A 57,671-nucleotide genomic window follows, 5' to 3' on the forward strand; every position below is an offset into this window, starting at 1 on the left:
GCGTCGAGCCATTGCTGGCAGCCATGCGGGCGTGAGGCGCGGGCAGCGAACTCAATAGCGACACCGACGGCCGCCTTCGTTGCATGGAGGTGATGCGGAGCCGCGTTTTTACACAGCCTGGGTCAAAGGCGCGTGTCGATGATCACCTGGCGCAAGTCCGGTTCACCCATCCCACCGAACCTTGGCGCCTTCCGCGCCTCTTCGGCTGGGGCCAACCGCCGGGTCGAAGCCCTCTCAAAGCCCACGATGCCGTAAAATAGACATACGCAAAACACGAGATGCGGATCGGGCCGTCGTGGGGAATGGTCGCGGAGAACCTGATATGCGAGCATGGTCGTTTTTCATTGTGGCCTTCTCTGCCTTCACTCTCAGTCCCACCGGAGCCCACATTGCGCTCGGAGCCGCGTCCGACTGCGGCACTCCTTCAGACATCCATGACGGATGGGCGATTACGTCGCCGGAAAAGCAGGGGCTGAACTCGACGCCGCTTTGCACGATGGCCGACGGCATAACTGGCGGCACGCTTGCCAATGTGGACTCGATCGTCGTCGTTCGCCACGGCGTGCTCGTCTACGAACGCTACTTCAACTACCCTCAGCTGCCCGAAAATGATGCGACCACGCGGCACAGGGGTTATTCCATGACCAAAAGCGTCGTCTCGCTGCTGGTCGGGATAGCCATGGATCGCGGCCTGATCAAGGATCTGGACGCGCCGATCGTTTCGTATCTTCCGGAAGATGCCAATCTCCGCGGGCCCGACAAGGATCGTATCACCCTGCGTCATCTCCTGATGATGTCGGCAGGATTGGGGTCCGATAGATCTCCCGGTGTATCCTTCAAATACGACAGTCGGGAGACAGAGCTGATTGGGGCTGTCCTACGTCAGGTCACTGGGAAAAACGTCGAAGAGTTGGCTCAAGAAAGCATTTTTGCACCGCTCGGCATCGATGATTTTGAATGGCATAAAGACGCATCTAGCGGTCTTCCGGCGTCAGCTCGCGGGCTGGACCTGCGACCTCGCGACTGGGCGAAAATCGGCCAGCTTGTTCTCAATCATGGAGTTTGGGAAGGTAGGCAGATCGTCTCGGCTTCTTGGGTAACTCAATCCACGACCGAGCAAATCAAGACTGGCCCGCCCTCTGTCGCGCAAATCGAGGCGGAAGGCCCACGCGCTTATGGCTATCAGTGGTGGCTCGGACAATCACTGGACAAAGACCGCGCGGTTCAATGGATCGCGGCGATGGGCTTCAATTCTCAAAAGACCCTCATCATTCCAACGCTTGACATGGTCGTTGTCTTCAACTCGTCCCGACAATCCAAAAACATGGTTGCACCTGAACTGGACTTGTTGGATCGATACATCTTACTCGCGACTTCAAAAGATTGATCGCGCAGTGGCGACGCGCGGAATGGAGGTAAAGCATTTTCGTGTCCGGAAGTCCGACAGGGGGCAATTGCAGGCTTTCAGTGTCGTGGGCGATGCCGATCTCCGTGGACTATCCGGGTGGCAAATCGAGGCCGTCGGGTAGCCTGATCCAAACCAGCGCGAACGAGACCATCCCAACCATGACCGCGGCGAGGGCAATCACGGCTCTGATAGGTTGGCGGCTCATATCGGAAATTTGGGACGCCCTAGCGGTTGAGGCTCGCGGCTATCCATGCGTGGCGATGATGGCATTGTGCCACTGTTTTGCCCGACGGATCAAGTTGATTTCGTAAAATCCGTAGCTGTCGACCGTTAAGCCATTGATATCGCTGTCGCTGGCTACTGTGCATGGGGTTGTTTTCGCTGTTTTTGTTGCGAGGCTCCGCCGGCCTTGATCCAAACCGGTTTTAGTGCCCGCCGAGATAGGCCGTGATCAGCCGGGGATCGTGGATGAGATCCTTGGCGGGGCCTGACTGCACGATCTCGCCGGTCTCGAGCACGTAACCGTAGTCGGCCGTCTCCAGCGCGGCGCGGGCGTTTTGCTCGACCAGCAGGATCGACACGCCGAGATCGCGCAGCGACGCAATGGTGCGAAAAATCTCGCGCACGATCAGCGGTGCGAGGCCAAGGCTCGGCTCATCCAGCATGAGAAGTTTTGGCTTGGCCATCAGCGCGCGCCCCAGGGCCAGCATCTGGCGCTCGCCGCCCGAAAGTGTGCCGGCGGTCTGGCGCTGCCGCTCCTTCAGCCGGGGGAAGCGGTCATAGACCTCGTCAAGCGTCTTCTGGACGCCCGAGCGGTTGCGCAGGCTGTAGGAGCCGAGAAGAAGGTTGTCGGCGACCGACATATCGGAGAACAGCTCGCGCTTTTCCGGGACGAGGCACAGCCGGCGCTCGACGCGGTCCTCGACCGAAATCTTCCCGATGTCATTGCCCTGAAACACCATGCGGCCTCGTGATGCGAGCAGCCCGATGGCGGCCAACAGAAGCGTGGTCTTGCCGGCGCCGTTCGGGCCGATGACGGTGACGATCTGGCCTTCCTCGACCGAGAGCGACACGTTGCGGACAGCCTCGACATTGTCGTAGCAGATGGTCACGTCCGTCATGGAAAACATCGAGGTCACGCGACGCCTCCAAGGTAGGCCTCTTGAACCCGCGCGTCGCTGCGGATCGCAGCTGGTGCGCCCTCGCAGAGCTTGGATCCGAAGTCGAGCACCACGATGCGATCGACCAGCGACATCACGAACTCCATATCGTGCTCGACGATCAGGATGGTCAGGCGATCGGAGCGCAACGTCCGCAGCAGCTCCGCAAGCCGCAACTTCTCCTGGCGGCGCAGGCCCGCCGCCGGCTCGTCGAGCACGAGCAAGGTCGGGTCCGCGGCGAGTGCACGCGCGATCTCCAGGATGCGCTGATTGCCCAGCGGCAGATTGCCTGCGAGCTCGTACGGCTTTTCGCCGAGCCCGACGCGCTCGAGCTGCACCATGGCCTCGTACCGCGCGCTGGCCTCCTCGCGCCGGTTGAAGCGGAATGCGCCGGCGAACAGGCCGGTGCGCGTGCGGGCGTAGGTTCCGAGCATCACGTTTTCCAGGACGCTGATGCGCGGCCTCAGCTTCACATGCTGGAAGGTCCTCGCGATCCCGGCCTTGGCGATGCGGGATTGCGCATCATGTGTGATCGGACGCCCGGCAAAGACGATCTCGCCCTTGTTGACCCGGAGCGCGCCGGTCAGGCAGTTGAACATCGTGCTCTTGCCGGCGCCGTTCGGGCCGATGACGGCGAGAATTTCTCCGGACCGCACCTCGAAGCTGACATTGTTGACGGCGACGAGGCCGCCGAACCGGCGCTCGGCGCCATCCACCTTCAGGAGAAGCTCGCCCGGCGTCGGCTGCACGCGGCGGGGCAGGGGCGGTGCTGGCTGCGGCCGCTCACGCTGCATCTTCGGCAGGTAACGGGCAACGAACGGCACGATGCCCTGCCGAGCCCATTGCAGGAACAGGATGAACAGCGCGGAGAAGGCGACGATCTCGAGCTGTCCGGACGCGCCCTTGGCGATCAGCGGCAGATAATCCTGCACGCTGTTCTTGAGCAGCGTGACCACCGCGGCGCCGACGACGCCGCCGAGAAGGCTGCCGGCGCCGCCGACCATCGACATCATCAGGTATTCGATGCCCATGCCGGCATCGAACGGACCCGGACTGATGAAGCGGCTCATATGCGCGTAGAGCCAGCCGGAAAGCGATGCCAGGAAGGCTGCGAGCACGAAGGTCATGAGCTTGATCTGGAAAGCGTTGATACCGAGGCTCTCGACCAGCGTGTTGCCGCCACGCAGCGCGCGCATGGCGCGACCGAGCCGGGAGTCCAGGAGGTTGTAACCGAGGAAGAGGACGGCGGTGACGATGCCCCAGATCAGGAAATAGATCTGCAAGCTTGAGACCAGCGCGAATGGACCGATGCTGATCGGCGGGATCGACGAGATGCCGTTGAAGCGGCCGAGCCCCTCGACATTGCCGAACAGGAAGCCGATGGCGAGGCCCCAGGCGACGGTCGAGAGCGAGAGGAAATGGCCTTGAAGCCGCAAGGTGACGACGCCGAGGATGGCCGCGACGCTGCAGGTCAGTGCCACGCCGAACAGGAGGCCGAGCCAGGGCGAATATCCGTTCAATGCGGAGACCCAGGCCGTCGCATAGGCCGCAACGCCGACGAACGCCGCCTGTCCGAACGACACGATGCCGCCGACGCCGGTGAGGAGGGCGAGACCGATGGCGACGAGCGAGTAGATGCCGATGTAGTTCATCAGCGTGATGCTGAACGGGCTCAGAACGAAGGGCGCGAGCGCGAGGCACACCACCGCGGCGATCGCGGCAAGCTGAACATGGAAGCGCGTCATTCCTCGATTTCCTCTTCAGAATGAAGCGAGGCGAGGGATCGCCAGATCAGGATCGGGATCAGCAGCGAGAACACGATGACGTCCTTCAGCGCACTGCTCTCGAAGGATGCGAAGCTTTCGAGGATGCCGACCCCGACCGCGCCGATCGCGGCACCGGGATAGCTGGTCATGCCGCCGACGATGGCGCCGACGAACGCCTTGAGGCCGATCAGGAAGCCGGAATCGTAGAACACGGTGTTGACAGGCGCGATCAGGATTCCCGAGACGCCGGCCATCAGCGACCCCAGGAGATAGGCGATCGTGCCGGCGCGAGCGGGCCGGATCCCCATCAGCCGCGAGCCGGTCCGGTTCACGGCGGTGGCGCGCAGCGATTTGCCGACCAGCGTGAAGTCGAAGAAGAGGTAAAGCAGGCCACTGAAGACGAGGGCTGCGATCACGATCAGCATGGTCTGGCCCGAGACCAGGACGCCGGCGAACTCCGTCGAGAATGATGTCAACGGCTCGGTTCGGACACCTTCAGGTCCAAAGAAGAGCAGGCCAAGGCCGACCAGCGCGAAATGCAGCGCGACCGAGACCGTCAGGAGCAGCAGTACCGATCCGTCAGCAATCGGGCGGAAGACGATCCGATCCAACAGCGGGGCAATCGGCGTGATCAGCATGAGCGCGAGCACGAGCCTGACGGCGAGGGGCGGATCGGCGCGCATCGACAGCCAGGCGAGGCCGACGACGGCCAACGGAAGCGCGAGATAGAAGACCAGCGCGCGCGGAAGGAGCCGAAGCTCGCCGACGCGCAGGAGTGAAATGATCTCGATCAGGGTCGCAAGGCAGGCCAGGATGACGACCAGCGCCCCCGTGCCCGGAAAGCGCTTCGCGTCGAGGGCAGCCAGCGTCAGCGCGGTAAACGCCGCGATGTCGCCAAAGGGAATGAAGATGACCCGTGTCACCGTGAAGATGAGGACGGTCCCGATCGCCACCAGGGCATAGACTGCGCCGGTGGCGATCCCGTCGATCCCAAGGATGGCTGCGATGTCGCTCGTCATTGAGACGCCGTTCCCTTGTTCTGGCTGCCTGCCGCCTTCCGACTACGGCGCGTATTTCCAGGCGCCGCCGGTCAGGCGCACCACGACCAGCGAGCGCTCGTCGACGCCGGTCACCGCACCGGGCTTGAAATTGTAGACGGCATGCACGCCCGGCAGCTCCTTGGTGCTGAGGATCGCGTCGCGCAACGCGGTGCGGAATTCCGCCGTTCCGGGCTTCGCAGTCTTGAGCGCGCGCTCGGCGGCATTGGCGAAGATCAGCCAGGCGTCGAAGGAATAGGCGGAGAAGCCGTCGGTCGTCGGAATATTGTGGGTCTTCTGGTAGACCGCGCGGAAGTCCAGCGCGATCTTCTTGGCGAAGTGCTCGTCCGGAAGCTGTTCGGCCACGATCACGGGGCCGGCGGAGACCTGAATGCCGTCGGCCGCCTTGCCGCCGACGTTGACGAAGTCCGGATTGACCAGCGCGACGGTGCCGTAGGTGTTGCCCTTGAAACCGCGGTCGGCGAGGCTGAGGAGAGGCAGCGCGCCTTGCGTACCCGAGCCGCCGTCCAGCACGGCGTCCGGCCGTGCGGCAAGCACCTTCAGGATCTGCGCGGTCACCGAAGTATCCGTGCGGGCATATCGCTCGTTGGTCTGTATCTTGATGTCACCGGCGGCTTCAGCCGCCTTGGCGCCGTTATAGACGAGGTCGCCCCACGCGTCGGTGAAGCCGATATAGCCGATGTTCTTCACGCCGTCGCGCTTCATGCGGTCGGCGACGATCTTGACGAGGAGGGAGGCCGGCTGCGGCACCGACACCACCCACTGCTCCGGCGATTCCGGCAGCTTGCCGATCGGCGACACGGCGATCATCGGTACCTTGAGCTCGCTCGCCACCGCTGCCATGGCGATGGTCGACGGCGCTGTCGCAGTGCCGATCAGGAGGTCGACCTTCTCTTCTTCCACGAGCTTGCGTGCGTTGCGGGTCGCGGCCGACGGATCGGAGCCGTCGTCGAGCTGGATCAGGCGGATGGTCTCGCCGTTGATCGTCTTCTTGTATTCATAGGCGGCATTGATGCCGCGCCCATAGGGGATGCCGATCGACGAGCCGTTGCCACTCAGCGACGTGACGAAGCCGATGGTCATGTCGGCCTGCGCAGCCGGCGCTGCGAAGACGCCGGCTGCAAGTACGAGTAGGCTCAGAGTCTTGCGCATATGCGTTCTCCTCCGTTTGGTGCTGGATAGGAATGCCTCGAAGCTGCCGCGCGGGGAGCCCGAGCGACAAACGAACCGATTGAACGTATTGCTGCAGCGCCTGATTTCGGGCGCGACCGAAGAGAGTTTGCTCGGCCGGGCGTCAGCAGCCATGGCGTTGTTTGCCGCTCGAACCACGGGCCCATCGGCGAATGCGGGCGGGCTTTTCCTGAAGCGATGAAAAGTCGTTGACGCGGCCGCGATGCGCGACCGGCGATGCTACTGCTGCCGGCTGTTCGAGCACGGCGACTGTCCACACGATCGAGTCTCTCAAAATCGGTGCCCTGCAACGTCATTGTCATGGCCACCGGCCCCTGACCGGCGAGGAATTACTTAAAGCCTAAAGTATTGTTGGTGGGGCCGTCAACACGTGTCACGGCGCTGTCAGAAAAAAATGTTGTTGCATACAATTCCGCAGGAGTGCGGCAGTTTCCCTGCCACTCGATCGTACCAAAAGGCCGTGCTCGCATCGCCGAGACGGCCCCCGCCGTTGGCGCTGCCAGACTCATTTGACGCGTGAATTAGTTTATGATTGAAATATGTTCATCGGTAGCCGACGACCGATCCTCCGATCATCGCTTGAGGAGAATGACGATGCGCATCTTCTGGCAGAGCTTCGTTGATGCGAGCGTGAATGCGCCCTACATGGCGCTGCTGTCGGAATACCTCAACAACATCGCTGCATCAGGCACGACGGTTCAAGTCGAGGGCATTACGCCGCCGGACCGGGAGTTCGGACGGCTTGCGGAATTGCGCTGCGCCGTCCAGGCGATCGATAATGGCATCGCGGCTGAGGAGGGCGGGTTCGACGCCTTTGTCATGGGGCATTTTCAGGATCCCGGACTCTACGAGCTGCGCTCGGCGCTCGACATTCCCGTGATCGGGACCGGCGAGGCGACGTTGCTGGCGGCCTCGCAGCTCGGTCGGCGATTAGGCCTTGTGACGCTCGATCCTGTGTTCGAAGTCTGGCACTACGAGCAGGCCGAGCGCTACGGCCTCGGAGATCGCGTTGTCCACGTGACAGGTCTTGGCTGCAAGCCAGAGGATTTCGCCAGTGCATTCGCCGGAGACCATGCCGCGCAAGCCCGCATGATCGAGGATTTTGTCGCCTGCGCTCGTCCGCTGGTCGAGCACGGCGCCGATGTCGTGATCCCTGCCGGCGTTTTGCCCGGTCTTCTGATCGGACGGGAGCACGGCCTGAAAGTCGGGCACGCCCCCGTGGTCAATTGCGCAGCCGTCGCGCTGAAGAATGCCGAGATGTGGGTTCAGCTCAGGCAGCTCAACGGCACCGAGCCCAGCCGCGGGCCGAGTTTCAAGCGCGCCAGCGAGCTGGCGCGCAGCGATTTCCGCGCGCTGCTCGCCCGCAACAATCGTTAGGGCCGGGTGCGATGACCATTCTGGAGAACGAGACATGATGAAGCCCGAGAAGCTCCTCTATGAGACCGAGGTGACCGCGACTGGTGGCCGGGACGGCAAGGCGGCAAGCGCCGATGGCCTGCTGTCGGTGTCGCTGTCCTTGCCGAAGTCGATGGGCGGCCCTGGCGGCGAGGGGACCAATCCCGAGCAGCTCTTTGCAGCGGGCTACGCTGCTTGCTTTCTTGGCGCGGTCAAGCTTGTTGCGCGGACGCGGAAGGTCGTGCCCTCCGCCGAGCCTTCCGTGACCGCCAAGGTCGCAATGGGTCCAGTTCCGGTTGGGTATGCGCTTGCCGTTGAATTGAGGGTCAACCTGCCTGGTGTCGAGAAGTCCGTCGCGGAGGACGTCGTCGCCGGCGCGCATGAGCGTTGTCCCTATTCGAACGCGACGCGTGGTAATATTGATGTCAAGCTGACGGTGATCTGAGGCAGACGACCGGTGAAGACATATCTTCGCACACCGTACGACGGCATCGTGATGGCGGCTCCCATCACGGTGCCCTATGTGCGCTATTCCATCGAAAGTGCACAGTGGTGGATCGGCCGTGCGCTGAGCGCGATCGTCGCACAGGCGGGCATCAAGGCCTCCGACATCGACGGCCTCTGCGTCTCGAGCTTCACTCTGGGCACCGACAGCGGCATTGGGCTGACGCAGCATTTCGGTCTCTGCGTCCGGTGGCTGGACACGATCCCGCTCGGCGGCGCAAGCGCCATCGCAGCACTGCGGAAGGCCGCGCGCGCAGTCCAGGCACGCGATGCGGACATCGTGGCCTGTGTGGCGGGTGACACCAACCATGTCGATTCCTTCCGGCTGACGCTCGAGAATTTCTCGCGCTTCAACCAGGATGCCGTCTATCCTTACGGCGCCGGCGGCGCCAATGCGAGCTTCGCACTGATCGCCCGCAATTATATGCGGACCTTCGGTGTCACGCGCGAAGATATCGGCAGGATCGCGGTTGCCCAGCGCGCCAACGCGTTGCGCAATCCGCAGGCGCTGATGAAGGCGCCGCTGACGCTCGAGCAATATCTGGCGGCCCGGCCGATTTCCGATCCGATCCATCTCTTTGATTGCGTGATGCCCTGTGCCGGTGCGGAAGCTTTCCTCGTGATGCGCGACGAGACCGCCGCGTCGCTGGGCTTGCCGGCGGCGCGGCTGCTGTCGACGATCGAGCGGCACAATGCCTTTGCCGACGATCCGATGCAGGTCCGCGGCGGCTGGGCGAAGGACGTCGGTGAGCTCTATGCCATGGCCGGCGTGAAACCCGACGATCTCGATATCGTCCAGACCTATGACGACTATCCCGTCATCACGATGATGCAGTTCGAGGATCTCGGTTTCTGCAAGAAGGGCGAGGGCGCCGAGTTCGTGCGGACGCATGATCTCACCATCGACGGCGACTTTCCGCACAACACGTCGGGCGGGCAACTCTCGGCCGGCCAGGCCGGCGCCGCCGGCGCCTATCTCGGTCTCGTCGAAGGGCTGCGGCAAGTCCTGGGAACGGCAGGTCCCACGCAGGTGAGGAATGCAAACCTCGGACTGGCTTCGGGCTTCGGCATGATCAACTACGACCGCGGCCTGGCCTCCGGCGCCGCGATCTTTGCAGGGCCTTCGTGATGATCGATCCGATTGAGCCGCCCCGGCGCAAGAACCCGCTGTTGCGGACGCGGCTGCCTGCCTCGCCGCCGCGGTCGCGCAGCAGGAGATCGCACGGGTTCACGCGCGCAGCTGCCGAAGGACGCTTCGTACTCCAGTGCTGCGAAGCTTGCGGCGCCTTTGCCTACCCGGCGCGCGAGGCCTGCCCGTCCTGCCTGTCGGCCGGCCTTGCATTCGTCGATGCGCCGCGCCGGGGCATGCTGCTCGCCGAGACAACGGCGCACGTGCCGAGCGACGTCTATTTCCGCGAGCGTGCGCCTTGGCGCATTGGTCTCGTGAAGATGGACTGCGGTCCGACGATTGTGGCGCACCTCCATGGCGACTGTGTCGAGGGTGGGCCCATCCGCATGTCGTTTCAGCTCGACAAGAGCGGTCAGGCGGTGGCTTTTGCCCATCCCGAGGCGGAGACTCCCAACATGGCAGACGACAAGCAGTGGCGGGAAATGACGGCCGACCCAAAATTCCGGCGCGTGCTCGTAACCAACGGCCGCAGCGTCGTCGGCCAGGAAGCCGTTGCTGCATTGAAGGCCGCTGGCGCCAAGACGGTATTCGTCGGCGTTGCCGAACCATGGCGGCCGTTTGCCGGCGAGAAGCTGTTGCGCGAGCAAGACGGGATCGAGATCGTGGCCCTTGATGCCGCCGATGAAAAGTCGGCCGCCGATCTCGCGGCCGATATCGGTGGCAAGGTCGATATCCTCGTCAACACCACGGAATACATTCGGCCGGGCGGCCTGCTCGACCGCAGGGGCACCAGCATCGCGCGGGACGAGGTCGACCAAGCCTATCTCGGCTTCATCAATCTGGCACAGGCGTTCGGACCGGGCATGCGGATGCGGGGCGCCGACGGCATCAACAACAGCGTCGCCTGGGTCAACATTCTCTCCGTCCACGCGCTGGCGAACTGGCCGGCGTTCGGCGCCTATTCGGCGTCGCAAGCCGCCTGCCTGTCGCTCTCGCACTGCCTCCGCGCCGAGCTCAGGCCCGGCGGCGTCAGGGTGATGAATCTGTTCACAGGGCCCGTCGACACCGAATGGTTCCAGACCGTACCGCCGCCGAAGGTCGCGCCGCGCGCAATCGCGCAGGCGATCGTGTCGGGGCTGAGAGGTGGGCTCGAAGAAATGTATGTCGGAGATGTCGCCGAGGAAATCCGGCAGCGTCTCGCGGCCAATCCGAAAGCGCTCGAGCGTGAGCTCGACAGGTGAAATCGAGATTTCAACCAAGCCGGAGGACGTGACAATGCAAAGCAAGAATCTCCTGGAACTGGCGGGTTCGATTTCCTCGGGCGCGGTGCGCGTTGTCGATCTGACCTTTACCCTCAGTCCGGACTTTCCGGTCATCGTGCTGCCGCCGGAGTTCGGCCAGGCGGCACCGGTCCGTATCCAGGAAATCTCGCGCTATGACGGGCGAGGCCCGGCCTGGTACTGGAATAATGTCACGTTCGGCGAACACACCGGCACGCATTTCGATGCGCCGATTCACTGGTTCACCGGCAAGAACCTGCCCAACAATGCCGTCGACACGATGCCGGCCAAGGACATGATCGCGCCGGCTTGTGTGATCGACTGCTCCGCGCAGGCGGCGCAGGATCCCGACTTCCTGCTGACGGTCCCACTCGTCGAAGCCTGGGAAGCGAAGCAGGGCCGGATTCCCGAGCGGAACTGGGTCCTCTTGCGGACCGATTGGTCGAAGAAGGGCTGGCGCGACTATTCCAATCTCAGGGATGACGGCGCGCATACGCCGGGCCCGAACCCGGCTGTCATGAAGTGGTTGGTCGAGGAACGCGGTGTCATCGGGTTCGGCACCGAGACCATCGGCACCGATGCGGGGCAGGCCGGGCATTTCGAGCCGCCTTATCCGGCGCACCACTTCCTGCACGGCGCCGGCCGCTACGGTCTGCAATGCCTTTGCAATCTGGATCAGCTTCCAGCCACCGGGGCCGTTATCGTGGCCTCGCCACTGAAGATACAGAACGGCTCCGGCAGTCCGCTTCGCGTCATCGCGCTGGTGTCGTCAACCTGAAGCGTACCCATGGCCCTTGCCCATCAGAACAAGAAATCCTCACGGAAGACAGGTGCCATGAACTTGATCAAGAGCCTGCTGGCCTCCACCGCGTTGCTCCTTGCCGTCCCGCATATTGCGCAGGCGGAAATCCTGGTCGGATTCGTCACCGGCCTTAGCGGGCCGGTGTCGTCGATCGGAATTCCGAACGCGAAGGGGATCGCGGCGGGCCAGGCCTATATCGGCGAGATCGACGGCGAGAAGATTCGGGTCATCCAGCTTGATGACGGCTCCGATCCGACGGCGTCGGCGCGTAACGCCCGCAAGCTCGTCGAGCAGGAGAAAGTCGATGTCCTCATCGGCACGTCCGGCGCACCCCAGACGCTCGCGATGGCGACAGCGGCGATCGAGATGAAGATTCCGATGGTCGCGGTGTCCCCGATCGCGCCGGTCCCATCAGGCGATGGCGGCCCTTGGGTCGTCCAGACGCCGCAACCGACGCCGCTTCTGGTGCAGGGCATCGTCGACCACATGAAGGCGCGGGGCCTGAAGACCGTCGCCTTCGTCGGCTTCTCCGATGCGTTCGGCGACCTCATGTACAACTCGCTCGAGCAGAATGCGAAGACGGCCGACATCAAGGTCATTGCCAACGAACGCTACGCCAGGTCGGATTCCTCGGTGACCGCCCAGGTGCTGCGCGCACTCGCCGCGCGTCCCGACGCCGTCATGCTTGGCGGCACTGGAACGCCCGGCGCGCTGCCGGTCATCGCCTTGTCCGAGCGCGGGTATAAAGGGCCGCTGTACGGCAATCACGGGCTGATCAGCGCCGATTTCCTCCGTCTTGCCGGCAAGGCCGCCAACGGCATCATCTGCCCGACCGGGCCGGTGACCGCCGCGGAGCAACTTCCGGCCAGCAACCCGATCCAGAAGGTTGCCTTGGATTTCCGAGCGGCCTTCGAGAAAGCGAACGGCGAGGCGCCGACGGATTCATTCTCGTCCTATTCCTTCGATGGCTGGCTGGTGTTCGCCGATGCCGCCAAGCGCGCGATGGCAACTGGCGCCAAGCCCGGCTCGCCGGAATTCCGCACCGCGCTTCGTCAGGCCCTGTTCACGACCAAGGAGGTCGTTGGGACGCAGGGCGTCTACACCTATACGCCGGCGGATCGGCATGGCGTCGACGATCGCTCGCGCATCATGGTCCAGATCGAGGACGGCAAATACAAGCTGTTGCCCTGAGCGAGGCGGATGTGACGGAGAGCAACGCGCAGGCAAAAGGCGGCGTGGTCGGGGAGGGGAGCGTGACGCAGGCCTGGACGCACGCGGTCGAGCTGTTTCCCCCGTCCGACCGGATCCTCTCCACCATTCTCACGCGGCAGGCGGCGCGCTATGGCGATCGTGTGCTGCTCGTCGCGGGCGAGACGCGCTGGAGCTTTGCGCAGACCGCGGCGATCGCGGCCGCGTCGGCCCAGGCGCTCGTCGATGCGGGGATCAAGCCGGGCGATCGGGTCGCGCTGATGTGTTCGAACCGTCCGGAGTTCCTGCAGGTCTATCTCGGCTGCGCGTGGCTCGGGGCCGTCGCAGTCCCGATCAATACCGCGCTACGCGGCTTCCAGCTCTCCCACATCTTCCGCAACTCGCGTCCCGCGCTCCTTGTCGTCGAGGCTCAGTTCATTGCTGCGATCGATAGCGTCGAAGCGGGCGTCGAGCTGCCGCCCCGGATCTGGATCATCGGAGCTGCCGCCGGGGCAGTCGATGCCAGGCTCTCCAGGGTGCCGCTGCCGGCTCTCGGAGCCGCGGCCCCGGCGGGCGCCGTCCGCCCCGGCGACACCGTTGCGATCCTCTACACATCGGGCACCACGGGGCCTGCAAAGGGTGTGTGCTGTCCGCAGGCGCAGCTGTTCTGGTGGGGCATCTATTCGGCGCGGGCGCTCGGCGTCCGCGAGGGCGATGTGCTGTTCACGACACTGCCCCTGTTCCACACCAACGCGCTGAATGCGTTCTATCAGGCGGTCCTGAACGGATGCACCTACGTGCTGGAGTCGAAATTCTCCGCTTCCGGCTTTTGGTCCGCCGCGCGACGGCACAATGCGACGGTCGGTTATCTGCTCGGCGCCATGGCGTCGATGCTTCTGGCGCAGCCGAAGACTGCGAACGATTCGACGCATCGCCTTCGCGTAGCGCTTGGCGGCGGCGTGCCGCCGCAAATCCACGGTCCGTTCCTCGAGCGGTTTGGCGTGCCGCTGGTCGACGGCTACGGGTCGACTGAGACCAATTTCGTGTTTGCAGGGGCAATCCCGTCCGATCGTCCAGGGACGATGGGTTATCTGGCCGACGGGATCGAGGCGCAGATCGTCGACGAGAATGATTCCGCGCTTCCTGACGGACAGGCCGGGGAGCTCCTGCTTCGCGCCAGAGAACCCTTTGCTTTCGCCTCCGGCTATTTCGGCATGCCGGAAAAGACGGTCGAGGCCTGGCGCAATCTGTGGTTCCACTCGGGCGATCGGGTCGTTCGGGATGCTGACGGACATTATCGTTTCATCGACCGCATGAAGGATTCGATCCGCAGGCGTGGCGAGAACGTATCTTCGTGGGAGGTCGAGCAGACCATCCAGTCCCATCCCGCGGTCGCCGCCTGCGCGATCTACCCGCTGCCGTCGGAGTTGGGAGAGGACGAGGTTGCGGTTGCGATCCTGCTGGAACCAGGCCAATCGCTGGAGCCCGTCGACATCGTCAGGCATTGCGAAGGCCAGATCGCCTATTTCGCCATCCCGCGCTATGTGCGCATTCTGAGCCAGATGCCATTGACGGAGAACGGCAAGATCAAGAAGGGCGTGCTGCGTGAAGCGGGCGTCACCACGGACATTTGGGATCGCGAGGCTGCCGGAGTGAAGGTGCGGCGCTGACTGCCGTGTCCGCTCAGGGCTTTTGCAGCGCGTCCCTGACGGCACTCTTGAGTTCGTCGAGCTCGCCGATCAGTCCGTCGAACCGGTCCGCCGGGAAATCCGCCAGCAGCTCGGCAAGCCATGCGCCGTGGCTCTTGGCCATCCGCCTGAAGGTTTTGCGGCCTTCGACCGTCATGCAGACGATCTGCACGCGGCGGTCGAGGTTCGACGGCGTGCGGGTGATGTATCCATCCTCGACCAGGCGGTCGACGATCGGCGTCAGGTTCCCGGCCGAGACCATCAGGCGCTTGGGCAGTTCACCCAGCACAAGTCCGCTCGGTTCGCGGTCGAGCTGAGCCAGAACATCGAAGCGAGGCATCGTGAAATCGAACTCTTCGCGAAACCGGCGCCGCAGTTCGCCCTCGATCAGGGTCGTGCAAGCGAGCAGCCGGAGCCAAAGTCGTGTTTGAGCCCTGTATTCAGCCTCCTGATCCGCTCCATTCTTGGCTGAAACAGGCGTGGGCTCCTTCGCGAGTGCCAATCGAATCTCCCGGGCTTCGTGGCTTGTTGAAAGCTGGCGCAGCTCTCGTGGACGTTGGCAAGATAGTTCGTGCCAAAAGTAAATTCAAGGCTGAGCCCGAACGTCTCGGTATCGGCTCTGCAGTGTGTCCAATTTGCATTGTATCTCAAGATCGACGCTATGGAGGTAGGCGCGTCTCCATGGTCCAGAGCCACCTTGACAATGCACGCGTCTACGAAACATTTTATGCTTAAAATAAATTCAGGTGAAGGCTTGGCACGCGCCGCGGCGGCGGCCGCGCAGTGAGCGGAAAGGATCAGATGAGCTCCGTTGCAAAGGTAATCCGGCGTGAGTGGCTGGACTGGCCGTTCTTCGAGCCGCGTCACCAGACGATCGGCGAGGCACTCGACCGTTTCGTCCAGTCGGGGGCGATCGACAAGATCGACCATAACGATGTCGACGGCGCCTGCCGCAAGCTCGTGCGCGCGATGGGCGAGGCGGGGCTGCTCGGATGCGCGGTCGCGGCACCCGACGGCGATGCGACCTCAATCGATTCTCGCTCGATCTGCCTGTCGCGCGAGTCGCTCGCCTATGCCGATGGCCTCGCCGATTTCGCCTTCGCCATGCAGGGGCTCGGCTCCGGCGCGATCGCACTCGGCGGTTCGGCCGACCTGCGCAAGGCCGTGCTGCCAAAAGTCCGGTCGGGCGAATGGCTCTCGGCGTTTGCGCTGTCGGAGAAGGAGGCCGGGTCGGACGTCGCCGCGATGTCCTGTACCGCGCGCGTCGACGGGAACGACTATATCATCGACGGCGAGAAGACGTGGATATCCAACGGCGGCATCGCCGACGTCTATACGCTGTTTGCGCGAACCGGGGAGGCGCCGGGTGCCCGCGGCATCTCGGCTTTCGTGGTGTTTCCGGATGATCCCGGATTCAGTATTGCGGACCGCATCGACGTCATTGCCCCGCATCCGCTAGCGACGCTGCGCTTTACGAACTGCCGCATCCCGGCGAGCCGTCGCCTTGGCGCGCCGGGTGGCGGCTTCAAGCTCGCGATGCAGACGCTCGACATTTTCCGCGCATCGGTCGCTGCCGCAGCCCTCGGCTTTGCGCGGCGCGCACTCGATGAGGCAGTGTCGCACGCGCGCGGCCGACACATGTTCGGCGCGACGCTCGGCGATCTCCAACTGACCCAGGCCGCGCTCGGCGATATGGCGACCGACACCGATGCCGCCGCGCTCCTGACCTACCGCGCGGCCTGGCGCCGCGACGTCCAGAAGCTGCCGACCACCAGCGAGGCAGCGATGGCCAAGCTAACGGCCACGGAGACCGCGCAGCGCGTGATCGACCGCGCCGTCCAGATGTTCGGCGGCCGCGGCGTGCGCAAGGGAGAGGTGGTCGAAAGCCTCTACCGCGAAATCCGCGCGCTGCGCATCTATGAAGGCGCGACCGAGGTCCAAAAATTGATTGTCGCGCGCGAGCTCTTGAAGCCGCGCTGAGAGGATTGAGAATTCCGCATGAGTACGATGGGAAAGCCAGAAGCCGTCGCGACTGCCGCGATCAGCGGTCTGCAAGTGCTTCAGCCCAGCGGCTGGCCACAGCCGAAGGGGTATGCGAACGGCGTCATGGCCGAAGGACGCCTTGTCGTGACGGGGGGTGTCGTCGGCTGGGATCTTGCAGGCCGATTTGCCGACGGATTCGTCGCGCAGGTCCGGCAGGCGCTCGAAAACATCGTGGCGATCCTGGCGGAGGGCGGCGCGCGGCCAGACCACATCGTGCGCCTGACCTGGTATGTCGTCGACATGGACGAATACGTGTCCAATCTCAAGGCGCTCGGTAAGGTCTATCGTGACGTGATCGGTACGCATTACCCCAGCATGGCGCTCGTCCAGATCGTGCGTCTTGTCGAGTCTTCCGCGCGCGTCGAGATCGAAGCGACGGCCGTCGTCCCACGCTGACGAGGAAGCATAGCGGCAGTCAGGCCAGACAGCGCATTCGCGCGAACCGGCCGGACAGGAGTTGCGCATCTCGCTCGACAAGACCAGGATGTAGGTGGATCGCGTGGTCGACCTTGCGCCGGGCATGCGGTCACGGCCGAGATCAAGACCGGGACGCGGCGCACTATCGAATATTTGCTGTCGCCGTTGCTGCGATACAAGCAGGAAAGCTTGAGAGAATCCGTTGTCCTAGGACAGTTGCCCGGTCGCCGCCGCAATGCGCCGGCAGGCCACTTCGAGCTCTGCGGCCGACGTTGCGTAGGAGATCCGGAAATACGGCGCGAGGCCAAATGCCGAACCGGGAACGACCGCGACGCCAACGGCCCGCAGCAAATATTCCGCAAAGGCCGTATCGCTCGCGATGATACCGCCGTCAGGCGCCTTCTTGCCGATCAGGCCCGCACAACTGGCGAAGGTGTAGAACGCCCCTTCGGGCACGCGGCAGGTGATACCGCTGATCCCGTTCAATGCGCAAACGACGAGATCGCGGCGCGACTGGAACGACATGCAATGGTCGCGCACGATGTCCTGAGGACCGTTGAGGGCCTCGACAGCCGCGGCCTGGCTGATCGATGATGGGCAGGACGTCGACTGGCTCTGCACGATAGCCATGGCTCGAATCAGCGCGCTTGGCCCGGCCGCGTAGCCAATGCGCCAGCCGGTCATCGCATAGGCCTTGGAAACACCGTTGACCGTCAGGATGCGGTTGCGAAGCCTCGGTTCGATGGCGGCCGGTGTGACAAAGCGGAAATCGTCGTAGACGATATGCTCATAGATGTCGTCAACGATCAGCCAGACATGCTGGTGTCGCGATAGCACGTCGAGCAGCGGCCGATAGTCGGCTTCGCTATAGGCAGCTCCGGTGGGATTCGATGGCGAATTCAGCATCACCCAGCGCGTGCGCGGTGTGATCGCTGCTTCGAGATCGCCGGCGGTGAGCCGGAAGCCGTTGGCTTCCGAACACGGCACCAGAACCGGCTTGCCGCCTGCAATGAGGACGATGTCGGCGTAGCTCACCCAGAACGGCGCCGGGATGATGACCTCGTCGCCCGGATCGAGACTGGCCATCATGGCGTTGTAGAGAACCTGCTTTGCACCGCTTGAAACCGTGATCTCGTCCTGAGCGAATTCAAGGCCGTTGTCGCGCCGGAACTTGGTGCGGATAGCGGATTTGAGTTCTGGCGTTCCGTCGAGCGCGGTGTATTTCGTCGCGCCTGCGTGCATGGCGCGCGCTGCCGCGTCCTTGATGTGAGCGGGCGTATCGAAGTCAGGCTCCCCTGTGCCGAGGATGATGATATCCTTGCCTTGGCGCTTCAGATCGGTGGCGAGGCCGGTAATCTTCAGGATTTCCGACACCCCGATCGACGAAAGGCGGGAGGCTGGACGGAAATGCGATGTCGTCTGCAGCGGTGCGTTCACGGCGATTTCCATTCAATCCACGTCGAACTTGACGCCCTGGGCGAGCGGCAGGGTGCGGCCAAAATTGATCGTGTTGGTGGCGCGGCGCATGTAGGCCCTCCAGGCATCCGACCCGGATTCACGGCCGCCGCCGGTTTCCTTCTCGCCGCCGAATGCGCCGCCGATCTCGGCGCCCGAAGGGCCGATGTTCACATTGGCGATTCCGCAATCGGAGCCGCGCGCCGACAGGAAGGCTTCAGCCTCGCGCAGGTCATTGGTAAAGATCGAAGACGACAATCCCTGTGGGACGGCATTATGCAATTTGATCACGGCATCGAAGTCGCTGTATTTGATGACATAGAGGATCGGTGCAAAAGTCTCGCGCTCGACCGTCGCGGTCTGTCCGTCGATCTCGATCAACGCCGGCTGGACGTAGAACGCCGCATCCGCACCTGCGATGGCGACCCGCTCTCCGCCGACAATGGCAGCACCCGCGGCCTTGGCCTCGCCGATGGCGCGCTGCATCGATTCGTAGGCAAGGCCGTCAATGAGCGGGCCGACCAGATTGCCGGTGAGGGGATTGCCGACGGAGACGGACCGATAGACCTTCTTCAGACGCGGCACGAAGCTTTCATAGACGCTCTCGTGTACGAAGAGGCGGCGCAGCGTGGTGCAGCGCTGGCCCGCCGTGCCCATTGCCGCAAAGGCGACGCCGCGCAGCGTCAGGTCGAGATCGGCGGTCGGCGTCACCACCGCCGCGTTGTTGCCGCCGAGTTCGAGAATGGCGCGGGCGAAGCGTTGGGCGAGCTTCGGAGCGACGGCGCGTCCCATTTTGGTCGAACCGGTCGCCGAGACCAGGGGAACCAGGGTGTTGTCGACGAGGGCCTCACCGATCTCGCGTCCTCCCACCAGCACGGCGGACAATCCGTCGGGCGTTGCGCCACCGTCGGCCTTGAAACGGCTCATTGCGCGCCCGAACAGCGCTTCCGTCGCCAAAGCGGTGAGAGGGGTCTTTTCCGACGGCTTCCAGACGATGCTGTTGCCGCAGACCAGTGCCAGCGCGGCATTCCATGACCAAACCGCGACCGGAAAATTGAACGCTGAGATGATGCCGGTGACACCGAGCGGATGCCAGGTCTCCGCCATACGGTGCTCGTGGCGCTCGGTGGCGATCGTCAAGCCATAGAGCTGGCGGGAAAGCCCCACGGCGTAGTCGCAAATGTCGATCATCTCCTGGACTTCGCCGAGACCTTCGGACTCGATCTTGCCGGCCTCGATGGAAACCAGCCTTCCGAGGGCGCGCTTGTTGGCGCGCAGCTCTTCGCCAAGCAGCCGCACCAGTTCACCGCGCTTGGGAGCCGGGACCAGACGCCATTGCAGGAAAGCCGCGTGAGCCAGTTCGATGGCCGAGGTTGCGCCGGCGGCGTCGATCTCCCTGACATGCGCCACGGTTTCGCCGGTGATCGGGGTTTTCGCGACCAGCGTGCCACCGGTATATCTGACGGATTCGACGCCGAGCTCAACCAGAAGCGCGTCGACCTCCGCCTTGAGCGAGAGGATTTTGGCTTTGGCGGATTGATTGTCTGACATGAGGGACTCTTTCCGAGGGCTCGAGTTGATTTCAGAGGAGGGCTGCCGTCAGCAGTCGGCTGGAGACTCCTCGCTCGTCTTTCATCAGGCGCTCGCCTTGAAATGGATATGCGGCGATCCCAGCCGGATGAGCGACTGCTCCAGGGAGGCGCTTTCCGCGCGGGCGTAGAGCTCCAGTTCGTCGTGAACTTTTGCGCCGAGCCCTTGTTCGAAAGCTGCCCGGTTGGAATGCTCACCATAGTTGCGCTGTTGGTCGGTGCCGAGATTCGACTGGAATATACCGGCGGCGCTGACGGGAAGGAAATCCTCGTAGACGATCGGATCGAAGCGGAGAAATCCTTGTTCGACCAGGGCATCGATGGTGGCCGGCAGCCGATGGCGGCTTCCGGCGTCCATGCCGGCAGGCGTCGCGGAGTAGCGGAAGAACGCGAGCCCGCGGGAGCGAAGCGTTGCCCAGTCGTCCGGGAACGCCGCAAACCGCTTGGCGAGTTCCGCATCATAGTCGCGCGCGTTCGACCCGGCGGCACCAACCTGGACGCCGCGACGCACAGAGGCCAGCAGGGTGTCGTAAAGCTTGCGGCCCTTCAGCGTGAGGGCCACGCCGCGCTGCTCGATCTCGCCAAAGCGTGCGGTGTGCGTGCCGACGGCGCGCCCGCCGGTGCTATCCTCAAACAGGATTGCTTCTTCCAGCGCCTTGAAACTGGTCTGTCGCAGCAAGATTGCGCAATCGCGGCGCGGCGGCCCCTCGATCACGGCCTTCGGTATGATGCCGTATCTTGGCATCGCGGCCTGGGCGGCGTCGATGTCGAGCGTGCGCGGCGTCAGGTGATTGATGTGGGGGCCCTTGAAGCTGACGGCGTCGGCGATCAGCCGATGGGCGTCGTGAAGCTTCTTGTAGGTCTCGAGGCTGACGGTCGAATTGCCGTGCCACCGGAACGTCTCCAGCGCTTCGCGCACGAATTCCTCCGCCTGCGAGCGGGTCAGCCCACCGTCTGCTTCGAACACGCCGATCAGTTCAAGCGTGCGTGGCGTAAAGATCCTGCGCGCGGCGAGAATGCGGGCCGCTTCGGCCCGCAGCGCCGCATCCTCGATCAGTTCGAGGCGCAATTGGGAGGTGAAGACGCGGAACGGATTGCGGCGAAGCGCGCTATCGTCAATCGGCCGAAACGCCGTCGAATGCACCGGCACGCCTGCGGCGGACAAGTCGTAATACCCGACCGGGTACATTCCCATCACCGCAAACACCCGGCGAATCGTGAAGAGCTCGTCAGCGGTGCCGAGGCGGATAGCGCCGTGGCGCTCGATGTTCAGACGCTCCAGTTCCCCATTGCGGTCGAGGCGATCGCGCAGGTCTGGATCGTTCGCGAGCGTGTCGGCATTCACCTCACCGACCAGTTCGGTGAGGGTGCCGTATTGCGGGACCTCGGTCCGGAACATGTCCGACATGGCGCGTGAGAAGAACGTGCGGGTCTGGTCGGGATGGATGTGGTCGTGCGCGGACATTCGGACCTCGTGATCGCGGACGGGGGCGCCTTACAGCGTCATGCCCAGCCCGTAGAAAGGACAATAATCCGGCATTTTCAAACGATAGAAGTTCAAGAAGTCATTCCATCGATGAATGATAGGTGACTAACGCCAAAATGGCTGGGAGCTGATGGGCGAACTCGCGGACCTGACCGCGTCAGGTACGCTCCTTCAGCGGTCTGGCGCCGTTTCCGAAAGCAGCCATTCCCGGAAGGCAACAAGTGGCGGATGAGACGCCCGATCGGTCGGCCACACCAGGTAGTAGGCCTCGGCGCTTTTCATCGGCAGATCGAGCGCGCGCACCAGCTTGCCGGTGCTCAGTTCCTCCTCGATGAGAAATTCGGGAAGCAGCGCGATGCCGAGCCCGGAAATTGCCGCCTGTGACGCGGTGGCGAACTGATCCAGCAGCATGCCATGGACGGCATGGGCATCCACGCCGTGCAGCGTCAGCCATTGTTCCCAGGCGTCCGGCCGTGTCGTCAGATGCAGCAGCGGAGCTTTCCGGAGATCGCTGGCTTGCTTGAAACCATAGCGCTCTCGTAGCTCGGCACTGCATGCGGGGATCACGGTCTCCGACCGCAGCAACGCCAATTCTCCCCCTTGCCATTCCGGCCGCCCGAAATGGATCGCGGCGTCGACGGGCTCCAGCCTGAAGTCGAAATTCGATAGCCGCGTGACCAGGTTGATGGTGATGCCCGGGTTGCCCGCGAGGAATTTGGGAAGCCGCGGCGCCAGCCATCTGGTGCCGAAGGTCGGCAGGATGGCGAGCGTCAGCGTGCCGCCGAACGGATTGGCGCGCAGGTTGAGCGAGGCGGTGCTGATCTTGCGCAGCGCATCTCGGATCTCGCGGGCATAGGCGTCGCCACCCACGGTCAGGCGGATGGTCTGCCGTTCGCGATGAAACAGCTCGACCTCGAGCTGCTCTTCCAGCGCCTTGACCTGGCGGCTCACCGCGCCTTGCGTCAGCGACAGCTCTTTGGCGGCGGCCGTAATGCTTCCAGTCCGCGCCGCCGCTTCAAAGGCGGACAGCAGAGGCAGCGAAGGCAAAAAGCGGCGAGGGCCCTGCACATCATTCTCCAGCCGAATGAGGTCTTGACCAAACATCGCTTGGCCCGCCGCTGCCGGCAACGCTAGATTTCCGCCTGGCCTCGCCGTCAGAGCTTCGGCAACTCTTCAGCGGTCGGCGTTCAACTTGCCGAATTGGAATGAACCAGTCAACGCGCCTTCGGAAAACGCGACCTTGCGGGCGGCAACAGACGAGGACGTCGGAGACGATGCTAGACAACGCCAGATCCCACGGCCTCTGGGAATTGACCGCGCCGCCGCCGCCCGAAACCGCCGGGCTGGGTGGATCGATCAAGGTCGACACCGCCATCGTCGGCGGCGGATATACCGGACTCTCGGCGGCGCTCCATCTCGCAGAGGCAGGGGCCAACGTCGCGTTGCTGGAGGCGGTGGAGATCGGCTTTGGCGGGGCCGGCCGCAATGTCGGGCTGGTCAATGCCGGCATGTGGGTGATGCCGGATGTGCTCGCCGATGTACTCGGTGGCGATTATGGCGAGCGTTTGCTCGAGCTGCTGGGCGACGCCCCGAGGCTGGTGTTCGATCTCATCGACCGTCATCGTATTGAATGCGAGGTCGAGCGTGCCGGCACGCTGCATTGCGCCGTCGGTCCCCAAGGACTGAAGGAGCTCGAGCAGCGCGCCGCGCAGTGGAGCCGCCGTGGCGCACCGGTGGAGTTGTTGAACGCCGCCGACACCGCGGCAAAAATTGGTTCGTCGGCTTACGCCGGATCGCTGTGGGACCGGCGCGCGGGTACGATCCAGCCGCTGGCCTATGCGCGGGGCCTCGCCCGCGGCGCCCTGAACGCCGGCGCGAGGATATTCACCCGCAGCGCGGTCATCTCGGCCGAGCGAATTGACGGCAAATGGAAACTGCAAACCGCTGATGGTCACGTCATCGCCGACCGCGTGATCGTGGCCTCCGATGCCTATGCGACGGGGCCCTGGTCCGAAGTCAAAACGGAGCAGATCCATCTGCCCTATTTCAACTTCGCCACCCAGCCGCTGTCGGACAACATCCGCGCGTCCATTCTTCCCGAACGGCAGGGGGCCTGGGACACCAATGAGGTGCTGAGTTCGTTTCGCTTCGACCGCGCCGGCCGCCTTGTATTCGGAAGCTGCGGCGCGCTCCGAGGCACTGGTGCCGCGGTCCACCGATCTTGGGCAAAGCGGGCGCTCAAGAAACTATTCCCGCAAATCGGCGACATCAGATTCGAAGCCGAATGGTACGGCCTGATCGGGATGACCGACGATCACCTTCCGCGATTCCACAAGCTCGCAGAAAACGTGATCGGCTTCAGCGGCTACAACGGGCGCGGCATTGCGCCCGGCACGACGTTCGGACGTCTGCTTGCCCTCCACACACTCGGACAACTCGACGAGAAAGATCTGCCGCTTCCGGCATCGTCGCCGACGACGCCCAGCTTCCGCAGCGCCAAAACGGCCTATTACGAGGCCGGAGCGCAGCTCCTTCATCTGGTCCAGGCGCGGCGATAGATCCCGCATAAGATTTCGCAATGGCGACTAAAAAATCGTATCAGAAATTAGTTGACGATAGGAAACTTATGTTCAAAAGTGGTCCCGCAGCCTGGTCCAAGCCTAATTTTCCAATCCGGGATCCGGGCGTGTGCAGGGTAGAGGCATGACGGACGGTGCCGTTTACGCTCTGGAGACCCGCGGCCTCAGCCGCGAGTTCGGCGGCTTCTTCGCCGTCAATGGCGTCAACTTCCGGCTTGTCCGTAACAGCATGCACGTTGTCATCGGTCCCAACGGGGCCGGCAAGACCACCCTGTTCAACCTTCTGACGAAATACCTTCCGCCGTCGGCCGGCACCATCCTGCACGATGGTCATGACGTCACCCGCCTCAGCATGCCGGCAATGGCCAAGCGCAGCGTGGTGCGTTCGTTCCAGATCTCGGCGGTGTTCGCCGGACTGACCGTGCGCGAGAACATCGAGCTCGCGTTGCTGCCCGAGAATGGCCTCGCCTGGAATTTGCTCGGCCGGATTTCGCGTCATCGCGCGGTGCTGGATCGTGCGGACGCGCTGCTCGCGCGCTTTGACCTGTCGGAATATGCCGAGACGATGGCCGGCAGCCTTTCCTATGGCCGCAAGCGCGTGCTCGAACTGGCGACGACGCTCGCGCTTGAACCCAAGGTGCTGCTGCTCGACGAGCCGATGGCGGGACTGGGCCATGAAGATATCGGGCGCGTGACGCAATTGATCCGCGAGGCCGGCAAGGACCGCACGGTGTTGCTGGTCGAGCACAACATGAATGTGGTCGCCGAGCTCGCTGACACCATCACCGTGATGGTGCGCGGCGAGGTGCTGGCGGAAGGCAGCTATGCGGAGGTCTCGTCGCGCGCCGACGTGATGGCTGCCTATACGGGGCAAGCACATGGCTGAGACCCTCACGGTTGGCAATCTCCAGGGCTGGTACGGCGAGTCCAAAATTCTGCACGGAATGGACTTCAGCGTCCGGGCAGGGGAGGTGGTAACGCTGCTCGGTCGCAACGGGGCCGGCAAGACCACGACGCTGAAGGCGATTATGGGCCTGCTCGACAAGCGTTCGGGTTCGATCTCGCTCGACGGCTTCGAGATCATCGGGACCGCGCCCTATGACATCGCTCGCAAGGGAATCGCTTTCTGTCCGGAGGAGCGCGGCATCTTTGCTAGCCTGAGCGTACGCGAAAACCTGTTGCTGCCGCCGAAGGTGGCCGCCGGCGGCATGACGGTCGAGCAGATCCTCAACCTGTTTCCGAACCTGAAAGAACGCCTCGACAGCCAGGGAACCAAGCTGTCCGGCGGCGAGCAGCAGATGCTGGCGCTTGGGCGCATCCTGCGTACCGGCGCACGCATCCTGTTGCTCGACGAGCCGACTGAAGGCCTTGCTCCCGTCATCATCCGCCAGATCGGCCGGACCATCACCGAACTGAAGGCGCTCGGCTTCACCATCCTGCTGGTCGAGCAGAATGTCGGCTTTGCCGCCGGCCTCGCCGACCGGCACTACATCGTCGAACTCGGCCGCGTCGTCGAGGAAATTCCGGGCGCTGCCTTCGAAGGCAGGCTCGGTTCGCTCAAAAACTATCTCGGACTCTGACCAAAAGGGCATCATGACCACGATCCTTGGCGTCCCTTCCGCGGTCCTCTATGGCCAGCTCCTGCTCGGGCTGATCAACGGCGCCTTCTACGCCATGCTGAGCCTCGGGCTCGCGGTGATCTTCGGCATGATGAACATCGTGAACTTCGCCCATGGGGCGCAGTACATGATGGGCGCGATGGGCGCGTGGTTTCTGCTCAACTATCTCGGCATCGGCTATTGGTGGGCGTTGATCCTGGCTCCGCTCGCCATCGGCGCGATCGGCATCGTGATCGAGATGCTGCTGCTGCGACGCCTTTACAAGCTCGACAATCTCTATGGCATGCTGCTCACCTTCGGCCTCGCACTAATGGTGCAGGGCATGTTCAGCGACTGGTTCGGCTCTTCGGGTCAGCCCTATTCGATTCCGCAGGCGCTGATGGGGGGCCGCAATCTCGGCTTCATGTTCTTGCCGAACTATCGGGCCTGGGTGATCGCAGCCTCGGTCGTGGTCTGCCTCGGCACCTGGTACGTTGTCGAGCGGACCAAGCTTGGCGCCTATCTGCGCGCCGCGACCGAAAACCCGATGCTGGTTCAGGCTTTCGGTATCCGCGTTCCGCGCATGATCACGCTGACCTACGGCGCCGGCGTCGCGCTCGCTGCGCTGGCGGGCGTTCTCGCCGCGCCGATCTACCAGGTCAGCCCGGCGATGGGAGCGGATCTGTTGATTATCGTCTTCGCGGTGGTCGTGATCGGTGGCATGGGGTCAATCATGGGCTCGATCCTGACCGGCTTCCTCGTCGGCATCATCGAGGGCCTGACAAAGGCCTTTTATCCCGAAGCCTCGACGACGGTTGTCTTCGTGGTGATGGCGGTGGTGCTGCTGATCCGGCCGGCGGGGCTGTTCGGATCAAAGCCCGAGCCCGCGCAGGGGCAACCGCACTCCAGCCTGTCGGCGCCGGCACCTTCGGCGCGTACGCAAACCATGATCTTCCTGACGGTCGCCGCCTGCCTCGCGGCCGCACCGGTCGTGGTTTATCCCGGCTTCATGATGAAGGCGATGATCTTCGCCCTGTTCGCCTGCGCCTTCAACCTGATCGCCGGCTACGGCCGGCTGGTCTCGTTCGGCCACGCCATGTTCCTCGGCTCAGCCGGCTATGTCTGCGGTCATGCCGCGAAGATCTGGGGGCTGAACCCCGAGCTTGCCATTCTGGCGGGAACCGCGACCGCGGCGATGCTTGGCTTTGTCTCGGGCTGGCTCGCCATCCGCCGCAGCGGCATCTACTTCGCGATGGTGACACTGGCCTTCGCGCAGATGATCTATTTCGTCGCGCTCCAGGCACCCTTCACCGGCGGCGAGGACGGGCTGCAGGCGGTTCCGCGTGGCATGCTTTTCGGTCTGATCAACCTTTCGCGGCCCGCGAATCTCTACACGTTCGTGCTGGCGATATTCCTCGGCGGCTTCTTCCTGATCATGCGCCTGGTCGGCTCGCCGTTCGGACGCGTGCTGAAGGCGATCAGTGATCACGACGCACGCGCGCAGTCGCTCGGCTTTGATACAAGCCGCTACAAGCTCGTGGCCTTCACGCTCTCGGCGGCGCTGGCGGGGCTTGCAGGCTCGACCAAGGCAATCGTCAGCCAGATCGCCAGCCTGACCGACGTCCACTGGTCGATGTCGGGCGAAGTGTTGCTGATGACGTTTCTCGGCGGCGTCGGCACGCTCTACGGTCCGCTCGTCGGCGCTTTCATCGTCGTCGCCATGCAGAACTATCTGACAGCCTTCGGACAATGGGTCACCGTCATTCACGGCCTGATCTTCATCGTCTGCGTGCTCGCCTTCCGGCGCGGAATCGTCGGTGAACTGATCGAGCTCTGGCACCGCCCGCGCCGAACACCAGTGACGACACCAGCAGTGCTTCGCAAAGTGGCGGTCGCGCCGCAGGAATGAACCAAAATGAACCGAGACGTCTCGACAAGGAAACTTCGCCATCCGGGGAAGTAGACAGGATTGAACCAGACCCCGCTTGGAAGAGCGGGCTGACAACAGGGGGATAGATCATGCAACAGATGCCTTCCAAACTTCTGCGCGGGGTCGCGACCGCGCTCTGCCTCGGCTCGCTCGTGGTCGCCGGCCAGGCTACGGCCCAGGTCAGCGACGATGTCGTCAAGATCGGTGTGCTGACCGACATGTCCGGCCAGTATTCCGATCTGAACGGGCCGGGCTCGCTGCTGGCGGCGCAGATGGCGGCCACGGACTTCGGCGGCAAGGTGCTCGGCAAGCCGATCGAGATCGTCGGCGCCGACCATCTTCAGAAGGCCGACGTCGGCGTCGGCATCGCCCGGCGCTGGATCGAGAACGAGAAGGTGGATGCGATCTCGGATGTCACCAACAGCGCCGTCGCGCTCGCGATCCAGCAGTTGACGCGCGAGAGCAATCGTGTGGCGCTGTTCTCGTCGCCGGCCACGACGGACCTGACTGGCAAACAGTGCTCGCCCACCGGTTTTCACTGGGTCTACGACAATTATTCGAACGCGGTCGGACCGCTGAAAGCCCTGATCGACAAGGGCAACGACACCTATTACATCATTACCGCGGACTTCGCCTTCGGACATTCGCTCGAGAAGATCGCGAGCGAGGCGATCAAGGCGAACGGGGGCAAGGTCCTGGGCACCATCCGCCATCCCTTCGGCGCAGCCGATCTCTCACCTTTCCTGCTGCCGGCGCAGGCATCGAAAGCGAAGGTCATCCTGCTCGCCACCGCCGGCAAGGATATGACGACGGCGATCAAGCAGGCCAATGAGTTCGGCATCATCGCAGGCGGCCAAGCCATCGCCGCGCCGGTCGTGTTTATTACCGACGTCCACTCCCTCGGCCTGCCGACCGCGCAGGGCATCTCGTTCGTCGAGGGTTTCTACTGGGACCAGAACGACGAGACGCGCGCCTTCGCCAAACGCTTCTTCGCGACCCGCAAGACGATGCCGACGTCAGTGCATGCCGGCGTCTATTCCTCGATCACGCACTATCTCAAGGCGATCCAGGCCGCGGGTACCGACGAGGCCAAGGCCGTGGCCGCCAAGATGCGCGAGCTGCCGGTCAACGACTTCTTCGCCAAGGACGGCAAGGTGCGCGAGGACGGCCGCATGGTCCACAACATGCTGCTCGTCGAGGTCAAGAAACCTTCCGAATCGAAGCAGCCATGGGACTACTATAATGTCCTGGCGACCGTTCCCGGCGAGCAGGCCTTCCAGTCTCTTGCCCAGAGTGAATGCCCGTACGTCAAGAAGTGAGGCAAGGTCCCGGCGCTGCCCGCCGCCGGGACCATACCTCCGCGACAAAAGGGAGAGACCTGCGATGAAGAAGACTGCGACGCGATCGTCGCCGAGGGAGGCTGCGGCAACCGAAGTCGTGCCGGCCCGCTTCTCGGCCGACGCCGCGCCGGCCGAGGCAAACGACGACCTCGGCCACAGGTTGAAGCGCGTACGGACCGACAAGGGGTGGACGCTGAAAGAGGTGAGCGAGCGCACCGGGGTCGCGCGCTCGACCCTGTCGAAGATCGAGAACGGCCAGATGTCGCCGACCTATGATGTGCTACAGAAGATCACGCGCGGTATCGATCTCGACATCGTCGAACTGTTCGATCAGCGCCGCCAGAACGCGCCCGTCGGCCGCCGCAGCGTCACGCGCAGCGGTGAGGGCAAGCCGCATCGGACCGGCACCTACGATTTCGAGGTGTTGGCGACCGACCTTTCGCAAAAACATATCCTGCCTTTCAAGGCGCGGATCAGGGCGCGACGCCTGGACGAGTTCCCCGGCTGGGTGCGTCATGAGGGCGAGGAGTTCTTGTGCGTTTTGTCCGGCTCCGTCCAGGTCTTCACGGAATTCTACGCCCCCGTCACGCTCGGGGTCGGTGACAGCACCTATTTCGACAGCAAGATGGGCCACGCCGTTGTCTCGTTGAGCAAGGAGGATGCCGAGGTCATCTGGATATGCACCGGCATCACCGCACTCTCATGATTTTGTAAGACAGGAACAATAGTGATGCTGCGCAGCTATTCCGCTGCCGAAGTCCATGCCGCGCTGGGCTATCCCGAGCTGATCGAGGCACTGAGGGCGGCTTTCAAGCGCGACGGCGAACCGATGCCGTTGCGGCAGGCCTATGAGGTCGGCGTCGATGGAACGCCGGCGCGTCTTCTGACGATGCCGGCCTGGATTCGCGGCGAAGCCCTCGGCGTCAAGCTCGTCACGGTGTTTCCGCAGAATGCCGAGCGCGGTCTCGGCGCGGTGTCGTCGCTTTATTTCCTGCTCGACGGTGCGACCGGCCAGCCGCGTGCGACGATCGACGGCGAGGCGCTGACCAACCGCCGCACGGCCGCCGCGTCAGCACTCGCATCCGATTATCTGTCGCGCGCGGATAGCCGCACGCTGCTTGTCGTCGGAACCGGCCATGTCGCTAGTCATCTCGCCGCCGCTCATCGTGCCGTACGCCCGATCGAGAAGGTGTTGGTCTGGGGACGCAATCCGGAGCGCGCGCGGGCCCTGGCCGACGCGCTTGCCCGGCAGGGTGCGAACGCAGTTCCGGTGGCTGACCTTGCCGAGGCTGTGCCGCAGGCCGACATCGTGAGCTGCGCCACGACGTCGACCGCACCTCTGGTCAAAGGCGCATGGTTGCGGCCGGGAACCCATCTCGATCTGGTCGGCGCCTTTACGCCGCAGATGCGCGAAAGCGACGACGCGGCTATTTCGCGCAGCCGCGTCTTCATCGATACCTATCCTGGCGCGCTCGCCGAAGCGGGCGACCTGCTGCAACCCATCGCCGCCGGAAACTGGAACGCCGACAGGATCTGTGGCGATCTCCATGAACTGACAAAGGGCGCCAAGCAAGGCCGCCTTGACCGTGACGATATCACCCTGTTCAAGTCGGTGGGCGCGGCGATCGAGGATCTCGCGGCCGCGAGCTTGCTGGTGAGTAAGGCCAAAACGAGTTCATATGCGCGGCCTCCGGAGCGAGGATGCGCGGCAACGAAGGCCTGACGATGTCTACGCAGGAAAAGCCTGGCTTCTGCACGCTCTGCCGCTCCCGCTGCGGCACGATCAACGTCGTCGAGGATGACAGGCTCGTCGCGGTGCGGCCGAACCCGGTTCATCCAACCGGCAAGGCAATATGTCCAAAGGGCAGGGCCGCGCCGGAGATCGCGCATTCGGCCCGCCGCCTCAAGACGCCATTACGACGCACCGCGCCGAAGGGAGCCGCCGATCCCGGCTTCGTGCCGATCTCCTGGGACGAGGCGCTGACCGAGATCGCCGAGCGGCTGGGGCGCTACCGCGAGGAGACCGGGGCGGAATCGGTCGCGTTCGCGGTGACCTCCGGCTCCTCGTCCTCGACATCCGACAGCCTTGACTGGATCCAGCGCTTCATCCGCGGCTTCGGCAGCCCGAATAATTGCTTTTCGACCGAGATCTGCAATTGGCACAAGGACCACGCCCACGCCTTCACCTTTGGCTGTGCCCTGCCGACGCCAGACTATCGCCATTCCGAACTGATCCTGCTCTGGGGCCACAACCCCGCCAATGTCTGGCTAGCTCAGGCGGAGGCGATCAGCGCCGCACGGGCGAAGGGCGCCAAGCTCGCGGTGATCGACCCGCGCCGGACCGGCTCGGCGCGCGACGCGGATCTGTGGCTGCGCATCCGCCCCGGCACCGATGCGGCGCTGGCGCTCGGCCTCGCGCGTTGGCTCATCGTCAATCAGGCCTATGACGCCGACTTCGTGCGGCATTGGACCAACGCTGCCTTCCTGATCCGCGACAGCGACGGTTGCTTCCTGCGGGCCAGCGATATCGGGCTTGAAGGCGACGGCTTTCTGGTCTGGGACGCGGTCGCGGGCGAAGCGGTGGCGGCCGAGGGCGGGCTCGCGACCGCAGCGCTCGAAGGATGCTTCGATGTCATCGGCCCTCAAGGCCCTATCGCCTGCCGCACCGGCTTCGATCACTATGTCGCGGCAGCGGAGCCCTACGATCCCACAGCGGTCGAGCGCATCACCGCCATCCCGGCGGCGCAAGTTGAGGAACTTGCGGCCACGATCTCTAAGGCATCATCGGTCTGCTATCACGGCTGGACCGGCCTTGGACAGCACAGCAATGCCTCGCAGACCGAACGCGCCGTCGCAACGCTCTATGCCTTGACCGGCCATTTCGATGCGCCGGGCGGCAATGTCAGGATGCCGAGCCTTCCGGTGCCGTCGCTGCATTCCATGGCGATGATTCCACCAGAAGCGCGAGCACGCACGCTCGGGCTGTCGGAACGGCCGCTCGGGCCGCCGGCCGACGGCTGGATCACCTCCACCGATTTCTACGACGCGGCGCTGACCGGGAAACCTTACCGCGTGCGCGCGTTGTTCGCGTTCGGCTCCAATTTGCTGGTCTCGCATCCGGCGCCGGAGCGCGGACGTGAGGCGCTGAAGGCGCTCGACTTCCAGGTCCATTGCGATTTGTTCCTGAACCCCACCGCCGAGATGGCTGATATCGTGCTGCCGGTGTCGAGCCCCTGGGAGCACGAGGCATTGCGCCTCGGCTTCGAGATCTCGCCCGAGGCGCAGGAACTGGTGCAGCTGCGCCCGCAAATGATTCCGCGTCAGGGCGAAGCCCGTTCGGATATGTGGATCGTGTTTCAACTCGCCACGCGGCTCGGCATGGGCGAGCTTTTCTTTGATGGCGATGTCGAGAGGGGCTTTGAGCATCTGCTCGCCCCGCTCGGCCTCGATCTGCAAGCACTGCGGGCGAGGCCCGAAGGCATTCGTGTGCCGCTCAAGCACGGCCATCGCAAATACCAGACGACCGGCTTCGCCACGCAGACCGGCAAGGCCGAGCTCTATTCGGAACTGCTGCATCGCCACGGTTATCCGGCGGTGCCGCGCTTCGTCGAGCCGGCCGAGCGGCGCAGTGATGCGTTTCCGCTGACGCTGTTTTCCGCCAATACCGGTTATTTCTGCCACAGCCAACATCGCGGCATCAATTCGCTGCGCCGCAAGCGCGCCGAGCCGACCGCTGAGATCCATCCCGAACTCGCCCGCCGCAAGAATATCCTGGAGGGTGACTGGATGTTGGTGCGCAGCCGTATGGGCACGATCCGGATGCGCGCGGCCTTCAACGAAGCGCTCGCGCAGGACGTCGTGGCGAGCGATTATGGCTGGTGGCAGCCTGCGCCGGATCTCGGCCTGCAGGGCTATCTGCCGGACGAGACCCGGCTTGTCGGCGCCAGCTTCAACGCCATCATCTCGGAACGCGGGCGCGATCCCCTGAGCGGGTCGCTGGCGCTGCGCTCCTTTGCCGGCGATGTCGAACGTGACGAAAGCACCGCTTGGCAGGGCTGGCGCTCCTTCGTCGTCGCGGAGCGCCGCGAGGAATGCGCCGATGTGGTGGGGCTGACGTTACGGCCAGTCGATGGTGGCCCAATTCCGGCCTTCCGGCCAGGCCAATTTGTTAGCCTTCGGATTGGCGAGGCGATCCGCTCGTACTCGCTCACCGGGGCCGCGATCCCTGCGCCCGATGCCTATCGGATCGGTGTCAGGCACATTGAAGGCGGGCAGGTCTCGACGGCGGTCAGGCACGATCTCGCACCGGGCGACACCGTCGAATTGCAGTCACCGAAGGGCGGCTTCGTGCTGCCGTTGCGCAACGAGTTTCCGATCGTCTTGATTGCCGGCGGCATCGGCATCACGCCGTTCCTATCCTATCTCGAAACGCTCGAGGGCGGCGCCGACGAGCCACGCGTCACGCTGCATTATGGCTGCCGGAATAGCGAAAGCCGTCCGTTCCATCAACGGCTTGAAGCGTTGCAGCAGAGGCTGCCGAACCTGACGCTCGTCACGCATCTGAGCTGCCCACGGAGCGGCGATCGATTCGATCGGCTCGGCCGGTTCACCGTGTCGGACATCGACGCGGGATTGCTCCGCGAGCGCGCGCGGATCTACATGTGCGCGTCGGATGAGATGATGGACGAGGTCGGCGCGGACCTGCAGGCGCGCGGTGTACCAGTCTTCGAGATTTTCAAGGAGCGCTTCCGCTCGCCCGCGCCGCCCGCACTCGATGGCCTGATGTCGCGCCGAATCCATTTTGCCCGCTCGGGACGCACATTGACATGGTCGCCGCAGACGCCGCTGGCCAGCATTCTCGCGGTGGCGGAAAACGCTGGTATTGCGATTCCGAGCGGCTGCCGCGTCGGACAATGCGAGAGCTGCGTCGTGCCGATCAAAACCGGCGAGGTCCGCCATCTCGTCGATTGCCCGGAGTTGGATGACGGGCATTGCCTGACCTGTCAGGCCGTTCCACTTTCCGATCTCGTCATTGACGCATGACGAGGCTTGCGGAAGCCACCGCTTGGATCGCAACTATTTGCGAACGTCGGTCTCGATCGTTGGGCCTCCCCCGACCGGAACCCGCCGTCGATTGGCGGCGTGGTCCAGGTTCATCATATCCTTCACGTTCTATTGAGGTGTTTCTTGAACTACGCCGACGTTGCACTACGCCTGACCTATCATCAGCGCGTTCGATGAATTCGGACTTCATAACCAGTGGTTACGGAACGGCCGCGCACCCTGCGAGACGCGCGGGGGGCATGAACATATCTCAGCCTCTATGCGCATTGCCGTACGCAACAGCATCCTGTCTTGGCCCCTTCGCGCGATGATCTGAATCCCGAATGGAAGGCCGCTAGCGTTGCGGCCGCAGGGGATTGAAATCGCGGGCAGGCGCGCGTGATTGACGAATGGCGTGAAGGCGGCGTGAGCCCGAGGGGTTACTTCCTTGCCGTCGATCATTTTGGGGCCCAGTTGTACAAGGGGCCAAGCAGTACAGGGAACGGTCGGGGCTAGCAGAAGGTCGAACTCGCAAAAGAAGTCGGCGAACGCGGCTCTGATGGCGGTACTTGCGCCGAGTGCGGCCGCTACCTCCACTCCGCGCAACGACAGACCGCGTTCGATCTGATTGGCCACATCAGGGTCGAATTGCCCCGGATCCTTTTGGAAGGCAGCGCCGTAGAGCCTGGCAAGTCCCGCATGCTGCAGAGGCATTAGCGCCTCCTCGGTAGCACTTTGCGGCCAGATCGGGTCCCGACGGAAAATTCGCAGTCCCTTTTTGCCGAGATGCTCGACGACGGCCTCGAGCCTTTCGGCGATGACGGGATCGACAGGGATATCCAGCGCTAAATTCGGCGAGAATGCGATTCGCAAATCCGAGGAGCCTGCGTCACCGCTTTCAACCAATGCGGAATCAGAATCGCGGGCATCTGGACCTGCCATCGCCTCGAAGGCGAGAGCCGCGTCCGCGACGTTGCGGGCGATCGGTGCGATCACGGATATGTCGAAGAACGGCTCGGCGAACCCCGGGCCATATGGAATGGCACCATATGATGGCTTGAAGCCGACAACACCGACATGGGCCGGAGGACGCCGGCTTGAGCCGCCGGCGTCGGTGCCGATCGCCAGCGGTACAAGGTCAGCTGCGACGGCCGTTGCCGGACCGCCCGAGGAGCCACCGGGTGTCAATTCCGGATTGAGCGGATGTCGTGTCGGCCCGAACAGCAGCGACGTCGTCACGCCCTTGCAGGCGAATTCAGACGTGGCGCCCATGCCGACGACAATAGCTCCCGCCTGCTTCAATCGCTCGACGGCTATGGCGTCGCACGGCGCCACAAAGTCGGCAAAAAGCCGGGATCCCTGCGTGACCCGCCAGCCACCGACCCAGATATTGTCCTTGACCACAACGGGGACGCCGGCAAGGAGCATGCTTTCACCGAGCTGCAAGCGACGGTCAGTGTTGGCCGCGTCCGACAGTGACCGCTCGGCGTCAACAGTCACGACGGCGTTGAGCGCTGTGGCGGCCCCGATGCGATCCAGCGCCGCGCGGACGATTTCGACGGCTGACATGCGCCTGCTCGAAACTGCGGCGACGATGTCGTGCGCATTCATCGCGCGCCTCCCCGGAGTAGCGCTACCGTCCCACCAAACGCAAGGATCGCGAGGCCGATGAACGCGCCGGCAAGGCCGGCGAGGGTTTCAATGGCCGAAATCAGAACAGGCGTCACCAGCAAGCCCGCATACGAAGCTGTCAACACGGCTCCGGTCGTCTCGCCAATGCGGTCTTGCGGCGCAAGCCGGGCGACCTCCGCGAGAAAGATACCATTCCAGCCGCTTGCCGTCAGACCGAAAGCTGCTGCGAGCGAATACTGTCCCGCTTTGCCAAGCATGCCGCCCCATAGCCCGAACACCGCTGCGCAAACGGCCATTCCCAGTCCTAGGCCGATCAGGACTATGCGCGCGGAATTGATGCGCATCGCAAGGAAACCCCAGCCGAGCCGTCCGAACAAGCCGCCCGCTTGCGCGCAGGCCAGCGCGGCTCCGGCTTCGAGATGGCCGAGCCCGAGTTCGCGTACACCGAGCGAGACAAAGAAAGTGTTGAGAGCGAGCTGCATTCCACTAAAGGGAATCGAAGCCGCCGCGAGCGCTGCGATACGCCGGTCCGAGCTCACCAATGCCAGCCGTGCGCGGATGCCGAGTTGCGGAGGCGCTAGTGCTAGCCCTTTATATCGCGGGCGGAGCCATTCGAACACGATAATCCCGCCGATGGCACAGGCACCTACCGTTGCAAAGGACCACCGCGGGGCAAGCCAGATAGCGATAGCGGGCAACGCAAGCGAGCCGCAGACCGCACCAATCTGATTACCGGTCTGGCGCACCGAGAAGACCAGTGGACGTCGCTCACCGGTCACCAGTTTGCCCAGCAATGCCGCGCTGGCGGGTGTCTCGGGACCGAAGGCGAGGCCGAGACAAAGGCCTGCCAAAAGCAGGGCCGGACCTGATCCGAAGGCCGCGAGTGCCATGCTGGCGATCACCGCGCTGCCGCAGAGGGTTGCCATGCGCAGCGAGCCGACGCGGTTGATCAGGCCGCCCGTCCAAAACGATGTGACGACGCCGACGGCGAAGACGGCGGTGGAAAACATCGAGAGGCTGAGAATATCGAGGTGGGCGGAGGGTGCCACAGCCCCCGGTGCAAACAACGCGAGCGCGACCAGCGCCTGCAGCCACGTCATGGCCGCGAGTGCTGGCAAGAGTGCTGGCAAGAGTGCTGGCTGACCTGCCGTCGGTGCGTGTATCATCTGCCAGGTCTTGGCAGACCGGGAACCATAGGGCAGGAGAGCAAATGGCCGGCGGGATATCGATTCATGCTGTTGATGTCGCCAGCGGGCGTCCGGCCCAGGGCTTGCGTGTCGAAATATGGCGCATCGAACCCGCACCGACGCGGATCGCGGAAGGCCGACTTGGCTCGAATGGCCAACTCGACCATCCAGTCGTAGGCGGATTGGGAATCGAGGCAGGCGAATACGAGGTTCACTTTCACCTTGGCGAATTCTTCGCGGGTGGCGCTGGCGCCAGCTTTCTCACTGTCGCGCCTTTCCGTTTCAGGATTGAGGAGGTGGATCAGCATTTTCATCTGCCAATGAAGTTCACCCGCTGGGGCTATTCCCTGTTTCGCGGTGCGTGAGACGCGCGTCAGCTGGTCAATCGCTTCGAGAGGCCAGTGACGCGCTCCATGATCGCCATGAGCGCCACCGTAGCGATGATTAGAACACCCGACAATGCGGCGATTGTTACGTCGAGCTTGCCCTCGAGGTCCTGCCACATCCGGATCGGCAACATGTCGGTTGCCGCATCCCGCAGGAACAGCGAGACGGGCACATTGTCGAACGAGGACATGAAGGCGATGAACGCGCCGGCAATGACCCCCGGGCGGATCAGGGGCAATACGATCCTTCGAAACGTGTAAAAGCGGCTGGCGCCGAGAATGGCTGAACTTTCCAGCAGGGTCGTCTCCAGCTGGGCGAGCGCCGCCACCGTGTTGCGCACCACATAGGGAACGCAGACAACGGTGTGGCCTATGATCAGCGTGAGCGGGGATACCGGCAGGCCTACCAGCGAGAACAGCATCAGGGCGGAGAGCCCAAAGGCGAGCGCAGGAAGCACCAGTGGCGACATGAACAGCGAGTCCAGCAGGCGTGCCGATAGCGTAGGCGAGCGTGCAATGGCCAGGGCCGCGGCAACGCCGAGCACGACGGACAGGCCGGTCGACCACATCGCGACGATAAAGCTGTTCTTTGCGGCAAAATGCAGTTGCCAAGCGTTCCACAGCTCAGCGTACCACCGCGCCGAATAGCCAGGCGGCGGAAATTTGAGTGAAAAGCCGTTGGTGAACGAGACGACCAGAACGACAAGCGAGGGCGCGATGATGACGATCAGCGCGATCAGCGCGACCGCCGTCATGACGACTTCGAAGCTGATGGCCTCCCATGTGCGTTTTCGGCCACCCATCGATCAGGCTCCACCATATCCGCGTGACAACCGGCCCAGCATGCCGAACACGGTCACGACGGCGAGAACCGCAAGAAGAAAGATGATCGAGATCGCGGAGGCAAATGGCCAGTTCTGCAGTGTCGAGGCCTGCTGGTAGAGATACATCGGCATGAAGAGCATTTGTCCACCGCCGACGAGGGATTGCGTGATGAAGGCCGTGATGGCAGCGGCGTAGGTGAGCGTGCAACCGGCGATCACGCCTGGCAGTGACAATGGTAGCACCACTCTCCAAAAGGTACGCCAGCTTCCGGCACCGAGAGAGCAGGACGCATCCTCAAGGTTCAAGTCAATCCGACCGAGCGCGGTGATGAGCGGCAACGTCATCAACGGCATCTGTACCTGGGCCAGAGCAAGGACCACCCCGACCTGGGTGTAGAGAAGGCGAATTGGAGTGTCGATTGTACCGATTGAAAGAAGCGTCGAGTTGATGATGCCCTGACGGCCCAGGATCACAATCCAGGCAAAGGTGCGTACCACGACGCTCGTCAGCAGCGGCAAAAGCACGATGAGGATGATGAGCGTCTGGGCGCGCGATCCGACGCGGTGGTAGAGCCATGCGATTGGAAAACCCAGCACCAGGCACAATGCGGTCACTTCCGCGCCCAGGAGTAGCGTTGAGCCAAGTACACTCAGGCTGAATGGATCGGTCAGGAAATGAACGTATTGGCCGATACCCCAGACGACACCGGCCGTATCGTTGTGCAGCGACAGAACGAACAGCTGCACCAATGGCGCGACGAAGAAGAACAGGAAGAACAGGGCCAGCGGTGTGGCCAGCCCTATGCCGTATGATGTGACGTCGCGCGGCACCGATGCGGCAGCCATCGTCGTGGTCCTCAGAGCTTGATTTCGCGGTTGAACCGTTCGATCCAGGCGGAACGCTGCTCGTTGATCTTCTTCCAGTCTTGAAAGACGAATTTCTTCTTCAATTCCGCGGTGTCTTTCGCCAGCACGCGGGCGATTTCACCCCCCATCGGGACCTTTGAATTCGTCGGAACGATCAGATAGGGCGAATTCATCAGGGTTGTCTGCACCTCGGGCGAGAGGGACGCTTCAATGAGCCTGAAGGCGAGTTCCCTGTTTGGCGAGTTCTTGACGACGTGGATCGTGGTCTTGAAGGCGATCGCGCCTTCCTTCGGCGCCACGAATTCAACGGGAACGCCGCGCGCCTTGAGGATTTGGATGGCATTGAAATTACCGGGCGAAATATCGATCTGCCCCTGCTGGAACAACGTCGCCAATGCACCCGGATTGGCTGCGACCGCTGCCAGGTTGGGCTTCAGCGCTTCCAATGCCTTGAAGGCGGGATCGACATTGGCTTCCGATCCGCCATGCATCTTGGCGATTTCCACAAGCCATCCGGTGCCAAGCGTCGAATTGAGATTGGTAATGCCGACTTTTCCCTTGAACTCCGGCTTCCAGAGATCGGCCCACGAGGTAGGCGGAGTCTTGATCGTGTCGGGATTGTAGGTGAGCCCGACGACTTGGAAGAACGGCGCCGGTCCCATCGGCTCCTGTGCTTCGGCAATGAGGTCCTTGTAATAGGTGCTCTTCTCGACCGGGAACGCCTCGACGAGGTCCTGACCAATAGCAACGAGAGCCGGACCGGGATCATGCAGCATCACATCGATCGGCGGATTAGCGCGCGCTGCGTTCACTTTTGCGATCTGGTCGACGGACAGCATTGGATCAAGCACGATCGATGCATCGGCGTTCGCCTTGCGGAAGGCCGGCACCAGCACCGCTTTGTGGGCCTCCTCCCAGCTACCTGTGAAAGTGGCGAAAACCAGCGGACGGGCCTGGGCGTAGCTTAGTCCCGGAAACGCCTTCATAGCCCCGAGCGTCAATGCGGTCGTTAAGAGGGTTCTGCGATTGATCATGAGGCTTTACTCCCGTTGTGTGGTGACGCGGTGCTCAAAGTGATGCAGGAAAAACAGTTGCGAGAGCAGGCGCGAGCGGCGCAATACGTACCGCAACGCCGCTCTCCAGCAGGCGCGTGTCGCCAAAGCGTGCCTGGGATATCTTCACGCCCGATCCGTCGGCGGTCGTGACTTCATGCACGACGGTCGCGCCGAGCGGCAGCGCCATGCCGACCACGCCGGCGAAGCCGGAATCGTCGGTAACGAACTGCAAGTGCTCTGGACGAATACAGACGGTGACGCGACCGCCTTCCGCCATCGACTTCGATGCCGGCCGCGCGATGACGTCGGCGCCAGCGTCGAGGCGAACTTTCGCGCCGGTCGGATCGGCCGAGACCAGTGTGCCGGGCATGCGATTGGTGGAGCCGACGAACGTGTTCACGAACAGGGTCTGCGGACGGTCATAGACGTCGGACGGGGATCCGAACTGTTCGAGCCGGCCCTGGCTGAGAACCGCGACCCGGTCGGCCATCGACAGCGCTTCTTCCTGGTCGTGCGTGACAATGAGTGTCGTAATGCCTGAAACCCGCTGCAGTCGCTTGACTTCGATCTGCATGTCGAGCCGCAGGTTCTTGTCGAGCGCTGCAAAGGGCTCGTCGAGCAGCAGGATCGACGGTTTGATCGCCAGTGCGCGTGCCAGTGCTACGCGCTGTTGCTGGCCACCGGAGAGCTGCCGCGGCAGGCGCTCGGCCATGGCGGGAAGCTGGACGAGTTCGAGCAGCCTTTGCGCCTCTTTCCTGCGCGTCGCCGTGTCGACGCCGCGGGCGGCGAGGCCATAGGCCACGTTCTCGGCGATCGTCAAATGCGGGAACAGCGCATAGTTCTGGAAGACGATGCCGACGGCACGCTTGTTGGGCGGCAGCGTATCGACGATTTCGTCGCCGATGATGATCCGTCCCTGGGTCTGAGCGATAAAGCCGGCCACGATGCGCAGCAGCGTGGTCTTGCCGCAGCCGGACGGACCGAGCAGTGCGATGATTTCGCCGCCCTTCACGTCGAGATTGATGTTTTCCACCGCGATCGCGCCACCGGGATAGCGGTGGGTGATTGCGTCAAGTACGAGCGAACGACCGCCCATCAGTTCAGCCATGGAGCACTCCTCCCGACCATGGGAAAGCAAATCCCGTGCCTGCACTATCGTCATTTGCGCGGAGTTCGTGCATTCTTCCTCGATGACGATCGACACGAACCCCTGCGAATTGACGGCCACCGCTCTTGCCAACGCTTTGGCGCGGCGTGAGATTTCTGCACGTGATGCGCTTGATGCGCATCTCGCGCGCATCACCACACTCGACGGCCGGCTTTCGGCTTTCATCACCGTCGATGCGGAGGGTGCGCGCCGTCAGGCCGACGCATGCGATGCGGCACGCGGACCGACAGGGCCGCTGCATGGCGTTCCGATTGCCGTGAAGGACCTGACCACTACAAGGGGCTTGCGCACGACGTATGGATCGTTGCTGTTCCAGCACAATGTCCCGGAGCAAGACGAGCTTGTGGTGGCGAGGCTTCGGCAGGCAGGCGCTGTGATCATCGGTAAGTCCAACACGCCGGAATTCGGTTTTGGCGCGGTGTGCACTAATCGGCTGTGCGGGCCAACGCGGAATCCCTTCGATGTTGCGCTGACTTCCGGTGGCTCGTCGGGCGGTTCTGCTGTCGCCGTCGCAACGGGAATGGCCCCTCTCGCTCACGGCACCGATTTTGGCGGCTCGGTGCGGACGCCGGCAAGTTTCTGCGATGTGGCCTCGATCCGTCCGACACCAGGCCGGATAGCGGCGCCCGCGCGCGCCCTTGGCTGGGACATGCTCGCCACGCACGGACTTCTGGCGCGCAACGTTGACGATCTCGAACTTGGGCTCTCGGCCTGCGTTGGACCCGACATTCTTGATCCGTTGTCCATCGGCACCGAGCCGCGCACTGGATTTGCGGTGGGACGGCCGCAGCTGGCAGTCACGCCTGACTTCGGCGTCGCACCGGTTGCGAAGGAAGTCCGCGCGCGGTTTACCGTGGCTTGCGATGCGCTGTCTGAGATCGCCGATCTCGAAGAGGTCTCCCCCGACTGCGGCGGCGCCATTGAAGCCTTCCGTGCGCTGCGCGCCGCCCATGTCGTGGACGGCTATGGCGCGTTGCTGCGAGACCGGCGGGCCGAACTCACGCCGACTGTCATTTGGAACATCGAGGCGGGTGCGCAACTCACGGCGCAGGATTATCTCACCGCCGAGCGGCGGCGCACCACTATCTATCGCAGCTTTCGCGGTCTGATGGCGCGCAAGGATTTCCTCGTCGCGCCGGCCGCCTCGGTCTTCCCGTGGAACAATGATACAGGCGACGTGACACGGATCGACGATATGGACCTCCAAACGCCGATCGACTATCTCGCCGTCACCTTCATTGTCTCGCTGGTCGGCTTCCCGGTGCTCACCTTGCCGACGCCGAGACAGCCGGATCAGAAGCCGTTCGGCGTTCAGATCATTGCCGCCCCGGGGGAGGAGTCCAAATTGTTCGCATTCGGCCGTCGGATCGAAGAGCAACTGGGCTTTTGTCATCGTCGGCCACCCCTCTGATCACGCGTCGCGATGTTCGAGGCGCGCGGCGAGCGGCGCTGCGAGGCCGCTCGACGGTTTCGCGTCGGGCCGGCGAAATGTCCCCGCGCTCGCTTTTCGCAGGCGGAGCGCGTGCAGGGCTTCGACCTGTTTCACGGCCGCAACGACCTGGTCGATCACAGGTACCGGAATTCGATCGGCGACCCGCTCGGCCAGTCCCGACAAAGGTGCGCCGGCCAGAATAAGGACGTCGGCTTCATCCTCCTCCACGGCTCGCTTTGCGAGTTCAACCAGGAGATCTTCCTTTTCGGAGCCGACCTCGGCGATCTCGCGGAATGGGCCATCGAGCATGCGGATGCCGGCACACCGTTCCCAAAGCCCGTGGGAACGAACGCATTCCTCAAACCAGGGCCCTAACGCCCGCGCAAACGTCACAAGGCCAAATCGTCGTCCCGCCATGCATGCCGTGAGCATCGCTGCCTCGGCCATGCCGACGACGGGAATGTCGAACAATTCCCTGGCCGCAAACAGTCCGGGATCGCCGAAGGCCGCGATGATCGCACCGTCAAATTCCCGGTGGCGTTCCGCGAGCATTTCCAGTGCCACGGCCCCGCCGATCTGGGCTTCAGCGCGGGTCGAAATGTAGGGCACACCGCGCGGCGCGGTGAGGGGGATCAAGGATGTTCCCGGTGCAGCGGCGCGCTGTCCGACCTTCAGCATGAGATCGGTGATATCTGCGCGCGTGTTCGGATTGAGCAGCAGGATATTCATCGTCAGGCCGCCGGTCTGCTGATCGGGATTTTGGGCAAAACCTCCAAGAGCGCCGTGCCAGTGCGCTGCACATGCGCCGAGAGGAGACGCCCTGCTGCTTCGCCATCGCGAGCTTCGAGTGCGGCAAGAATGGCCGCGTGTTCCTCAACGGAATTGCTCCAGCGCCGCTCCGCACCGAGCGCCAGATAGCGGGCCCGCTCTGCCCTCGACAGCAATGTCTCGTGCGCCTCGCGCAGTGGCGCATTCCGTGCTGCCCGAACGATCAGGCCGTGTATCTCCCCATTGATGGCGAAATAATCGTCGAGCTTGCCCGCGCTGTGGTAACTCTCCATACGCGTCTGCAGGAGGCGCAGACGTTGTAATTCACGTTCGGTGATGCGTTGGGCCGCGAGCTCAGCCGCAAGCCGTTCGATCCCTGCGAGCGCTTCGAACAACTCGAGTATGCGATCTGTTTCGATATCGGCGATCCGCGGGCTGCGGTTCGGCCTTAATTCCACCAGCCCTTCCGCCGCCAACAGCTTCATGGCTTCACGCAACGGCGTTCGGGAAACGCCAAGCGCCTCGGACAACCTGGTTTCCTGCGTCGACGATCCAGGCTCCAGCTCTCCGCGGATGATCATGTCGCGCATCCGCGCCGCGGCGCGCTCATGCAGGCCTGTCCGCTTGAGCTTGAGTGACTTTCGCCCGGCAACGTCGTCCTTTTTGTTCTGCACGCTCCGCCTCGCTGGGTTTTGTTTTAGCGGCTATTGGCGTTGAGAGTTGCCTAAAATTACCCCTTATCTAGATGAAAACAATGGCATATTGAAGAAATTGTATGCAGTGTGCAGAAATTCGTTGCGGTGGCTGATTTTGGGAATGATGATCGCGGCAGCGGGCGTCGTTGCGCCGTAGCGAGCCGAAACGTGGTTTTCCAGTGAATTCAATGCGAACGCGCCTTGGGATGCTCACGCCATCATCGAATTCGGTGCTCGAACCGGTGACCTGCGCCATGCTCGCCGGAGCCCCCGGGATCAGCGCGCACTTTTCCCGCTTCCGGGTGACCGAGATCGCGCTGGATGCCCAGGCGCTCGATCAGTTCGATCCATCCAGGATGTTGCCGATGGCGGATTTGCTTGCCGACGCCAAGGTCGATGCCGTGGCCTGGAACGGTACCTCGGCCAGCTGGCTTGGAATCGAGCGCGACCGGAGCCTTTGCGAAGCGATCAGTGCGCGCACTGGAAAGCCTGCAACGACGTCGACGCTGGCCTGCATCGATGCGGTGCGGTCGAGTGGCGCGCAAAGGGTCGGCTTCGTGACGCCCTATACCGACGACGTGCAACTGCGTATCGGCAAGGTTTGGGCCAGTGATGGTATTGCCTGTCATGCCGAGCGACATCTCGGCCTGCGCGATAATTTCTCGTTCGGCGAGGTAAAACCTGCCGAGATTGCTGACATGATCCGTGCCGTTGCTGCAGAGGGCTGCGACGCGATCGTGATTCTGTGCACGAACATGGACGGGGCAGCCATTACGGAGGCCCTGGAGCGTGAACTGAATGTCTTGATTCTCGACTCCGTCGCAGTCACGCTGTGGCGAACGCTGTTGCTTGCCAAGGCAGACCCGAGACTATTGTCAGGGTGGGGACGGGTATTTCAGTCCCCACTCCCCTAGAAGCGACCGGAGGCATTTCACTTGGCACAGTTTGACCTCGCCATCCGCGGCGGCACCATCGTAACGGCCAGCGACGAATTCCGGGCTGATATCGGCGTTCGTGACGGGCGCATCGTGAGCATTGCCGATCGTATCGAGGGAGCATCTCGGGAGATCGACGCAACGGGCCTGCTGGCTTTGCCTGGCGGCATCGACAGCCACGTCCATATTTCGCAGGAGTCCGGACCCGATGTCGTGATGGCCGACAATTTTGCGTCGGCTACGCGTGCTGCTGCGGCCGGCGGCAATACCACGATCCTGCCATTTGCGCTTCAGATCAAAGGTTCTTCGCTGCGTGCCTGTGTCGAGGAATACCGGAAACTCGCCGAAGGCGAATGCTACATCGACACATCGTTTCATTTGATCATATCCGACCCGACGGCGGTCGTTCTCGGGCAGGAATTGCCGGCCCTCGTCAAGGACGGCTACACGTCCTTCAAGGTCTTCATGACTTATGACGACCTCGTTCTCAGCGACAAGCAGTTGCTCGAGGTTTTCGAGGTGGCCCGCCGCGAGCAGGCGCTCGTCATGGTGCATTGTGAAGGGTACGATGCGATCCGCCACCTGACCGAAAAACTGGAACTTGAAGGGCATATCGCGCCGTATTTTCACGGAGCCTCGCGGCCGCAGATCGTTGAGAGGGAAGCGACGCACCGCGCGATCAGTCATGCCGAGCTTGTTGGCGTCCCGATCATGATCGTTCACGTGTCGGGCAGGGAGGCCATGGAGCAGGTACGCTGGGCTCAGCAGCGGGGTTTGCCGGTTCATGCGGAGACCTGCCCACAATACATCACCCTGACTGCCGACGATATGAAGGGCCTGAATATGGACATGAGCGGTGCGAAATATGTCTGCTCGCCGCCGCCGCGCGACAAGGAGAGCCAGGACGCGATCTGGGAAGGTATCACCGCTGGCGTCTTTCAGACCTTTTCATCCGATCATTGCCCGTTTCGTTATGACGATCCAAAGGGCAAGATGACGCCTAATTCGCGCACATCGTTTCGCTGGGTACCAAACGGAATCCCCGGAGTGGAAACGCGGCTGCCGATCTTCTTCTCGGAAGGCGTATCGAAGGGGCGGATCAGCCTGCAGAAATTCGTCGAGCTGACCTCCACCAATCACGCGCGCATTTATGGTCTCTACCCTCGCAAGGGTTCGATCGGGGTGGGGTTCGACGCCGATATCGTGTTGTGGGATCCAAAATTGAAGAAGACAATCCGGCAATCCGATCTGCATCATGGTTCGGACTACACGCCCTGGGAGGGGTTTGAGGTGACCGGCTGGTCGGTCACGACCATTGCCCGCGGGCGGGTGGTTGCGGACAATGGAAAGATCGTCGGAGAGAAGGGTGCAGGGGAGGTGCTCAGCCGTGGTACTTCTAGCCTGATCTGAGGGGCTGTCTCGCAACGCAGTTATAGTTCCGCTGCGCGACCTCGGTGGATACGCGCCGGACGTGTCGATGCAGGCGCAGATCGTCAACCTGCTGCTCGACCTGCAGGACCGGCTTGAGCTACCTGTTCATCGCGCACGATCTCGCCGTGGTGCGCGCGGTCTCGACCCGCGTCGCAGTGATGTATGCCGGCTCGGTTGTCGAGATCGCGCCGAAGGCGCAAATTTATGCTGATCCACAGCATCCCTATTCGCGCGCGCTGCTCGATGCCGTGCCGCGCGTCGATCCGGATTTTGTCCGGCATCCAGTGGTGGCCGGCGAGGTGCCGAGCCTGCTCGATCCGCCGACCGGCTGCTCTTTCCACCCGCGCTGCCCGTTCACGATGGAGCGATGCCGCATTGAACCGCCGTTGCTGAAAGAATCCGGCCCCGGTCGCCGGTTGGCCTGCCATCTCCCCTCGACGTGAAGACGTGGACCGAAGAACCTGGTCCACGTCCCGCCGCTACCTGCCTGCGCTGCTCGCAACGATCGAGGAAGACGAGGTGACGAGCTTGCTCAGCGCAAGATAGACCAGGCCCGAGACTCCGATGCCGAACAGCCAGCTCAGATCGGCGCCGCCGAGCAGATTGGTCGAGATCGGTCCCTGGAGCGCGCCGACCAGACCGTCTTCCACCGACCAGCCGGCCACGAGACCCGCGAGGAACGCGATCATGCCGGCCCAGTTGATGTCGCCATAGACGCTGGTCTCCGGTGACCGATAGAGCTCGGGAACATCGATCTTGCCCTTCCGCTTGAGGAAGAAGTCCGCGAGCACCACGCCGGCCCACGGGCTCATCCATAGCAACAGGCTGATCATCCAGTTGTCGAACGCCTTGGCGAAGGACGGCGCGAAGATGAAATACAGCGTGACCAGATAGCCGGCGATGCCGACGATCACGGTGAGCCAGAAGCGCGAGAGCTTGAGCCCCGCGCTCAGCGCCGCCAGTGTCGCCGAGTAGACGTTGAGGATGTTGGTCGCGATCGGGCCGTGCAGCACCATCAAGAGGACCAGGATGCTGACCGGCCCTCCGAACACCGCGCTGACCATCTTGGCGGGATCGGTGTCGAGCGTCGTCGAGGCGATGGTTGCGCCGAGAATGCCGAGCCAGACCGTCGGCACGAACATGCCGATATAGCTGTACCAGAACACGGACTTCGAAGGCACGCTACGCGGCACGAAGCGTGAATAGTCGGACGCCCAGGTGACCCAGGAAATGCCCCAGCCGACGCCTATCGCCGTCGTCAGCAGCGTCAGCATCGCAAGATGGGCGCCCGGCGGCAGCGAGGACGTCAGTCCCCAATTGACGACGCCGGGACGGGTCCACGCCAAAATGCTCATCAGCACCATGATGGCGATAGTCGGCGGTACCGTGTATTTCTCGAAGGTGCGGATCGCGTAGAAACCATAGACCCCGATTAGGACCTGCGCCGCCATCACCAGCGTGATGATGACGATCTCGATCAGCCAAGTATCGGCAACGCCAAACTGGCTGAGGATGCCGACCGAAACCTTGACCGGGAAGTAGGTGTTCACGCCGATCCAGCCCAGCGTCATCAGGAACATCAGGATGCTCGGCAGGTAGGCGCCGCGGACGCCGAATGCGGATCGGCTCAGCACCATCTGATTGACGCCGGTCTTATGCCCCATCACCGTGAAGGCCGCAAAGATCGCGCAGCCGACGATGTTGCCGAGCACGATGACCGCGATCGTCTCCATCAGGCCGAGCTTGAGGATGATGCCGAGCGCACCGAGCGCCCAGTTGACCGGCGCGATGTTGGCGCCGGCCCAGATCCACATCTGCTGCGGCCCGGTCGAGTCCCGGTCCGCGTCGGGAATTGGCTCGATGCTGTGAATATCAGCGCGAAGTTCGGAATCCGTCATGACATCCCCCAATACGAAGCACGCTTCGCATCATCGCAGCATAATTCGTGCCATTACGCGCGGGGTGGCCTGGGGACGGCTCGTGCGGCGAGGGGATGCAAGCTGCGTTGCGCCGGATTGCTACTGAATTTTCAAGCGCGATCCGGCATCACATCTGCATTTGCCGAGACCATCTGCTTGCAGGTCGGCCGCGAGCGCGGGGCTTGGGGGCATGGCGCTGGCGAGCAGCGGTCCGATGATAAATTGGGCAGCCCAACTCAAAAGTGCAGCAGCCGCGGCTAATCAAATAGGGCAGTGGCGCTGTCGCGAGCGGGGTTGCCGGCGACGATGCGCTGCATCATCTCGATGAACAGCGCTTGTTCCTGCTCGCTCAGATCGCCGAGCGTCGCACGGTGCGCTCTTCGTGCCGCGCCCTCGATTTTGACGAGCAGGGCGGCGCCCGCCGGCGTCAAACGGCACAAGCGCGCCCGTCGATCGTCCTTGTTGACGGCGCGTTCCACGAGATTTCGTGCGGCGAGCCGCTTCAGTGCGCCGGTAGTTGTGGTCCGATCGAGAGCGATATCGGCCGCCAAAGTGGTCTGATCGGCCGTTTCACGCACCGCCAGCGCAGAGAGCAGGCTGTATTGCAATGGCGTGACCTCGAACGCGCCGCATGCGTCCTGAAACAGCGCAACGTGAATCTGGTGCAGGCGCCGGATCAGATAGCCGGGTCGTTGGGACAAGGGCCAGGGGCGGTGCTTGCCCCCGCTGCGACGTTTCTTTGCTTGCCGCAATGCACGCTCTCCCAACCCTGAACCCCGTCGCGCTTAGCTCGATTCGAGTGCGCTGGCCACCGTCGGATCATGGCACGAAGCTTGCCTTTGTAAAATACGAAGCATGCTTCGTAATTCGCGAGGGCAATCGCCTGCGCGGAATAGAGGAGAGCGCCATGTCCGTCACCGTCAGCTCCGTCACTGCCAGCTTCGATCTTCTGCTGCGAGGCGGTCGCGTGATCTGTCCGGCGTCCGGCGTGGACGGCATCAGGGACGTCGCGATCCGCAACGGCAAGATCGCGGCGGTCGCGCCGGACATCCTGCCGACCAGCGCCAGGGAGGTGGTCGACGTCGGCGGCAAGCTGGTGCTGCCCGGATTGATCGACACCCATGCGCATGTCTATCAATACGTCTCCGGCCGCTTCGGCATGAATGCCGACATGGTCGGCGTGCAGTCGGGCGTGACCACGGTGATCGACCAGGGCGGTCCGTCCTGCATGACGCTGCCCGGCTTTCGTCATTTCATCGCGGAGCCTTCCAGCTCGCGCGTCTATGCCTTTCTTTCCGCTTATCTCGTCGGCGGGCTTGAAGGGCATTTCTATCCGCAGCTCTATAGCCCCGACGGCGTTGACATCGACGCGACCGTCAAGTCGGCGACGGCCAATCTCGACATCGTGCGCGGCATCAAGGCCCATGCCGAGATCGGCGGCTTCGCGCGCTGGGGCATTCGCGTCATCGAGATGGCGGCGGAGATCGGCAAGCGCGCCGATCTGCCGGTCTATGTGCATTTCGGCCAGCTCTGGGGCCTGCCCGAAAGCGGCGCCAATGGCGAAGATGCCGACACGATCCTGACCCGCGTCATCCCGCTTCTGCGTGAAGGCGACATTCTCGCGCATCCCTTCACGCGCCATCCCGGCGGCTTCGTCAACCGCGAAGGCGAGGTGCATCCGGTCATCCAGGCGGCGCTCGACCGCGGCCTGAAGGTCGATGTCGGTCATGGCAGCCATTTCTCGTACCGGCTCGCGAAGAAGGCGATCGCTGCCGGCATCATTCCGACCACGCTGGGAGCCGACATCCACGGCTACAACACCCACGTGCCCGCGCCGGCCGGGACGCCCGACCAGCACGAGGACGAGGAGAACCATCCCTTCGCGGGACAGGCCAAGTTCAGTCTGGTGCAGGCGATGAGCTCGATGATGGCGCTCGGCCTGTCGCTGGAGCAGGTGGTGCCTATGGTCACCTCCAATCCGGCCAAAATGCTCGGCCGCAGCGAGGAGATCGGCGCTCTCAAGGTCGGCATGGACGCCGACGTCTCCGTGCTCGCGGAGAAGAGCGGCCGCTTCGTCCTCAAGGACAATGAGAAGAACGAGGTGATCGCCGAGCGCCTGCTTCAGCCGGCGTTCTGCTTGCGCGCCGGCACGCGCTTTGACGCGGTCGCGCCGATCCTGCCGCAGGCCGTCGCGGCATAGGCCGCGCGGTGATGGAGAACGCCGAGTTGCGCAACGAGCGAGAGTTTCCTTCTGGCAAGTCCGGACAGGGCGTGGGAGCACGGCTGCCGCGGAAGGAGGACGACCGGCTGATGCGCGGCCGCGGCCAGTTTGTCGCCGATATTCGCCTTGCCGGCCTTCAGGACGTCGCGTTCGTGCGCAGCCCGCTGGCGCATGCGCGGATCCGCGGCATCCATGTGCCCGAGCGCTATCGCGGCAGCGTGTTCACGGCAGACGATCTTGTCGGCATCAAACCGATCCGCGCGGTCTCGGGCCTTCCGGGCTTCAAGATTTCGGAGCAGCCGGTGCTGGCCACCGGAAAGGTGCGCCAGGTCGGCGAGCTCGTCGCGATGTGTCTCGCACCGACGCGCGCCGAGGCGGAGGACATCGCGGCGTCCGTGACGCTCGATCTGGAGGAGCTGCCCGCAATCTACGACATGCTGAAGGCACGCGAGCCCGGCTCGGCGCTGGTGCACGAGCATTGGGGCGACAACGTCTTCCTTGAGACCAATTACGAGGTCGACATCTCCGCGGCGCTCGACGCGCCGATCAAGGTGACGCGCGAGATCTCGACCGCGCGGCAGTGCATGTCTCCGCTGGAAGGCCGTGGCGTGGTCGCGACGTTCGATCGCAGGCTCGATCAGCTCACGCTGCACTCCGCGGCCCAGATGCCGCACATCACGCGCAGCGGGCTTGCCGAATGTCTCGGCATGGAAGAGGGGCAGATCCGTGTCATCTCGCCCGATGTCGGCGGTGGCTTCGGCCACAAGGGAATCCTGTTGCCTGAAGAGGTCTGCCTGTCCTGGCTGACCATGAGCTGCGGCCATCCCGTGCGCTGGACCGAGGACCGCCGCGAGCATCTGGTCGCCAGCTCCAATTGCCGCGAGCACCATTACAAGATCACGGTCTATGCCGACCGCGACGGGACGTTGCGCGGCATCGATTGCGAAGCGACCGTGGATTCCGGTGCCTACTCATCCTATCCGTTCTCGGCGTGTCTCGAAGCAGCGCAGGTCGCGAGCATCCTGCCGGGTCCGTATCAGATGCCGGCCTATCGTTGCCGCACCTTTTCGGTCGCCACCAACAAATGTCCGATCCTGCCCTATCGGGGCGTGGCGCGCACCGGCGTCTGCTTTGCGCTGGAATTGATGCTCGACCTTGTCGCGGTCGAGGCCGGGCTCGAGCCCGGCGAGGTGCGGCTGCGCAATCTGGTGCAGCCGGAGCAGATGCCGTTCGACAACATCACCAAGAAGCATTTTGACAGTGGCGATTATCCGCAAGCCATGCGGCGCGCGCTGGCGGCGATCGACGTGGACGCCATTCGCGCCAAGCAAAGTCAGGGCGGGGCTGACGGCCGCCGCATCGGCGTCGGCGTCTCCATCTATTGCGAGCAAGCCGCGCACGGCACGTCGGTCTATTCCGGCTGGGGGATCCCGATGGTGCCGGGCCACGAACAGGCATCGGCGCGGTTGACGCCGGACGGCGGCCTCGAATTGCGCGTCGGTGTGCATTCACACGGGCAGGGCATGGAGACGACGCTCGCCCAGGTCGCGCATGAGATGCTCGGCATCGACGTCGCAAAGATCCGCATCATCCTCGGCGACACCGCGATGACGCCCTATTCGACCGGCACCTGGGGCTCGCGCTCGATGGTCATGGCGGGCGGCGCGGTGGCGACCGCCTGCCGCGAGCTCGGCGAACGTGCGAGGCGCATCGGCGCCAAATTGTTGCAGCACGATCCGGCCTCCGTCGTGTTGCAGAATGGCGAGGTGTGCGGCGTCAACGGCAGCGTCAGCCTCAGGACGATCGCGCACACCTGGTATCGCCGCCCGCAGGATCTGCCGGCCGACGTCGATCCCGGCGGGCTGGAAGTGACTCTGGGCTACAAGCCGGTCCGTGACAGCGGGACCTTCAGCTACGCCGCGCATGCGGCTGTCGTCGCGGTCGATCCTGATGTCGGCGAGGTCGAGATCCTCGACTACGTGATCGTCGAGGACGGCGGCGTCCTGGTCAACCCGATGGTCGTCGACGGCCAGATCTATGGCGGCCTCGCCCAGGGGATCGGTACCGCGCTCTATGAGGAAATGCCGTTCGATACGTCGGGACAGCCGCTGGCGACGACGCTGGCCGACTATCTGCTCCCCGGTGCGACCGAGGTTCCGGCGGCCCGTCTCGATCACATGGAGACGCCGTCGCCCTATACGCAGTTTGGCGTCAAGGGCATCGGCGAGGGCGGTGCCATCGCGCCGCCCGCCGCGATTGTCAACGCCGTCAACGACGCGTTGCGGCCGCTCGGTGTCGAGCTGATGCAATCGCCGATCACGCCGCATCGAATCGTCGCGGCCGTGCTCGCTGCTCGCGCTGTCGGAAGGAGCGCGGCATGAAGCCTGCGCCTTTCGGCTATGAACGCCCGCGCGATCTCGACTCGGCGCTGTCGATGCTCGCCACGGCCAGTGGATCTGCGAAGATCATCGCCGGCGGCCAATCGCTCGGGCCGATGCTCAATCTGCGGCTGCTGCAGCCGGAGCTGCTGGTCGACATCTCCGGCCTCGCCGAGCTCAAATGTGCTGAGCTTTCCGGCGGCGAACTCGTGCTCGGCGCGCTGGTCACGCATGCCGATATCGAGGACGGACGCACAGCTGACGTGACACGCGGCGCTATTCGGGCTGTCGCGGCCAACATCGCCTATCGCGCGGTGCGCAACCGCGGCACGATCGGCGGCTCGCTCAGCCATGCTGATCCCGCCGCGGACTGGATTTCGGCGCTTGCCGCCCTGGGCGCGCGGGTCACGCTGCGCAGACTTGCCGGTGTGCGCATGATGGCTGTCGAGGCGTTTGTCGTCGGTGCTCTGGAATCGGCGCTCCACACCGGCGAAATCGTCGAGGCGATCCACGTGCCGGCGCGCGCGGCGTCGGCGCATTGGGGCTACGCCAAGAGCTGCCGGAAGACCGGCGAGTTCGCCCATGCTATCGGCGCGGTGCTGGTCGATCCGGCGGTCGCCGCGGCCCGCGTCGTGATCGGTGCGATCGACGCGGCGCCGATCGTCGTGACCGATGCCGCGGAGCTGTTCGGTGGGCGGATCGCGGCCGACTACAAGCAGCGTTTCGACGCCCGCGTCGCCGACGCAGTTCTCGCAAGGGCCGGCATCGACGACGCCACGCAACGCCACATCCATGTCAGCGTGTTGAAACGCGCCGTCCAGGAGGCCGCGGCATGACCACGATCGCGCTTCAGGTCAATCGCCGCGCGGTGGAAGTCTCGGCCGAGCCGCGCACCAGCCTTGCCGATTTCGTGCGCGACAAGCTCGACCTGACCGGCACACATCTCGGCTGCGAGCACGGTGTCTGCGGCGCTTGCACCGTGCTGCTCGACGGCGTGCCGGCGCGCTCCTGCATCACCTATGCGGTGGCCTGCGAGGGCGCCGATATCACCACCATCGAAGGTCTCGACGAGGACGAGGTCACGACAGAGCTGCGCGCCGCCTTCACCCGCGAGCATGCCTTGCAGTGCGGCTATTGCACCCCGGGGATGCTGGTCTCCGCGCGCGACCTGGTGCTGCGCTTACCCGATGCCGACGAGCGCCAGATCCGCGTTGGCCTCTCCGGCAATCTCTGCCGCTGCACCGGTTATGTCGGCATCGTGCGGGCGGTGCAGTCGGTGATCGAGGCCCGGCGCGGGCGCGACATCGCCCCGCTTGCCGATGGCGGTCGAACCAGTCTTGGTCCCACCGGATCGGGGCGGAGCGCGCCCGGTCGAAACGAGCCGGCTGTGCGTCAAGCGTTAGCGCCGGCATCAGAGAGCGCCGCACCGGGCAGAATCCCGGACTTCACCCCGGCGACCGTTCTCGACCAGCGGTTCACCTTGCCGCATGCGCCGGCAAAGGTCTTCGCGATGTTCGACGATATCGCCGATATCGCAGCCTGCCTTCCCGGCGCATCGCTCACGGCGCCGCCAAGGCCCGAACGCGTCGAAGGCGTGATCCGCGTCAGGCTCGGGCCGATCGCGGCGGCCTTCGTGGGGGCCGCGCGCGTCGAGCGCGATCCCGCAACGCTCTCCGGCCGCATCGTCGGCATCGGCACCGACCAGCGCGGCCATTCGGCGACGCAAGGTGAAATCCGCTATCGCCTGCTGTCGATCGATGACGGCGCGGCGACCACCGTCGAGCTGTCGATCGGCTATACGCTTACGGGAATGCTGGCCCAGGTCGGCCGTCCCGGCCTGGTGCGGGATCTCGCAAAGCGCCTGGTTGCTGAATTCGCGGGAAATCTCGACCGCCACATGTCCGGCGCACCGTCGGGGCAGGCGGCCTCGGCGGAGCTCAGCTTCTGGTCGATTGCATCAGATGTTTTGCGCGACCGGCTCGGGCGCTTCATTGGCCGCGTCTTCACCGAAAAAGGTGGAGTGGAATAACCGGCGCGTTCGCGCCGCAGAGTGACGAAGGCTGAACTACCAGACATCAACAGCGTGGGATTTGGAGAGACAACATGACACGAGCACTCGGACTGGTTCCGGCCATCGCGCTGGCGACGGCCTTGTTCGGCGGCGCTGCAGGGGCGCAGACCATCAAGATCGGCGTCAACGAGCCGCTCACCGGCGCGTTCGCGGCGTCAGGCACCTACGTCGTCAACGGCGCCAAGATCGCCGCCGACGAGATCAACGCCAAGGGCGGCATCCTGGGCAAGAAGATCGAGCTCGTGATCGAGGACAACAAGAGCAACCCGACCGAGGCGGCCGCCGTTGCCGAGAAGCTCATCACCAGCGACAAGGTGCCGGTCCTGATGGGCGCCTGGGGCTCGAGCCTGACGCTCGCCGTGATGCCGAAGCTGATGGAATATGAAACGCCGATGGTGGTGGAGACCTCGTCCTCGGGCAAGATCACGACGACAGGCAATCCCTTCATCTTCCGTATCTCGCCCCCGTCGGCGGTCGAGGCCGCGGCGTTCAAGGGCATCGTCGACAAGCTCGCATTGAAGAAGGTCGACTTCCTGGTCATCAACAACGACTGGGGCCGCGGCACGGCTGAGGACTTCAGCAAGATGATGAAGGACAAGGGGATCAGTATCGGTCTGGTCGAAACCATGGACCAGGGCGCGCAGGACATGAGCGCCCAGCTCTCCAAGATCAAGAGCTCGGATTCCGAGACGATCATCGTCACGACCGCGGTCGACCAGCTCACGCTGATCTTCAAGCAGGCCGCCGCACTGGGCCTGAAGAAGCGCATCATCACCACCGGTGGCTCGCAGAACCCCGACCAGATCATCGCCCAGGCGGGAGCAGCCGCCAACGGTACCATGCATCTGACGACCTTTCTGCCGTGGTTCCCCGACAAGACGCCGAACCCCGAAGCGACCAACTATTTCATCTCGGAATGGAAGAAGCGCGGCTTCGAGTTCGCCGGCTGTACCGAAAGCTTCCGCGGTTATGACGGCATCCGCACCGCGGCGGCCGCGATCGAGAAGGCGGGCAAAGCCGAGCCGGCTGCGATCAAGGCCGCGCTCTGGGACATCAACATCAAGGGGCTCAACGGCGACATCGTGTTCCGCAAGTCCGGCCCCGAGGGCAAGGAGAGCGGGCAGAGCCAGCCGAACGTCTATCTCATCGAGATCAATGAAGGCAAGGTCGAGATGAAGACGCTCTAGTGTCGGCCAGTCACAGGCGAGGGCGGCACATCGCCACTCTCGCCTTACTACGCAGGGCTATCGCATATGAAGAAAAACGTGGCGGGCAGCTTGCCTGCGGCCCATCCTTCGAGACGCCCGCCTACGGCGGGCCCTCAGGATGAGGGCGCGTTTTGCGGCGAGATATTAGACCCTCATGGTGAGGAGCCCGCCAAAGCGGGCGTCTCGAACCATGCAGGCCGAGCTCATCCGGCAGCCTTCCGCTGTCATATGCGCGATAGCCCTACCTTACTACGAGTCATTCGGGAACGGCTTTGAGCGAGTTTCTCCAGCATCTGGTCAACATGCTCGTGCTCGGCGGCACCTATGCCTTGCTGGGCATCGGGCTCACGTTGATCTTCGGCATCATGAACGTCGTGAACTTCACGCATGGCGTGCTCTACACGTTCGGCGCCTACGTCATGTTCATCGTGGTGCAGCAGATCGGGCTGAATTTCTTCCTGGCGCTGCCCGTGGCCGTGCTGGCCGGATGGCTGTTGGGTGCGGCTATCGAGCTGACATTGCTGCGGCCCCTGCGCGGCTCCGACATCGACACCACGATGCTGGTCATGATCGGCGCCTGGATCGCGATGCAGTCCGGCACGCTCTGGATCTGGGGCGGCGTCGCCAAATCGGTGGCAACGCCGTTTCCCGAGGCGCCGCTGGTGGTCGGACCGGTGTCGGTGTCCTGGTTGCGCCTGTTCGTTCTTGCTGCCGCGGCACTGCTGATCCTGGTGACGTATTTGCTGATCAACAAGACGAGCCTCGGCCGCGCGATGCGAGCGACGTTCCAGGACCACGACACGGCCTCGCTGATGGGCGTCAACGTCGACATGATCTACACCTCGACCTTCGCGATCGGCTCCAGCCTTGCCGCCGCCGCGGGCGCTCTGCTCGGGCCGGTCTACGTGATCTTCCCGCAAATGGGCGATCTCGCCGCCGTCAAGGCCTTCGCCATCGTCATTCTTGGCGGTCTCGGCAACATCACGGGCGCGGTGATCGGCGGCTTCATCCTGGCGCTCGCCGAGGAGCTTGGCGCTGGCTACGTTTCGTCCGGCTATCGCGATGCGATGGGCTTTGTAATCATCATCGCGGTGCTGATCTTCAAGCCGACCGGTCTGTTTGCGCGCGCGGAGCGCGTCGGATGAAGGCGATCACGACCATCCTTGCGGTCGCAGTGCTGGCCTCGGTGCCGCTCTGGCTGCGCGATCCTTATCTGCTCAACGCGCTGATCACGACTGGAATCTTCGTCATCGGCGCGATGAGCCTCAATCTGCTGCTTGGCTTCACCGGCCAGCTCAGCCTCGGTCACATCGCCTTCTTCGGCATCGGCGCCTATGTCAGCGCGCTGACATCGCTCGGCTTCGACATTGGCTTGCCCGGCGGCGTGCGCCTGGTCCATGAGCCCTGGCCGCCGATCGTGGGGCTGGTGCTCGCGATCCTCGTTG

At 63.6% G+C, this 57,671-nt stretch carries 48 protein-coding genes and 2 pseudogenes (1 of these 50 running past the window's edge); 31 read left to right on the forward strand and 19 right to left on the reverse strand.

Features of this window, described 5'->3' with window-relative positions; all coding sequences use genetic code 11:
- Positions 1-322 precede the first annotated feature (322 nt).
- Positions 323-1,387 carry a serine hydrolase domain-containing protein gene (locus QCM77_RS15250; RefSeq protein WP_279684114.1) on the forward strand — a complete coding sequence of 355 codons (1,065 nt, stop codon included), beginning with the start codon at positions 323-325 and terminating at the stop codon, positions 1,385-1,387.
- A gap of 446 nt (positions 1,388-1,833) precedes the next feature.
- Here the strand turns inward: QCM77_RS15250 and QCM77_RS15255 are convergent, their stop codons facing one another.
- Genes QCM77_RS15255 through QCM77_RS15270 form a run of 4 tightly spaced genes read right to left on the reverse strand, consistent with a single transcriptional unit; the run spans position 1,834 to position 6,544 of the window.
- Positions 1,834-2,547 (reverse strand): ABC transporter ATP-binding protein, encoded by a 714-nt coding sequence (locus QCM77_RS15255; protein WP_279684115.1) that lies wholly within the window; start codon positions 2,545-2,547, stop codon positions 1,834-1,836.
- Entirely contained in the window at positions 2,544-4,313 is a 1,770-nt protein-coding gene (locus tag QCM77_RS15260; protein WP_279684116.1) for a branched-chain amino acid ABC transporter ATP-binding protein/permease, read from the reverse strand. The genes QCM77_RS15255 and QCM77_RS15260 overlap by 4 nt, the downstream gene beginning before the upstream one ends.
- Positions 4,310-5,353 (reverse strand): branched-chain amino acid ABC transporter permease, encoded by a 1,044-nt coding sequence (locus QCM77_RS15265; RefSeq protein WP_279659741.1) that lies wholly within the window; start codon positions 5,351-5,353, stop codon positions 4,310-4,312. The genes QCM77_RS15260 and QCM77_RS15265 overlap by 4 nt, the downstream gene beginning before the upstream one ends.
- Before the next feature lie 42 nt (positions 5,354-5,395).
- Positions 5,396-6,544 carry an ABC transporter substrate-binding protein gene (locus QCM77_RS15270; protein WP_279684117.1) on the reverse strand — a complete coding sequence of 383 codons (1,149 nt, stop codon included), beginning with the start codon at positions 6,542-6,544 and terminating at the stop codon, positions 5,396-5,398.
- A gap of 633 nt (positions 6,545-7,177) precedes the next feature.
- On the opposite strand from QCM77_RS15270, the gene QCM77_RS15275 reads away from it, so the two are divergent.
- From QCM77_RS15275 to QCM77_RS15305, 7 genes are read left to right on the forward strand one after another with little or no spacing between them, the layout of a single operon-like run.
- A complete protein-coding gene (locus tag QCM77_RS15275) occupies positions 7,178-7,960 on the forward strand; it encodes an aspartate/glutamate racemase family protein (protein ID WP_279659739.1) in 783 nt (260 codons plus the stop codon).
- Positions 7,961-7,994: 34 nt separating this feature from the next.
- On the forward strand, positions 7,995-8,423 hold the full coding sequence (locus QCM77_RS15280; protein WP_347882370.1) for an organic hydroperoxide resistance protein: 429 nt from the start codon (positions 7,995-7,997) through the stop codon (positions 8,421-8,423).
- A 12-nt stretch (positions 8,424-8,435) separates the two neighbouring features.
- Entirely contained in the window at positions 8,436-9,611 is a 1,176-nt protein-coding gene (locus tag QCM77_RS15285) for a thiolase family protein (RefSeq protein ID WP_279684118.1), read from the forward strand.
- The gene (locus QCM77_RS15290; protein ID WP_279684119.1) at positions 9,611-10,852 is read left to right on the forward strand and encodes an SDR family NAD(P)-dependent oxidoreductase; all 1,242 of its coding nucleotides are present in this window, start codon (positions 9,611-9,613) and stop codon (positions 10,850-10,852) included. Before QCM77_RS15285 ends, QCM77_RS15290 begins: the two co-directional genes overlap by 1 nt.
- 34 nt (positions 10,853-10,886) lie before the next feature.
- Positions 10,887-11,669 carry a cyclase family protein gene (locus QCM77_RS15295; RefSeq protein ID WP_279659736.1) on the forward strand — a complete coding sequence of 261 codons (783 nt, stop codon included), beginning with the start codon at positions 10,887-10,889 and terminating at the stop codon, positions 11,667-11,669.
- Positions 11,670-11,726: 57 nt separating this feature from the next.
- The gene (locus QCM77_RS15300; protein WP_279684120.1) at positions 11,727-12,884 is read left to right on the forward strand and encodes an ABC transporter substrate-binding protein; all 1,158 of its coding nucleotides are present in this window, start codon (positions 11,727-11,729) and stop codon (positions 12,882-12,884) included.
- An 11-nt stretch (positions 12,885-12,895) separates the two neighbouring features.
- Positions 12,896-14,551 carry an ATP-dependent acyl-CoA ligase gene (locus QCM77_RS15305; RefSeq protein ID WP_279684121.1) on the forward strand — a complete coding sequence of 552 codons (1,656 nt, stop codon included), beginning with the start codon at positions 12,896-12,898 and terminating at the stop codon, positions 14,549-14,551.
- A gap of 13 nt (positions 14,552-14,564) precedes the next feature.
- On the opposite strand, the gene QCM77_RS15310 is transcribed toward QCM77_RS15305, so the two are convergent.
- Positions 14,565-14,909, reverse strand: coding sequence for a MarR family winged helix-turn-helix transcriptional regulator (locus tag QCM77_RS15310; protein ID WP_279684122.1), 345 nt, complete (start codon positions 14,907-14,909; stop codon positions 14,565-14,567).
- A 461-nt stretch (positions 14,910-15,370) separates the two neighbouring features.
- Here QCM77_RS15310 and QCM77_RS15315 point away from each other — a divergent pair, with 461 nt between their 5' ends.
- Together QCM77_RS15315 and QCM77_RS15320 are read left to right on the forward strand one after the other, a co-directional pair.
- Complete coding sequence (locus QCM77_RS15315) at positions 15,371-16,549, forward strand: acyl-CoA dehydrogenase family protein (protein ID WP_279684123.1); 1,179 nt, start codon at positions 15,371-15,373, stop codon at positions 16,547-16,549.
- Positions 16,550-16,567: 18 nt separating this feature from the next.
- Complete coding sequence (locus QCM77_RS15320; RefSeq protein ID WP_279684124.1) at positions 16,568-17,008, forward strand: RidA family protein; 441 nt, start codon at positions 16,568-16,570, stop codon at positions 17,006-17,008.
- Positions 17,009-17,236: 228 nt separating this feature from the next.
- Here QCM77_RS15320 and QCM77_RS15325 read toward each other — a convergent pair whose 3' ends face one another.
- The 4 genes from QCM77_RS15325 to QCM77_RS15340 all read right to left on the reverse strand — a co-directional run bounded on the left by QCM77_RS15325 (position 17,237) and on the right by QCM77_RS15340 (position 22,663).
- Positions 17,237-18,466, reverse strand: coding sequence for a pyridoxal phosphate-dependent aminotransferase (locus tag QCM77_RS15325; protein ID WP_462804322.1), 1,230 nt, complete (start codon positions 18,464-18,466; stop codon positions 17,237-17,239).
- Positions 18,467-18,478: 12 nt separating this feature from the next.
- Positions 18,479-20,035 (reverse strand): L-piperidine-6-carboxylate dehydrogenase, encoded by a 1,557-nt coding sequence (gene amaB / locus QCM77_RS15330; RefSeq protein ID WP_279684125.1) that lies wholly within the window; start codon positions 20,033-20,035, stop codon positions 18,479-18,481.
- Between the two features lie 84 nt (positions 20,036-20,119).
- Positions 20,120-21,538: a 2-oxoadipate dioxygenase/decarboxylase HglS gene (hglS, locus tag QCM77_RS15335; RefSeq protein WP_279684126.1), complete on the reverse strand. Its 1,419-nt coding sequence runs from the start codon at positions 21,536-21,538 to the stop codon at positions 20,120-20,122.
- 192 nt (positions 21,539-21,730) lie between these two features.
- Positions 21,731-22,663 (reverse strand): LysR family transcriptional regulator, encoded by a 933-nt coding sequence (locus QCM77_RS15340; RefSeq protein ID WP_279684195.1) that lies wholly within the window; start codon positions 22,661-22,663, stop codon positions 21,731-21,733.
- A gap of 170 nt (positions 22,664-22,833) precedes the next feature.
- Between QCM77_RS15340 and QCM77_RS15345 the strand changes: the two genes are divergently transcribed.
- The 9 genes and pseudogenes from QCM77_RS15345 to QCM77_RS15385 all read left to right on the forward strand — a co-directional run bounded on the left by QCM77_RS15345 (position 22,834) and on the right by QCM77_RS15385 (position 34,049).
- The gene (locus tag QCM77_RS15345; protein ID WP_279684127.1) at positions 22,834-24,117 is read left to right on the forward strand and encodes an NAD(P)/FAD-dependent oxidoreductase; all 1,284 of its coding nucleotides are present in this window, start codon (positions 22,834-22,836) and stop codon (positions 24,115-24,117) included.
- A 145-nt stretch (positions 24,118-24,262) separates the two neighbouring features.
- A complete protein-coding gene (locus QCM77_RS15350) occupies positions 24,263-25,024 on the forward strand; it encodes an ABC transporter ATP-binding protein (protein ID WP_279684128.1) in 762 nt (253 codons plus the stop codon).
- Positions 25,017-25,718 (forward strand): ABC transporter ATP-binding protein, encoded by a 702-nt coding sequence (locus QCM77_RS15355; RefSeq protein ID WP_279684129.1) that lies wholly within the window; start codon positions 25,017-25,019, stop codon positions 25,716-25,718. Before QCM77_RS15350 ends, QCM77_RS15355 begins: the two co-directional genes overlap by 8 nt.
- A 13-nt stretch (positions 25,719-25,731) precedes the next feature.
- Positions 25,732-26,607: pseudogene (locus QCM77_RS15360) on the forward strand (branched-chain amino acid ABC transporter permease); the annotation flags it as partial.
- A gap of 141 nt (positions 26,608-26,748) precedes the next feature.
- Positions 26,749-27,645: a branched-chain amino acid ABC transporter permease gene (locus QCM77_RS15365; protein ID WP_347882378.1), complete on the forward strand. Its 897-nt coding sequence runs from the start codon at positions 26,749-26,751 to the stop codon at positions 27,643-27,645.
- Positions 27,646-27,764: 119 nt separating this feature from the next.
- Positions 27,765-28,985 (forward strand): ABC transporter substrate-binding protein, encoded by a 1,221-nt coding sequence (locus QCM77_RS15370; protein WP_462804325.1) that lies wholly within the window; start codon positions 27,765-27,767, stop codon positions 28,983-28,985.
- 64 nt (positions 28,986-29,049) lie between these two features.
- Complete coding sequence (locus QCM77_RS15375) at positions 29,050-29,712, forward strand: helix-turn-helix domain-containing protein (protein WP_279659722.1); 663 nt, start codon at positions 29,050-29,052, stop codon at positions 29,710-29,712.
- 24 nt (positions 29,713-29,736) lie between these two features.
- Positions 29,737-30,729 carry a bifunctional Delta(1)-pyrroline-2-carboxylate/Delta(1)-piperideine-2-carboxylate reductase gene (gene lhpI, locus QCM77_RS15380; RefSeq protein ID WP_347882371.1) on the forward strand — a complete coding sequence of 331 codons (993 nt, stop codon included), beginning with the start codon at positions 29,737-29,739 and terminating at the stop codon, positions 30,727-30,729.
- A complete protein-coding gene (locus tag QCM77_RS15385; RefSeq protein WP_279684132.1) occupies positions 30,708-34,049 on the forward strand; it encodes a molybdopterin-dependent oxidoreductase in 3,342 nt (1,113 codons plus the stop codon). The genes lhpI and QCM77_RS15385 overlap by 22 nt, the downstream gene beginning before the upstream one ends.
- Before the next feature lie 207 nt (positions 34,050-34,256).
- Here the strand turns inward: QCM77_RS15385 and QCM77_RS15390 are convergent, their stop codons facing one another.
- Positions 34,257-35,660, reverse strand: a complete 1,404-nt coding sequence (locus tag QCM77_RS15390) for an amidase (protein WP_279684133.1) — start codon at positions 35,658-35,660, stop codon at positions 34,257-34,259.
- Complete coding sequence (locus tag QCM77_RS15395) at positions 35,657-36,847, reverse strand: MFS transporter (RefSeq protein WP_279684134.1); 1,191 nt, start codon at positions 36,845-36,847, stop codon at positions 35,657-35,659. Before QCM77_RS15395 ends, QCM77_RS15390 begins: the two co-directional genes overlap by 4 nt.
- 44 nt (positions 36,848-36,891) lie before the next feature.
- Here QCM77_RS15395 and QCM77_RS15400 point away from each other — a divergent pair, with 44 nt between their 5' ends.
- Entirely contained in the window at positions 36,892-37,233 is a 342-nt protein-coding gene (locus tag QCM77_RS15400; RefSeq protein ID WP_279659718.1) for a hydroxyisourate hydrolase, read from the forward strand.
- A gap of 8 nt (positions 37,234-37,241) precedes the next feature.
- Here the strand turns inward: QCM77_RS15400 and QCM77_RS15405 are convergent, their stop codons facing one another.
- Genes QCM77_RS15405 through QCM77_RS15420 form a run of 4 tightly spaced genes read right to left on the reverse strand, consistent with a single transcriptional unit; the run spans position 37,242 to position 41,108 of the window.
- Positions 37,242-38,057, reverse strand: a complete 816-nt coding sequence (locus QCM77_RS15405; protein WP_279684135.1) for an ABC transporter permease — start codon at positions 38,055-38,057, stop codon at positions 37,242-37,244.
- Positions 38,058-38,060: 3 nt separating this feature from the next.
- Complete coding sequence (locus tag QCM77_RS15410) at positions 38,061-38,924, reverse strand: ABC transporter permease (protein WP_279684136.1); 864 nt, start codon at positions 38,922-38,924, stop codon at positions 38,061-38,063.
- An 11-nt stretch (positions 38,925-38,935) separates the two neighbouring features.
- A complete protein-coding gene (locus tag QCM77_RS15415; protein WP_279659715.1) occupies positions 38,936-39,979 on the reverse strand; it encodes an ABC transporter substrate-binding protein in 1,044 nt (347 codons plus the stop codon).
- A 34-nt stretch (positions 39,980-40,013) separates the two neighbouring features.
- Entirely contained in the window at positions 40,014-41,108 is a 1,095-nt protein-coding gene (locus QCM77_RS15420) for an ABC transporter ATP-binding protein (RefSeq protein ID WP_279684137.1), read from the reverse strand.
- On the opposite strand from QCM77_RS15420, the gene QCM77_RS15425 reads away from it, so the two are divergent.
- A complete protein-coding gene (locus QCM77_RS15425) occupies positions 41,107-42,579 on the forward strand; it encodes an amidase (protein WP_511337198.1) in 1,473 nt (490 codons plus the stop codon). The genes QCM77_RS15420 and QCM77_RS15425 overlap by 2 nt on opposite strands.
- On the opposite strand, the gene QCM77_RS15430 is transcribed toward QCM77_RS15425, so the two are convergent.
- Positions 42,580-43,329, reverse strand: a complete 750-nt coding sequence (locus QCM77_RS15430; RefSeq protein ID WP_279659712.1) for an aspartate/glutamate racemase family protein — start codon at positions 43,327-43,329, stop codon at positions 42,580-42,582.
- A gap of 2 nt (positions 43,330-43,331) precedes the next feature.
- Positions 43,332-44,042: a GntR family transcriptional regulator gene (locus QCM77_RS15435; RefSeq protein ID WP_279659711.1), complete on the reverse strand. Its 711-nt coding sequence runs from the start codon at positions 44,040-44,042 to the stop codon at positions 43,332-43,334.
- 209 nt (positions 44,043-44,251) lie between these two features.
- Here QCM77_RS15435 and QCM77_RS15440 point away from each other — a divergent pair, with 209 nt between their 5' ends.
- From QCM77_RS15440 to QCM77_RS15450, 3 genes and pseudogenes are all read left to right on the forward strand, one after another.
- On the forward strand, positions 44,252-44,977 hold the full coding sequence (locus tag QCM77_RS15440; protein WP_462804323.1) for a maleate cis-trans isomerase family protein: 726 nt from the start codon (positions 44,252-44,254) through the stop codon (positions 44,975-44,977).
- 21 nt (positions 44,978-44,998) lie between these two features.
- Positions 44,999-46,408, forward strand: a complete 1,410-nt coding sequence (gene hydA / locus QCM77_RS15445) for a dihydropyrimidinase (protein WP_279684140.1) — start codon at positions 44,999-45,001, stop codon at positions 46,406-46,408.
- Positions 46,409-46,466: 58 nt separating this feature from the next.
- A pseudogene (locus tag QCM77_RS15450) lies at positions 46,467-46,872 on the forward strand (oligopeptide/dipeptide ABC transporter ATP-binding protein); the annotation flags it as partial.
- Positions 46,873-46,908: 36 nt separating this feature from the next.
- Here the strand turns inward: QCM77_RS15450 and QCM77_RS15455 are convergent.
- Positions 46,909-48,327 carry a cytosine permease gene (locus tag QCM77_RS15455; protein ID WP_279684141.1) on the reverse strand — a complete coding sequence of 473 codons (1,419 nt, stop codon included), beginning with the start codon at positions 48,325-48,327 and terminating at the stop codon, positions 46,909-46,911.
- 278 nt (positions 48,328-48,605) lie between these two features.
- Positions 48,606-49,100, reverse strand: coding sequence for a MarR family winged helix-turn-helix transcriptional regulator (locus QCM77_RS15460; protein WP_279684142.1), 495 nt, complete (start codon positions 49,098-49,100; stop codon positions 48,606-48,608).
- A 155-nt stretch (positions 49,101-49,255) separates the two neighbouring features.
- Here QCM77_RS15460 and QCM77_RS15465 point away from each other — a divergent pair, with 155 nt between their 5' ends.
- The 7 genes from QCM77_RS15465 to QCM77_RS15495 all read left to right on the forward strand — a co-directional run.
- Positions 49,256-50,548, forward strand: coding sequence for an amidohydrolase/deacetylase family metallohydrolase (locus QCM77_RS15465; protein WP_279684143.1), 1,293 nt, complete (start codon positions 49,256-49,258; stop codon positions 50,546-50,548).
- An 11-nt stretch (positions 50,549-50,559) separates the two neighbouring features.
- Positions 50,560-52,950 (forward strand): xanthine dehydrogenase family protein molybdopterin-binding subunit, encoded by a 2,391-nt coding sequence (locus tag QCM77_RS15470; protein WP_279684144.1) that lies wholly within the window; start codon positions 50,560-50,562, stop codon positions 52,948-52,950.
- Positions 52,947-53,783 carry an FAD binding domain-containing protein gene (locus QCM77_RS15475; RefSeq protein WP_279684145.1) on the forward strand — a complete coding sequence of 279 codons (837 nt, stop codon included), beginning with the start codon at positions 52,947-52,949 and terminating at the stop codon, positions 53,781-53,783. The genes QCM77_RS15470 and QCM77_RS15475 overlap by 4 nt, the downstream gene beginning before the upstream one ends.
- Complete coding sequence (locus QCM77_RS15480; protein ID WP_279684146.1) at positions 53,780-54,976, forward strand: xanthine dehydrogenase family Fe-S subunit; 1,197 nt, start codon at positions 53,780-53,782, stop codon at positions 54,974-54,976. Before QCM77_RS15475 ends, QCM77_RS15480 begins: the two co-directional genes overlap by 4 nt.
- Positions 54,977-55,050: 74 nt before the next feature.
- Entirely contained in the window at positions 55,051-56,205 is a 1,155-nt protein-coding gene (locus tag QCM77_RS15485; RefSeq protein ID WP_279684147.1) for an ABC transporter substrate-binding protein, read from the forward strand.
- 293 nt (positions 56,206-56,498) lie between these two features.
- Positions 56,499-57,371: a branched-chain amino acid ABC transporter permease gene (locus QCM77_RS15490; RefSeq protein WP_279684148.1), complete on the forward strand. Its 873-nt coding sequence runs from the start codon at positions 56,499-56,501 to the stop codon at positions 57,369-57,371.
- Positions 57,368-57,671, forward strand: the beginning of a protein-coding gene (locus tag QCM77_RS15495) for a branched-chain amino acid ABC transporter permease (RefSeq protein ID WP_279684149.1). It continues 743 nt past the right edge of the window; 304 of the gene's 1,047 nt are visible here — the first part of the coding sequence; it begins with the start codon at positions 57,368-57,370; the stop codon falls past the right edge of the window. The genes QCM77_RS15490 and QCM77_RS15495 overlap by 4 nt, the downstream gene beginning before the upstream one ends.

It is taken from the genome of Bradyrhizobium nivariense, assembly GCF_029846695.2.
In the GTDB taxonomy this organism is placed as follows: Bacteria; Pseudomonadota; Alphaproteobacteria; order Rhizobiales; family Xanthobacteraceae; genus Bradyrhizobium.

What these genes read in the sequence shown, in the direction of transcription:
- QCM77_RS15250 (WP_279684114.1), top strand. Translation starts at nt 323, where the DNA reads ATGCGAGCATGGTCGTTTTTCATTGTGGCCTTCTCTGCCTTCACTCTC.
- QCM77_RS15260 (WP_279684116.1), bottom strand. Translation starts at nt 4,313, where the DNA reads ATGACGCGCTTCCATGTTCAGCTTGCCGCGATCGCCGCGGTGGTGTGC.
- QCM77_RS15265 (WP_279659741.1), bottom strand. Translation starts at nt 5,353, where the DNA reads ATGACGAGCGACATCGCAGCCATCCTTGGGATCGACGGGATCGCCACC.
- QCM77_RS15270 (WP_279684117.1), bottom strand. Translation starts at nt 6,544, where the DNA reads ATGCGCAAGACTCTGAGCCTACTCGTACTTGCAGCCGGCGTCTTCGCA.
- QCM77_RS15275 (WP_279659739.1), top strand. Translation starts at nt 7,178, where the DNA reads ATGCGCATCTTCTGGCAGAGCTTCGTTGATGCGAGCGTGAATGCGCCC.
- QCM77_RS15280 (WP_347882370.1), top strand. Translation starts at nt 7,995, where the DNA reads ATGATGAAGCCCGAGAAGCTCCTCTATGAGACCGAGGTGACCGCGACT.
- QCM77_RS15290 (WP_279684119.1), top strand. Translation starts at nt 9,611, where the DNA reads ATGATCGATCCGATTGAGCCGCCCCGGCGCAAGAACCCGCTGTTGCGG.
- QCM77_RS15295 (WP_279659736.1), top strand. Translation starts at nt 10,887, where the DNA reads ATGCAAAGCAAGAATCTCCTGGAACTGGCGGGTTCGATTTCCTCGGGC.
- QCM77_RS15300 (WP_279684120.1), top strand. Translation starts at nt 11,727, where the DNA reads ATGAACTTGATCAAGAGCCTGCTGGCCTCCACCGCGTTGCTCCTTGCC.
- QCM77_RS15310 (WP_279684122.1), bottom strand. Translation starts at nt 14,909, where the DNA reads ATGCCTCGCTTCGATGTTCTGGCTCAGCTCGACCGCGAACCGAGCGGA.
- QCM77_RS15315 (WP_279684123.1), top strand. Translation starts at nt 15,371, where the DNA reads ATGAGCTCCGTTGCAAAGGTAATCCGGCGTGAGTGGCTGGACTGGCCG.
- QCM77_RS15320 (WP_279684124.1), top strand. Translation starts at nt 16,568, where the DNA reads ATGAGTACGATGGGAAAGCCAGAAGCCGTCGCGACTGCCGCGATCAGC.
- amaB (WP_279684125.1), bottom strand. Translation starts at nt 20,035, where the DNA reads ATGTCAGACAATCAATCCGCCAAAGCCAAAATCCTCTCGCTCAAGGCG.
- hglS (WP_279684126.1), bottom strand. Translation starts at nt 21,538, where the DNA reads ATGTCCGCGCACGACCACATCCATCCCGACCAGACCCGCACGTTCTTC.
- QCM77_RS15340 (WP_279684195.1), bottom strand. Translation starts at nt 22,663, where the DNA reads ATGTTTGGTCAAGACCTCATTCGGCTGGAGAATGATGTGCAGGGCCCT.
- QCM77_RS15345 (WP_279684127.1), top strand. Translation starts at nt 22,834, where the DNA reads ATGCTAGACAACGCCAGATCCCACGGCCTCTGGGAATTGACCGCGCCG.
- QCM77_RS15350 (WP_279684128.1), top strand. Translation starts at nt 24,263, where the DNA reads ATGACGGACGGTGCCGTTTACGCTCTGGAGACCCGCGGCCTCAGCCGC.
- QCM77_RS15355 (WP_279684129.1), top strand. Translation starts at nt 25,017, where the DNA reads ATGGCTGAGACCCTCACGGTTGGCAATCTCCAGGGCTGGTACGGCGAG.
- QCM77_RS15365 (WP_347882378.1), top strand. Translation starts at nt 26,749, where the DNA reads ATGAAGGCGATGATCTTCGCCCTGTTCGCCTGCGCCTTCAACCTGATC.
- QCM77_RS15370 (WP_462804325.1), top strand. Translation starts at nt 27,765, where the DNA reads ATGCCTTCCAAACTTCTGCGCGGGGTCGCGACCGCGCTCTGCCTCGGC.
- QCM77_RS15375 (WP_279659722.1), top strand. Translation starts at nt 29,050, where the DNA reads ATGAAGAAGACTGCGACGCGATCGTCGCCGAGGGAGGCTGCGGCAACC.
- lhpI (WP_347882371.1), top strand. Translation starts at nt 29,737, where the DNA reads ATGCTGCGCAGCTATTCCGCTGCCGAAGTCCATGCCGCGCTGGGCTAT.
- QCM77_RS15385 (WP_279684132.1), top strand. Translation starts at nt 30,708, where the DNA reads ATGCGCGGCAACGAAGGCCTGACGATGTCTACGCAGGAAAAGCCTGGC.
- QCM77_RS15390 (WP_279684133.1), bottom strand. Translation starts at nt 35,660, where the DNA reads ATGAATGCGCACGACATCGTCGCCGCAGTTTCGAGCAGGCGCATGTCA.
- QCM77_RS15395 (WP_279684134.1), bottom strand. Translation starts at nt 36,847, where the DNA reads ATGATACACGCACCGACGGCAGGTCAGCCAGCACTCTTGCCAGCACTC.
- QCM77_RS15400 (WP_279659718.1), top strand. Translation starts at nt 36,892, where the DNA reads ATGGCCGGCGGGATATCGATTCATGCTGTTGATGTCGCCAGCGGGCGT.
- QCM77_RS15405 (WP_279684135.1), bottom strand. Translation starts at nt 38,057, where the DNA reads ATGGGTGGCCGAAAACGCACATGGGAGGCCATCAGCTTCGAAGTCGTC.
- QCM77_RS15410 (WP_279684136.1), bottom strand. Translation starts at nt 38,924, where the DNA reads ATGGCTGCCGCATCGGTGCCGCGCGACGTCACATCATACGGCATAGGG.
- QCM77_RS15415 (WP_279659715.1), bottom strand. Translation starts at nt 39,979, where the DNA reads ATGATCAATCGCAGAACCCTCTTAACGACCGCATTGACGCTCGGGGCT.
- QCM77_RS15425 (WP_511337198.1), top strand. Translation starts at nt 41,107, where the DNA reads ATGGAGCACTCCTCCCGACCATGGGAAAGCAAATCCCGTGCCTGCACT.
- QCM77_RS15420 (WP_279684137.1), bottom strand. Translation starts at nt 41,108, where the DNA reads ATGGCTGAACTGATGGGCGGTCGTTCGCTCGTACTTGACGCAATCACC.
- QCM77_RS15430 (WP_279659712.1), bottom strand. Translation starts at nt 43,329, where the DNA reads ATGAATATCCTGCTGCTCAATCCGAACACGCGCGCAGATATCACCGAT.
- QCM77_RS15440 (WP_462804323.1), top strand. Translation starts at nt 44,252, where the DNA reads ATGCGAACGCGCCTTGGGATGCTCACGCCATCATCGAATTCGGTGCTC.
- QCM77_RS15455 (WP_279684141.1), bottom strand. Translation starts at nt 48,327, where the DNA reads ATGACGGATTCCGAACTTCGCGCTGATATTCACAGCATCGAGCCAATT.
- QCM77_RS15465 (WP_279684143.1), top strand. Translation starts at nt 49,256, where the DNA reads ATGTCCGTCACCGTCAGCTCCGTCACTGCCAGCTTCGATCTTCTGCTG.
- QCM77_RS15470 (WP_279684144.1), top strand. Translation starts at nt 50,560, where the DNA reads ATGGAGAACGCCGAGTTGCGCAACGAGCGAGAGTTTCCTTCTGGCAAG.
- QCM77_RS15475 (WP_279684145.1), top strand. Translation starts at nt 52,947, where the DNA reads ATGAAGCCTGCGCCTTTCGGCTATGAACGCCCGCGCGATCTCGACTCG.
- QCM77_RS15480 (WP_279684146.1), top strand. Translation starts at nt 53,780, where the DNA reads ATGACCACGATCGCGCTTCAGGTCAATCGCCGCGCGGTGGAAGTCTCG.
- QCM77_RS15485 (WP_279684147.1), top strand. Translation starts at nt 55,051, where the DNA reads ATGACACGAGCACTCGGACTGGTTCCGGCCATCGCGCTGGCGACGGCC.